This window comes from Robbsia andropogonis (genome assembly GCF_000970345.1).
Taxonomy (GTDB): domain Bacteria; phylum Pseudomonadota; class Gammaproteobacteria; order Burkholderiales; family Burkholderiaceae; genus Robbsia; species Robbsia andropogonis.
On sequence record NZ_LAQU01000027.1, the window covers coordinates 1 to 57,671 of the forward strand.

The following is a 57,671-nucleotide window of genomic DNA, read 5'->3' on the forward strand; positions in this document are numbered from 1 at the left end:
GAAGCGCCAAAGCCGCGCACCATGCCGATGTATTGCACGAAGCTGAACAGCATGGCCTGGTTGATCGCCATGCACACGATGCCGGCGATAGCGCTCCGACAGCCGCGGGCCAGACGCTGCGGGCGCGGCGTGCCGAGCGGACGGGGCGTGCCACGGCCGTCGACAGCCTGCACCGTGGGGAAGGCGACGGCGAGTGCTAAAGCGGCGGCGAGCGTCAGCCCCGTAAAGACCGCGAAAAGCACCGTGCCGCCGTGCGCGCCGATCAATGGCGGAAGCGTCGCAAAATACAGAACGCCGAAGACGGCCAGCGCCAAATGGCTCATTGCAAAGAGACGATGCGGATTCGAGGTTCTGCCGATCGCGCCGTGCGTGACGGAGAGGCCGCAGCCGACGCCGATGCCTGCAATTGCGTGCGCTATCACCATGAGGGCAAAGCTGTCAGCATGCGCGCCCAGGTAGAAGCCCGAAGCGGCCAATGCGAAGCCACCGGCCGCGCTGAAACGTCCGGGAAGTCGCGTCAATGTGGGAGTGAGGAAGACACAGGACAGGACCGCACAGGCAAGGTAGGTGGTTGCCAAGCCGCCAGCACGTTGCGCATCGTAATGAAAGTGTCGGATCAATGTTTCGATCCAGACGGGGAGGGCTACCAGGTCGATCATCCCTGCTACATGGGCGACCACCAGCGCTAGATTCGAGCCTCGTCGTGCAAGCATGTCTGTCTCCGGATTTTATTTTTTTTTCGCGCATCGAGGCGCGTGTCCAGAGTGTAGAGAGATAGGAACGCACGCGTCCGCGCATTTCGCGATAGGACGTATCGCAATTTCGCGAGTGCGGGTAATCCCAGGTGGCGGGAGCAAAGGCGCGCGACGCTATCTGGAAAAGCGGCGCGTGGCGAGACCTTTTCGGCGATTCAAATCGTAACCGATGGCTGCGCATTCGCGTTGATCGACACCACGCCGTCGCGTTGCATCTGCCGTACGAGTGTGCGTCAACGCGTCATTCTCGATGACGTTATCCTGATCGCGGCGCCAGACGATCTCGACGGGATAGGACATCGTCAACTCGGGATGTTCGACCAGGCGGGTGCCGGCTGGATGACTGTGCAATGCCGTGTCGGGCACGATCGAATAGCCAATGCCGGCCGCGACTAATCCCAAAATAGTCACGACATCGCCGCCGATCTGCACGATATTCGGCGAGAAGCCTGCCACCTGACTCTGCCGGATCAGGAAGTCGTAAAACGCGGGCGAGGAATGCGAGGGCACGGCGATGCGCAAGCCGCAGTGACAGATCGTCGTGGCGTCGAAGCGCGTATCGCCGGGATCGCGTCATCCCATAAAGCCGCCGGCTAGCATGCCGTCGGCCATCGCCTCCACTTGTCGGCCTGATAACATAGGCTCGATGCACATCGCGATGTCGGGATGCCGCCTCGCCATAAAGTCCAGATACGGGTCTTACGTGCATCCGTCATCGGGCCAAATATGCTCGCCATGACAACACCTCAGATTTTATAACAATCAATATCAGGGTGTTGCAGTGACCGGTTGAATCCGCCGTCACGATTCGATTGCATTACAAAGCGCAAGGCCGGATATCTTAGATACGGTGTCGGCAGTTGGTAAGGAGCTTGGGTACGATGTTTCTGGTTTTGATAAAGACGCTGGGAGCATCACTCTTTCTTCAAATGCAGGTCTTTTCGTTGGCGCAATGATCGGAAAAATTCAGAGGGCAACGATCATGGTGCGTTCGTTAAATGGCGGGCGTAAATTAGATCTTACGGTTTCGGTGTATGGGAATTTTGATCAAGGTGGACAAGAAGCTGCGACAAAGCGATTGAATGCTTTCAAAGAAAAGCTTCTGGAAAAAGTTGGCCAGCATTAACCTGTAATTCACTCCGTGAATTAAACCTGTTCAGTAGGTAATCCCCCCACCCAGTGACCGGTTGAATCCGCCCGCTTTAAATATGGGGGGATTACCCGGCGACTTCCTCACATACGGCGGCACAATCGATGAATTGAACTTCACACCCGATCCTGATCGATCACGAACCTTCGGCACCTTCACCGGAATCGGGCCGGCCCCCGTCAACACTTCGCGCTGCGGCAGGTAGCCATTGCGTACTACGGCGCGTTGCCCGTGCAGCGTCTTGACATTCGCGAGCCGCTCCAGCAGCACCGACAGCTCGGCTTCAATCGCCTGCTGGATCACCTCCCGCGCGCCCTGGCGCACCAGATCGTCCAGACCCAGACCGCCTTGCGATAGACCGACGACTTCCTTTTCCGTAAACTTGCTCATGGTAGGTGGTTTGTTGTTTGCTGGTTTCCGACTTCGACAATCAGATTCTTAGCTGCAACCTCCACCGCCTTCATCCTCACGCCTGCAACCTCCACCGCCTTCATCCTCACGCCTCCAATCCCCCGTACACAGATTCGCGCTTAGCTCCCAGGATTCTTGGACTTCGCTCAAGTTGACAAATTCGCTGCCGTTAACCCGCCTGTAGGTAAAAGGTCAGTCAGAGCAGTTAACACGGCTAGTGACGACATTATGAAAGGCTACTTACTTTTGGCGTGAGTGCGCCATGACTTGACGCCACTTAAATATCATGAACTTCTTTTCCTCGATTCGAAGACGTCGTCTAGACGCGTTATTGCAATCACAAGCCTCTATTGAATTCGATATGGAGGGAAACATTGTATTTGCCAACGCACGCTTTCTTGATCTGATGGGTTATTCGCTCGCAGATATAAAGGGTAGACACCACCGAATCTTTGTCGATGAAGAATACGGCGCCAGCCGTGAGTACCAAGAGTTTTGGCAGAAACTTCGAAATGGAGCTACTCATAGCGCCGAGTTTATGAGGCGAGCGAAGGACGGTTCCGCTGTTTGGCTTCAAGCGAGCTACAATCCCGTGCTGGATCGACTCGGTCGACCGTTTCGCGTACTCAAGATTGCCCAGGACACGACAGAGCGAAAGGTCCGGGACATCAATTACGAGAGCCAAATCACCGCGATCAGCAGATCTCAAGCGGTCATTGAATTCGACATGGTCGGGCATATTCTATACGCAAACGACAATTTCTTATCCGCATTGGGTTATACGCTCGAAGAAGTACGCGGAAAGCACCACAAGATGTTCGTCGACGATGCTGAGCACCGGGGACCCGATTACAAGCGATTTTGGGAAAATTTGCGGAAAGGGCAATTTCAATCTGCCGAATTCAGGCGAGTTCATAAAACAGGTAGAAACGTTTGGATTCAAGCGAGTTACAACCCCATTTTCGATTTAGCTGGAAAACCATTTAAAATTGTTAAGATAGCGACTGACATTACCGAAGAGGTCAAGCGGCGTAAAGGCTTCGAGCTTTTGTCAATGGTTGCAGATTGCACCGACAATTCTGTTGTCATAACCGACGCCGACGGCCGAATCGAATACGTAAATGCAGGCTTTACGAAATTGACTCACATTACCTCTGAAGATGCCACAGGCAAGAAGCCAGGTCACTTGCTACAAGGAGCGCACACCGACCCAACGACGGTCGCCCGCATTCGGGTGAAACTGGCTGCCTGCGAGCCCTTTTACGAAGAGATCTTAAACTATAACTTGCACGGGGAGCCGTATTGGATTTCGCTGTCAATCAATCCAATTTTTGATAAGCACGGAAACCTTAAGAAATTTGTGTCAGTTCAAGCCAACATCACCGAGACAAAACTCAAGGCGCAAGAGGATGCAACGCGACTGACAGCGATACGATCGTCGACGGCCACTGCTGACTGGTCTCCGCGGGGCGTCCCTGTCGACGCAAGTAATGTCCTCCTCGGCATTTTGGGCTTCAAAGACTTGAATTCAGCGCTTGCGACGCTCTCCGATATTTATCGCGACGCAACTGCCGGCGACAATGCTGCAAAGCTAAAACGGCGCGAAAGCGTGGAACTCGAAATTAAAGCTACCGACGTGGACGGCAAGACCGTCTGGTTGCAAAGCACCTTCAATCCTATAGTAGGCATGGATGGAACCATGTTGAAGCTATCGATGTATTCGAGCGATATTACGGCTCAGCACCAAACGATGGAACGCATCCGAGGCGTAGTGAAAACGATCGACGACCTTGCATCTCAAACGAACTTGCTCTCGCTGAACGCTGCCATCGAAGCTGCAAGGGCAGCAGAAGGCGGTAGAGGGTTTGCTGTCGTCGCTGACGAGGTCAGGAAGCTTGCAAAGCGCTCGGCCGATTCCGCTAATGAAATAGCAACGATGCTGCAAAGCTAATGCGATATCTGGCACGGTTCTGTCGCAATAAGTGGGTCTGGTATTCTGAAGACCCCGATCGAACGATCCGATCCACGAAGCAAAACCTGACTACCGCGATGCCGAAAGTGTTTAAGCGGCTCCACTATCTACTGGACGTGATGCTCCTATGCGTGCGTTATCTCTACCGCGCTATCGACAAAGCCGGTAACATGGTTGATTTCCTGCTACGAGCCCGCCTAAACAAGGCTGCCGCGCAGGCATATTCCTAAAGGGCAATCGTGCTAAACGGCGACCCAGAGTCCGTGACGATCGATAAGAGCGCATCGAACCTCGCCCGTTTGAAAGCGATCAATGCCGCGCAGGAAACACCGATCAAGATTCTCCAGCAAAAGTATCTAAACAACCTTGTCGAACAGGATCACCGCGTAATCAAACGTCGAACGCGACCAATGATTGGCTTTAAGAATTTTCGCTGCGCACGCATTATCTTTGGTGGAATCGAGATCATGCGCATGATTCGCAAAGGTCAGATGCGCGGCTGGGCTAAGGCACTTTCACTCGCTCACCAATTCAACTCCATAATTGCATAAGCAATCCTGTACATTTTTAAAATTCTTAAATCACTCAATTCTTTTGCGACGGAACCGCCTGATGCGGGGTCATCCTGCACTATCTAAATCTATCAGTTCGCTGATAGCCAACTCGGCGAGCACGCGTTCACCGGCAGTTGAGGTCATTGCGGATGCTTGCAGTCCAAACGCTGGACCGGCCGCGTATCCACGGGAATTGATTTCATAACTGTAGTATCCAGACACCGTCCAGCTGCTAGGTTCGTTAAGAAGTCGCGCCATTTCGCCCTCCAGCAACGCCATCTGGGCGGTATCCCTTGCGCTCAAACTACCACGTGAACACATACGAATAATGGTGATTTCATCTTGATATGCGCTGAGCATTTCCGCGACTGCAACGGTGATTTTGTTACTTTCGCCAAATGCTTGATTGCCACGAGTGGCATTCGAACGCACTTCGCTTATGAACGCGTCCAGTCTTGCAGCGCTACGACTAGTACGTGCGATTTCAGGACGGCGCATTTCAATATAGGAAAGGAACGAGGTAGGATCGACAAATTCTACAAGCCGCCGGACGTATTTCTGATTGAAACGGCCGTGTTCTTCCACCATGCGCAAGGTCACGCTCGCCCCTCGCGGCGCGATCGGAACGGTGAGGCCTACAATTGGCATTGATGGCACGCTAATTGACTCAGGATGTGCGGCGTGTGTTGAAAAATGACCAGCGCTGGAAACGCTACCCAGAATCGACACACTTGCTGTTAGCACGGATGAGCGTCCGCGCGACCGCTCAGTACCGCGCAGCCATCCGTTCGCGTCTACGCGTTCGTTCTTTCCAGCCAGCAATTGGTCGTAGCTTATACTCGCGACTGGCCCCACATGCACGCCGAATGCCGCGGCGCGTGCCATCAAGGTTGCATTGCCCGATACAGTATGACTGCTGCGCCGCTGGTCTCGCCAGTTAACCGAGATATCTGGTGTACGGAAGAAACGAGTGCTGAAATTTTGCCACAGCCGTTCTGCTGACATGGACTGCGTCGCCTCAGAAAGCGCCTGTTGTTCAAATAGAAAGTCGACGACATTGTTTGCAAGTTCACGCCAGGAGTTCGTCGGACGGCCATTTGCATCGCGCCGAAGTCGCGTGCGGATTATTACACCCGTCGGTGCGCTGCGATCGTTAGAATAGGACACCCCCGCGCCGCCGCCTATTACAGCATGGACACTTTTGGTTCCTAATGTCACGCCGGCAAAGACACTGAGACCGACGCCGCTCGAGTAACGGGTATCTGTTCCCATGAACACTTCACCGCCGTATGACGAGGAGCCAATCTCGACAAACGCGTGCCGTCCGTGAAGTGCTTTGACACCTGGAGTCGGGGAAAGCCATGGGGCCAATGAATGCGGATGAAACTCGTGCAAGTTGAGCGACGAATTGACGTTGATACCATACATGCCGCCATCGAAGTAACGGACGTTGTTGCCAAGCGGGGCCGCACTGATCACTTGTGATAATGCTTCGCGGAGGGCCGCGGTCGTCGTACTTGTGGGGCGGATTGGCTTGCCTTGCTCTATATAGCGCGCGGTTGCTACGCGCTCCTTAACCTCTGAAGTGTTTCCTTGGGTGTGATGGAGATGCCGCAGGTGTTGCGCAACTTCGTCGGACCAGCGTTCGAGCGTTGAAAGATCTAGCGTCTTTACGCGCTGAAACTCCGCATTCGCCAATATTACATGTGCATTAACATGAACTCTGGGCGCCGACTCGATCAAGGCTGAAGCAATCGCACGTCGATCATCGGATGTTAGCGTCAATTCGCTAGCCCGCTGATCCGGCGATGCGCTGCGCTTCCAGTAGTCCAGATAGAGTTCTCGCAACAGCAAGACTCCACGCACTTCAGGTGAGATTGGGGGGCTAAGTGCGTTTTCAGATGTATGCTGTGTGACCATGCGGTGGCATGCCAAACTGGCGTCAATCGCGGCATGGACCGCCTCCCGAAGCGCACGCGTCTCTTCGCTTTGCAACCGTAGATCGACGCCTCCGGCGTCAAAGGTCGTTGCGGTGAGTGGCGATTTACGCATGCCGACAGTCCGACGAGGATCGAACGCCATCCAGCGATGCCTTGCCCGACGCTGAGAGCGACCGATCCACGTCAGGAACTTTGCAAGGCGACCTTTTGATCGTGCTAGAAACGAGTGCTTTCCACTCTCGCGGTATCCGCTGCGCCATGCGACGTAAGCAGCTACCTGTGTGCTATCTCCGATCATTTGTGCCGAAGCATGAGGGGTAGCGTACAGCTTCGCTGCACAAAGTAATGCGTTTAATGCAAGCGAGCACGGCTCGTCACGGTTTCCCATAACCGCCATCTGTTGGATTGCCTGATGGAATTGCTGACTCGGGGTATCGGCTATCGTGTCATTTCCGGCAACGTGGTTGGCAAGGTAATCTGCAGCCTGCAAAAACGTACGAAAGCTTTCGCGTTTCATAGCGCCGTCAGCGGTCGCTTCGTCAAAGGTCGGGTCGCACTGCAATGTGACCAGAGCGTCGAATCCATTGGCCGTATGTGCGAGCATACGTGCAACATGCCATGCGTGACGCTGAGCTGCTGTAGGCGGTAGCGTCATCTCGTAGTTTGCATTACGCACATCAATTGAAAAATTGCCTTGCAGATGCGCCAATGCCTCGGCCGCCCTCGCCGCGTCGCCGCCCGTTGCGGCCGCAAGCGCCCGAGCGCATTGAAGGGCGCCTGCATATCGCACCGGACTATCCTCCGCTGACTGCGCGTGCGCTAGCGCGGCCAATGTGCGAATGATGTCCTCAATATGAGGGTCTGTTGTAGCTTGTGCGTTCTCGAACGCGAATAGAGACGCTATCGTTCTCGCGAACGCGCGTTCGCTGCATATCGCCTGCACCGCGTCAGCTTGCTGCGACTCAAGCATTGCGGGGGGCGGCTTATGCAATTTATGGGTGAGACCACACGCACGTCCTTCAATTTTTCGGACCTCAGACACCGACGGTGGCTTTATCGCACTAGGCGCCGCCGCGCGTCGCGGACGTGAGGGTATTGGGGCCGGGTCTATTTTCGTGCTGGTGTAGCCGGGGAGAGACAGGGTGCTTCGCGCGCCCGTTCGTAGCCGATAAGGCAGGCGGCGCAATATACCTGAACACCTCGGTTCGTGCGTGCCCAACGTTTCCTGCTCGGACGGATCACATTCCCTTTCTGTTAAATCCGAGGAAGTTGGTGCCCTCGTGCAGTGGCCGGTCAAGTTGAAAAATTTCATCGCGCTGATAAGCATCGGTGGTCTAAAGTATTAATGGTTCTGTCCCAATAAGAATTGGGTAAGGGAAGAATGTTTATATTCATAGTAATACTGATGTAAATAAGGAGTTGAATTTCTGAGCGGGCGAGAGTGCTTTAGCGCAGCCGTTCATCGGATCTTTACAAATCATGTGCATGATTTGCAATGCTCATGTGAGTGGCTGCGCTAAGGCACTCTCGGAAACGTAACTATTCAACTCGTTATTTTAATAGGTATCCTATAAATATAGAGAATCGTACCCGTCCAAATTCCTATTGCGAAAGGACCTTCGCCAACGCGACACAACCCCTCGACTTCCTCAGTTGCAGTCGATACACGGCGCTGCGCCCCCTCCGCCACTACGCGAAGCTGATCCAGCGTAGCCTGCGTCGCCACCTGAAGAGGAGTCGCCTATATTGGCACTGGCACCAGCATATGACGATTGAGTAAAGATGGCGCCAGTCAACCAGATCAGCAAGCAGCAGAAAACGTTCTTTCTCATCATTTTCTCCTATGTAATATTGCGTGCAAGATACTTGAGTTTGTCTTTTACTGTATCAAAGCACCATACGGGAGTAGTACGGTTAATTAAGCTCCGCCACGATAAGCGAGAGCAAATTGAATAATATTCGCATCAGCGAAAAGATATAGCCAGATGCGAATGGTTCTGTTGAAAATACTGGTTCTGTGGGGATCTGACCAAGATCCAGTCGAATCGCTAATATAAACGTGTAAATTATGGTAAGACGGATCTTTGTGATTTGATGAAATAAGGAACTCGGGACGGTAATACCCCTCTGTCAGACTAGTTGGACCATGAATCGCTGTTAGAGTTTGAACCGCCGACAAGCGGCAGAGGAAGAATCCAATGAAGTACGCTGAAGAGCGCAAGGAAGCGATTCTGAAGAAGCTATTGGCCCCACATATTCGTAGCGTTGTTGACGTGTCGCGGGAAGAAGGCATTAGTGGCTTGCGTCCGTTCAATTACGCCAAACAGCACCGCGCGGTAGCGTCGTAATTCATCTCGAGACTGTCTAATACCCGCTCTCCTGAGTTGGCGTCTTCCACGCCCACTCAGGTGGGGGGAAAGTAACGCGTACTGGGATACCGTCCTGTTTGAACTATGACGTATCCATAAATACCAAATATCTCCCGAAGACGACCTATTTGCGCCAGATCCTAACAGATTATAACGACAAAAACACGCGCATTATTGTCGCAAACGGATTTTGATACAAAGCAGAAATAACAATTATTAATCGTTTATTTAAATCTATTATCTATATTTTTTAGAAAAATAATGTAGAAAATTCGATATACCTATTTGCACAAAGATCATTTGATGTTATGTTTGTGCTTAATTAGGACATTTTAAGTTTTAAAGAAAAATATATTAATTAATTGGGCGCGAACGCGTAACGCGTTTGTAACGATCAACAGACTACTTTCGTAAAAATCATGACAGGCAGTCCAGATCCAAGTCTCGCCGCATCCTCGACACCGACGGTTGCAGGGCGGGGTGACGCGGAAATATCGATTAGCACGGATTCTGCAAGACGAATCAGCTTGATATTGATGAGTCTGGCCGGTCTTTCCCAAGGTTTTATCGGGCCAATCGTCAAGCTGGTCGATTTTGCACCATTACCCTTGGTGGTCGGGCGTTGCATCGTGGCGGCGGTTCTACTGCACGCCATCTGTATTCTGACAGGACGCCGAGTACAAAAAACGGATCGCATCAACACGATTATTTGCGGATTTCTTCTTGCCGGACATTTTGCCACCCTGTTCATGGCATACAAGAAGACTGACGTTAATCTCGTTCTGATTGCGCTGTTCACCTATCCGATGATCACCAGCCTGCTCGAGCCCGTGTTTTTCGGCGGACGTCCGCAGCGCCGACAGGTGATTTCTGCATTCGTCGTGACCGCCGGTATCGCATGCCTGCGCCCGGCGCCGGGCGGCAGTGGCGACATGATTGCCGGGATCGGTCTCGCTCTGGCGTCTGCGGTTCTGTTCAGCCTTCGCAACATTCTGAGTCGCAAGCTCGTTGCTAAAAGCGACGGACTTGCGATCATGGGATGGCAAACCACCATCGCGGCCATCGCGTTCGCGCCAAGCTGCGTTGGACTCAAAGTGAGCGACATGACATCGTCGGTATGGCTCGGCATGCTGGCGCTGGGTATTTTCTTTACCGCCATTCCTCATACGCTACGCATTCTCGTGAAGCGTCATCTCACCACGGCAACCGTTGATATTCTCGCTGCGCTTCAGGTGGTGGGGGGGGTGCTGCTGGCCTGGATACTGGTGCATGAGGCGCCCACCATCAACGTGATACTGGGCGCTGCATTTATCTTTACTGCAGTCCTGTGGGAAGCCGCCAGCACATGGCGGCGGGGCTCGATGCCCGAATGACGCGAGCACCGCGTGGCGAGACATCGTCTTCGCGGAGAAAACACGCCCCCCGATTTGCCACAAAGCCAACGGTTTGCTGGCGGGCGCTCGTCCCGCTGGACTGTCCACGTTGTCTAAACATGAGGAACGACATGCCCAAAGCGCTATACATTACCGCGGCTCCCGTCGGAGCAGTGCCGAAATCGCTCAATCTGGGCGACCCGGTTTTTGTTCATGGCTATCTTCTCGATCTGATCGATGCGAAAGAGCGGGTGCTAATCGTGAAGGCGCTCGAGAATGAAGGCTGGGAGCCTGTCGACGAAGGCGGTATCGCGCTTCAAAGCGGCTATGCCAGCACTATCGACGACGCAGCGGTCCGCTCGGCGGGAAATGCCGGCGAACTGGAGCGTGACGGGTGGAGCCGGGTGTCGGGACAGTGGAATTCGCCGTGGCCGAGCGAACCGCACGACGTGAAACCTATGATTGCGCGGAGTCTGCTGCAACGCATCGGGTCCATTGGCCTCATCCGGCAGACCGTCCTGCAACTAACGACGTTCGGCTGGACCGTCACCGCCCAAGGCGATCTGTCATGGCCCCACGGAAGTATTCGCAGTTATCTCCCGCCAAGCCTCGTGCAACAGATCCGGGCGGCAGACCAGACCGTCCTGGACGTGCTCATGAGCGAAGGGTGGACGCACTGCCGTGCCGGGTACTGGCAGCCCGGCAAGGGCCGTAGCGTGGACCTTCCGTTGACGCCTGAAGCGATTGTGGCGGACGCGCATCAATCACTGATCGAAGGGGCAGCCATCGTACACCTCCATACGCGTTCGAGGGCTGATCGCGGCGAACTGCAAATTCCAGGACTTGGCACAACCATCACGACGGGGGCGCAACGCAACCAGATCGTAGTGGAGGATTTCGAGCAGATTGTCACGACGCTGCGAGCGATGGAGCCCGCTGCGATACTCAACGTGTCGACCAGTGCGCGCGGCGACCGGAGCGCGTCTGAAAGCCTGTTGCGCCGCGCACATCTGAAACGCTACGGACCCGCGCAGGTGCATGCCGACATAGCATCGTTCAGCCCGGGCCCCGTGGTGTTTCAGAGCGGCGGCGGCTACGACAACCCGCCCGGCTTCCTCGTCCAGCAACTCGACCAGTTTGCTCGGACAGGTATACGACCGGAAATCGAGGTATTTAATCACACCATTGTCGAAAACGCGACGAGCATCTATCGCGACGTACTGATCGCGCATGGCGAGCCGGTGCTGTTCATGCTAGTGGCTGGGGTGGATCAGCATCGACGCGACGCGGTCAGCGGCGAGCTCAACGATGATTCGCTGATCCCGGTGGGCACTAGAAAGGACATCGCTGCGCTGTTGCAGCGCGACGACGTGGAGTCCACGCTGGCGGGGGCGCGGATCGCGGCCGACGCGCTCCGGCCGACAGTCGTACAACTGCGTGAGCATTTCCCTGCGTCGAAGATTTCGATTCTGCTGCCGGGTGCGTTTCACGCCATTCTCGTCGAGGTCGCGCTGGCGCTGTCGCTGGATGGCATTCGCGTGGGACTCGAAGACGCGCTGAATGTGTTCGACTCCCGCGTACCGGGTGGTGTCAGGCGGGCGCAGGGCACGAGCGATCAGGTACGTGCATTGAAGCGCGATTTGGAAAAACGCGGCATCTCAACGCTCAGCGCAGAAGCATTGCGTGACCAGATCGACATGACCCGCTGCGAGGTCAGGCTGTTTCGCGAGGCAACGAGCGCGTTGTCAGCCTATCTGCCGTTCGCGTCCAGCCCGCGGTCGCTTCCCGGGGCGGCGACGCTCGCGCAAGCGCTGTCGCCTGTATTAGACGCTTACGGGAAGATCGAGGACAGGTTTGCTGCCGAGCTCCGCAATGTCCCCGACGACCTGCGGACGGACCCAGCCGCTCTTGCCGCTCGCGTACGGGCGACGGCGAACGCGACAGGTGCGAACATACGCTTTTTCGTTGAAGAGCGCGACCGCTATCTCGATCACGAATACCTTGTCTTCAACGACATCTACGTCCCGCAAGCGTTAAATTTTGCGCGCGAAGTCCTGGCGCAGCGGGGTCAGTCGACAGACGCATATGACGAGGCGCTCGCCCATTACGGACGCCCAGGAGAAACCGTGCTGCGCGAAGAGGCCAGTTACCGGATTCGCGAGGATCAGTTCAAGTCGTCGGCGTTGCGGGCGCTCGAATATCTGGTGTCTATTCCATGCCGATACAACGTGGACCGCACCAACGTTTTTAATACGCAACTGCGTCGCGATCCTCACTACAGCGCGACGATGGCGCTGCTTTTTCATGCGATTCGTGAACTGACGCTGGAACTGCGCGCGCGTTCTAACGCTCATCAGAAAGCGTCCGGTCCGGTGTGGTCGATCGTATCCGTGGATGCCGCGCAACCGCAGGGTGGTGGCCCCCTGCGCGAACTTGCTTCGTCGCGCAAACTGCCAGTGCTATCCGCCGGCGTCGAGTGGGTGGTGCTGCCCAGCACGCCGACCACGCACTACCCGCTCGGTCTCAAGCTGTCGCATGGATTGACGGATACGTTTCATCACTTCCTCGACCGGGTGGTGCGAGACGTTTCACTGCTGAAAGCTGGGCGGCCGACGCGGGATACACCGCTTCGCGTCATTGGCATCGCGCATACGGGGCGACAGCCCGATGGCGAGACGATCGTCGAGGCCAGCATGCTCTACAACCGCTTCGCGCTTAACGCCGACCGGACCAGCACGTTCCATGGTCATCCGGCACGACTGATCTATGAACGATTGTTGCTGCCGCGACTCGTAGACAGGCCACGTGAACTCCTCTATACGGAATCGCAACTTGCGGTGCGTGATGAAGATGGCGTGCCGCTCTACAGTGACGGGACACGCGCCCGAAGAATCGCACGAGAGGCCATCGGCCGCCTGACTTTCTTGAAGCTACTAGCGCATAGTTCGGGCATTTCCACCGCACAGCAGCTCGACGTGCTCACTCGTTTGGACTCAGAGCGACTGGGCTACGCCCCGGACGAATTGCGGGCGATCTTCGACCGCGCTCTCGTAATCTCCTTTGCGTCTGCGTCCAACGTGCTGGTCGACTGGGCCGGTACGTCGGTGGTCGATGTGACTGCCTTTAACGACGTGCGCAGTCTGGCGGGCACCACCACGGACGACTATCTTTTCAGCGAGGGAGCACCGCTCGACACGCTGCGTCGCGCGTTGCTGGCCTCGCGGGCGGGTGACGCGCCGGTTGGTGGCTATCGATACGAGGAAGCGAAGTTGCTTCGTCATACGGGCGCGCAAGGTAAGACCGTTGCGCGGTTGACAGGCGTTTTCCTGATGGATGATGTGGCGCGTCAGCACGATGGCCACTCGATCCGCCGGTATCTGGAAGGGACGCCGCGCTGGCTACGGCAGTGGCTCTCCGGCGTGTTTCATGCTCCCGCCTCAAGAGGTGCGCTTGATGTGCTGGGCGAGCTGGACGCCGCAGCAGGCGAGCGCCTAGCGAATGGAAAGCGGGAGTCAGTCGCACCGTCATTTGTCGTGTGAGGTAGCCATGCGTATAGCGATCATAGGTTTAGGATGCAGCGGGACAATGGTGTTGCGCGCCATTGCCGATCGACTTCGTGAAGGGGATCCGATCGAAATTAGGCTGTTCGAAAGCCAGAAGGAGGTGGCGGCGGGCATTCCCTATGGTGCCGCATTCAACGATGACTGCTTTGTGCTGAACATGCAGACGTCGCTGCTCGGTGCACATCCCCAGCGTCCTGAGGAGTTCATGGACTGGCTGGCCGGGCAGTCGCCAAGCGTTGTTGACGGGACGGATTACATCGCGCGTACGCGCATGGGCGGATATCTCGCAAGCGTTCTTCAGGCGTCGATGGCACGGTTGCGGCAACTGGGCATCGCCTGCGAAATCGTCCGTGACGAGGTCTGCGACATGCAGGTTAGGGGAAACGAATACCTGCTGTTTGGCACGACCCAGACCTATACCGCAGACCGCGTGGTGCTTGCACCCGGGCACTTGAAGAAGCGGAAGCCCGAGGGCAGCGGGAAGCGTTACATCGCGAACCCATATCATGCGCTTCACCTCGTTCGCGCGATTCCGCCGAACGCTAAGGTCGGCATCGTCGGCAGCAAACTGACGGCGGTCGATATGGCTATTTTGCTGCGCGAGCAGGGGGTCCGCCGGATTTCGATGTTCTCGGGTTCCGGCCGTTTGCCGCTGGTGCGTGGCGTCAGGCCTCCTGAAGACCGGTTGCCCGTCGTGCGACGCCCAAAGGGCGCGTCGCTTCGTTCCTTCCTTAAAGCGATACGCGACCAGGTTCGCACTATGCAGGCGCCTGCCGAATATGAGGCCTTTCTGTCCGGCAGGGATGAAGCTGTCCGGCTCGCTCACGAACTGGAACAGGCTTCGGCGCCGCGCCTCTGGCACGCGTTGCTCGATGAGACGAAGCACTTCATTGACGACTTTTGGCAGGAGCTCAGTCCGTTTCACAAGCGCCTCTTCCTGCGCAAGTATCAAGGATTGTGGATGAGCTACCGGCATCCGATGCCGCCGTCGAATGCCCGAAAGATCGCCGGCATGCTCGCCGATGGCTCGCTGACGGTCCACAGTGGCTATCGGGGCGCATCGGCCTGCCCTGACGGACAATTAACCGTCAGGGCAGGCGACCAAGAGGTTATCGTCGACTACCTGATCGACGCGAGCGGCACACCGGCGGATGTGCGCGAGATCGATTCGCCGCTCGTCGCGAATCTGCTGCGTAATGGGATCGTTGCTCGCTGCGAGTTTGGCGGCATTGAATGCGAGCCCGCAACGCACCGCGTTAGACCGCTCTCGAACGTGTATGTGATCGGGCAACTGACCCGTGGTCGCATTTTCTACGTGTCGGCCATAGAACGTATTGCCATTCACGCGTTGGTCATTGCGGCCGACCTGATGCGCGCCGTAACGGAAAGAACCGGAACTCGGCTCGAAGAGGTGGCCGACTGACGCGGACAGCGCGCCGCACGATGGCGTTGTGCCAGATCAGGACACGCGCGATCTGCCATTCGAGTCGAAGCAATCCGACAAACCTAAAGGAGATTGTTCATGAGCCAAGAAAACTGGACCGTAGTCGACAACTATTTCTCCCAGGCACTCATTCCTTCCGATTCCGCGCTCGAAACAACGCTGAAATCCAGCGCGGTTGCAGGGCTGCCGTCGATCAACGTCGCGCCGAACCAAGGCAAGCTTCTCTACCTACTCGCTAAAATCAGGAATGCGAAGCGGATTCTGGAGATCGGTACACTCGGCGGTTACAGCACGATTTGGCTTGCGAGGGCGCTCCCCTCCAATGGTCGGCTGATCTCGCTTGAGTCGAACGTCGAATATGCCGATCTCGCGCGACGAAACATCGCCGCTGCAGGGTTATCCGATGTTGTTTCGGTTATTGTTGGCACTGCGGTCCGAAGCCTCGAACAGCTCATAGAAGAGAAGGCCGAACCGTTCGATCTGGTATTTATCGATGCGGACAAGGGAAGCAATCCGGACTACCTGCGCCTATCGCTTGCGCTGTCCCGCCCAGGCACGGTCGTAATCGGCGACAATGTGGTGCGCAACGGGCGCATCAGCGACGTGAACAATCAGGATCCCGATGTGATCGGCGTAAGGAAGTTCTTTGAACTGGCCGCCTCGGATAGGCGTCTGGATACGACAGCAGTGCAGACGGTTGGCTCGAAAGGCTGGGACGGGTTTTCGATTACTCTTGTGTCGGCATAGCAACGGATGACGTGAGGGGATCTGTCGTGCGATTGCGCGAATATGCGCCGAGGCTTTTGCTTCAGCGCGGCGAGCTATCGGCTGGTCAATACGTTGGCGGATTGCCTTTGACGGCCAGCGGTCCGGTCTTTAGTGAACAGAAACGTCTGATTGTGCCAGGAAACTTGTGCACGACCGGCACAAGTTTGCCAGACCCCTGTCTAGCGCGATCGGGCTCGTACTAACTGTTCGAGTCGGTCCCGCAATGGTATTGGGATGACCGATTTCAACCATGGATTAACCAACTGGCTCATGAACCAACATTTGCGCGTGCGTCAATACAATCCCGCGAGGGTGCGTTGAGGAAGCTCCCGGTCGTAGGTCTGTCCATCGAAAACGCCACCGCTCAGCCGCTGATGCATCTGTCCAGCGCTCGGAAGGCTGTCGCGATTTACTTGCCTCGTCGTATTCCACAAGTCGGACCGCACTAGCGCTTTCGAGCAGTGAAAGTACGCTGCGCAGACGGTGATGACTATCGCAGTACGCGGCAGTTTCCCATTAATCTCGAAAGCCGCAAGTAGCTGAGGATCGACGGAGATTTGCGCTGTGCCGTTCACGCGCAACGTTTCACCAACTCCCGGCACGAGAAATAATAGAGACACCCGCGGGTTGATCATAATGTTGCGCAAGTTGTCGATTCGATTGTTTCCCGGCCGATCCGGAATCACGAGGGTTCGACAGTTGACGATTGACACAAATCCGGCAGGATCCCCTCTGGGTGAGCAATCGGTTCCATCTGTCCCGGCTGACGCAAGGATTACGAACGGCGACGCCCTCACAAATGCACAATAGTCGTCGTTAAGATGATCGATCTCCTTCCACAGCGCCCGTTCATGTGGGCGGCCGTATATCGCCTCAAGTTGCTGCACATCGGAAATTACATGTTCCATTGCGTCCACCGTTCTGTTTCTATCGATAAAGATACCTGCGCCAGGTGAGTATAATTGACGTATCGGAATCCGCAAACGAAGCTTTCTCACATTGCATTTTCTAGCGCAAGGAAAGTGCTGACCGAGTCAGCTGGCGCCTGAGCATTGTGACGTGGCCGAAGCGGTAGGGTAAGGTTGACGCATGAAAACCTCGTCTATTTACTACTGCTATCGCTTCGCGCCTGCGGTCATAAGCTTAGCGGTGCGTTAGCACTTTCGCTTTCCCTGCGCTTTTGCGACGTCGAAGAATTATTGTTTGAGCGCGGCATCGCTGTAAGCTTACGGTTCGCTTGGAATCGTGGCGGTAGTTTACGCGCGACGGACAAAATACGTCCTCGTTTTGAGCAGCGTCAACAACAAGCGGCGCAGTTCGGTTTACTTGATAAGATGTCCTACATGTAGGAACATGATCAACACGCTTGCTTATTTGCACGGGAACCGGGCAAACGGACGGTGGGCGGAATCTGGAGAACGGACGGGGCCTACGTTTGAATCGGGGAGAGTGGCGATATCTCTACCGGGCTGTCGGCAAAATGTTTCTGTCGCAATAAGAATTGTGTGGCGAAAGAATGTCTATAATCGGCGCTTTCATCCCTTGGCTTCCCTTAATCAGGCATCCAAGGCTGACCAGTTTTCGAGAAAGTAAACATACCCCTCGGGGGTTTCTGAACTGGCCTCTTAAGATTAAGGCTCTTTTCTAGCCCTGTGGCCTTTTATGGAGAGCAATTCAGCATGGTGAACAATCTGGCCAATCGCAAAGTCATCGTATGGGGCACGTTGCTGGGGGGCTTTATCAGTTCTCTAGTGAAATCGGGTACGGAAGCGAATATGCCGCCCAGGGTACCGGGCGAATTGTCGCCGCCCGCAGCGAATATAGACGGGTGGTTAGGTGGCCTCGGCATCAACGCACATTCTCTGGATTATGCTTACCAGAGCGTGACGATTCCCGGTGCGGTGATGCTCTATCACTGGCTGTTCAGTTTCGCCTTTGCCTTTATTTACGTTGCCGGGGCTCGGTACTGGCCTAAAATCCGAATGGGATTCGGGGCCGGGTACGGCATCCTCATCACTTTGGTGATGCACGGTTTTCTGATCCCCGTGCTCGGATTCAGGCATCCTGTTTATGATCACGGTGCCATAGGATGGCTGTGGAAACTCAATGGGTACGAGTTTTCGAGCGAACTTATCGGTCATATTTGCTGGTCGGTATCTATCGAGGTTTGCCTAATTTGCGTGCTTGCGGTTTTCGGAGAACCGGTCAGCGGCGAATGGACACGCACTCACTGATTTGCACCAGAACCCAAATAATTATTTGGCGAAGGTGGGTTCAAGAGGTCATCGCAACGCCTTTCTATTAATATCGAATGAGGGAGCGTAGACGAATGGCACAGAGGGGAAAGCCTGGGCTGCCGCCAGAAGGCAAGGCAGAAGTTTGGCGGCGGTGGCGCGCAGGTGAATTGTTTCTTGGCGTCGGCAAAGCGCTAGGCAAGCCAGCCGGATCAATCTACGGCGTAATCCAACTACTTGGAGGTTACAGCTCTCTCGGGGAATGGTCTTCGGAACAAGTAAGCGGCTGGCTTAAGCGCCGATATACCGATGACGAGTGGATGCGCGTGTCACACGAAACGATTTGTCGTAGCCTGTTTGTGCAGGCGCGCGGCGTTCTAAAGAAAGAGTTGCAGTATAATTGCGGACCTAGCGCAAGATGCGTCATTCGCGCCTCTCCAGCTTTGCTTCACGGTACACAACTTGATCAATACTCGCAGGCGCAACTGAAAAAATCGCAGCCCGCCTCAATGCGCGGCTGAGAAAGACCTTGGGTTTCATGTCCCCGGCCGATAAACTACGTGGGGCTGTTGCCGCGACCTTCATACTGTCCAAATTTTCGTCAGCGCATGCCGATTAAAATCGCCTGACGGCGAGCCCTTACTCCCGAAAGCGCACACTCCCTCTTAACTCAACTACAAACGAAACTACTCGCGGCGTTCACATCGCCGCCTTGATAACGCGCCACTTTCGGGTACGGGCAAAGCGGCCGTGTTCGTCCTGCTCCCCAGTCGGTGGGCACGTCGGCGTTCGGCGCGGCATTGCTCGCATCGCGCGCGGTGGCGACCACGCTGTCCGGCGCCGTGCCTTGCTCGACCCATGCAACGAGCGGCGTGAGCAGGTCGAACTGGTCGGTGCTCGGACCGCCGCTGCAATGGTTCATGCCCGCGATCGTATAAAGACGCGCGAAGTTCGACGCGTCGCCGCCGTTGGCTGTGGTGAGCCGCTGATACCAGTCAGTCGTGTCGTTCGACGAAAACACCGGGTCACTCGTGCCGTGATAGACCATCAGCTTTGCCCCGCGCTGCTTCAACGCGCTGAGATTGGTTTCATCGGGCGGCGTCATGAACGACCAGGCAGACTCGGCATACACGCCGCTGGTGGCGAATATCTTCGGCGCATCGGTGTCCATGTTGAAGTTCAGTGCATACGCGGACAACTGGCTCAGCACGGAAGCGGCTTGCGGCGGCGTGGTGAACGTGAAGGCGGCCGCGGCCGGGTCGAGCGTGATCGAGTTGGCCTGCTTCCAGGCCGACCAGCCAGCGCCGAGTCCGGCATCGTATGGGAAGCTTGCATACAGCGCGGTCCCTGCACTATTGCGCGCCCCGGAGAACACATTGCCGATGGCGTCCATCTGGGCGCTTGTCAGACACGTGCCGTCACGAACGTTGTTTGTGCAGGTTGGGATGTCGCTGGCAAGGTTGAAGTTGGCCTGGCATGCCTTGATATCCTGAATGAGGCCGTCCGTTACACCGTCGAGTGCATCGCACTTCGACAGTATTTTAGACGCTACCATTTGACGTTCCGCCGCCGTGAAACCGGTTGTGATATCGGGCAGGCCATTCGAGGTTGTCGCTGTCGCCACTTTCGCAAACTGCTGTGCGCTCCACATTTCACCGATGGCCGCCTTTGGCAGGTGAACGCCCGGATCACCCGCGATGATGCCGTCATAAGCCGCCGAAAAGCGTGTCGCCGCGACCAGCGCATGACGTCCGCCGTTGGAGCAGCCATCGAAGTAGCTCCTATCCGGTGCTTTGCCGTATGCCAACTTGATGACTTGTTTAGCCATCGGTGTGAGCGTCGCAACAGCATTGTAGCCGTAGTCGATTCGGGCCTGCGGATCGAGACCGAACAGGGGATTTTGCGCCGAGCTGTGCCCTGCATCCGAACTAATGACGGCGAAGCCCATGTTGAGCGCATCGCTAGTGGGGCCGCCGCCGCCGATTTCGCCGGTGGCCGTGACCACATTGCCGTCGAGTCCGCCGTTGGCTTGATAGAAGAAGCGTCCATTCCATGCAATCGGCAGGCGCATTTCGAAGCCGATTGCATAGGTGTTGCCGTCGACGCTACTGACTCGCTGATTCATGCTGCCTTGAATCAGGCAATGTTCGGCGATCGGTCTACCGACCACTTCGAGCGTGCCCGCCGCGACGTCCGTCACCGTGGTGAAGATGGTGTTGGCGAAACTGAGCTTTGCAGCGAGTGTAGCGCAATCGCCGACCAGCGTGGCCGGCGTTGCCGCGCTCAATTGCGGCAACGCGGACGCATTGTCGCCGACGCTACCGCTGCACCCAGCGAGGGTGAGCGCCGCGGCTGACGCTAGTGCGATAGAGGTGCGCCTCATGCTTGGTATCCTAGAAAGAATGACGCATGCCAACCATGACGCCGGTTTGGCCCGTGCCCGCTGCGGGCGTCGTGCCCCCGCCACCCCCGCTCACCGAGTACTGCGCCTTCGCGCTGTTGGCGAGGTACGACGCTTGGGCGTAGACAGCGGTGCGCTTCGATAGCAGATAGGTGGTGCGCAGCGTGCCCATCGTCGCGCGCGTGTCGTGCTGGGTATTCGTGATGTGATAAACCTCGCCATCGACGATGAAAGCGGGCGTCACGTTATACGCCGCGGCCAGGAAGAACAGATTGGAGCGCACGCTCGCAACCGTGTCCGCGCCCGGTTCGACGCGGCGGTTAAGCCATCCCACGCCGAGCTTGGTCTTGCCGAATTTGGCGTAGGCGCTCAATTGTGTGCGGATGTCCTTGTCGGCCGCGCTGGTGAGGGGCGTCGGCGTAATGCCGTCGAAGAAGTTCGCCGCCGCGGTGCTGCCGCCACGCTGTTCTTCATACGACCCCGCGACGCCGAAGAGTGGTGCGTCGTACTTCAGCATCACGGACCATTCGCGGCATTGCGTTGTCTGCCCGGCGACCGATCCGGTACAAGTGCCCTGCCCCGGCGAGTTGCCGGTGCCAGCCGCGTCGCGTCCGAACGAGTAGTTCGCGCCGAAAGTGACGCCCGCATAGCTGCCGAGGTAGACCACCGAGTTGTCTGCGCGGCCATTTGGTACGTACGCGTCGAGCGAGCCCAGACCATAGATGTCCGGGCCGATCAGGTCCGCGCCCATCAGCGCGAGATAGGTCATCGTGTACTGGCGGCCGAACGAGATCGTGCCGTAAGGGCTCTTAATGCCGACGAATGCTTGACGTCCGAACAAGCGGCCACCTTGACCAAGATCGCCTGCGCGCACGTTGAAGCCGCTTTCCAGCGTGAAGATCGCGCTATAGCCGCCGCCCAAGTCTTCCGCGCCACGCAAACCCCAGCGTGAAGGCATTTCGCCCGTGACCGACGGCATGCGGAACACGCTTTTTCCCGCTGCGTTCGCGTGCGAAACGTATTCGATCCCGGTGTCGATAATGCCGTAGAGCGTCACGCTTGATTGTGCCGCTACGGCACCGCTGATCGTGCACAGTGCGGCACAGAGTAATAGACGTGCGGATGGTTGCATGAAAGGTTTCTCCGGACCGTTTAATGAATAGCGGCGTATTGTTGTTGTGTGCTTGGGTTGGGTGTTCTCGTGACGACGGCTAGTTGTCGGCGCGTGGTCGGCGTATCAGAAACAACGCCGCGACTGCCGCGATCACCGTTACGGGAATGCTTGCGCCAATCACGGTCGAAGAACTGCGTCCCATCGCCAGCAATTGACCCGCGGCGAGCGGACCGACCACCGAGCCGATGCGGCCCACCGCGACCGCCGCACCGACGCCAGTTCCACGCATGGCCGTCGGATAGAACGCCGCGGAAAGCGCATACAGCACCGATTGGCCACCGATCACGAACATCCCCGCGAAGAAAGCATCGGCCGCAAGCGCGCTGAAGCCGTTCGCCGTCGAAAGCATTGCGAGCGAAGCGATGATCCCGACGTACATACCGGCCACCACTAGGCCCGAGCGCATGCGATCCATCAACATGCCGATGCACAGCGCGCCAATTCCGCCACCAATGTTGAAAAAGATCTGGACGTAGCCGACGTGCGCACGCGTCAGACCGCTCGCGGCCATCAGCGATGGTAGCCAATTGAGCAGAAAATAAAGGACGATCAGGGTACAGAAATAGCTGACCCAAATCTGCACTGTTGAGAGCCCACGCGTGCCGCCGAACAGGATTTCGCCGACCGGTGCCGGCTTGGCTTGGCCATCGCGTGATGCTTTGGTGAACGCCTTCGAATCCGTGAGGAATGCGAGCAGCAGCGGTACCAGCAGGAGCGGCCCGACGCCGCCGACGTAGAAAATGTGACGCCACTCGGTGTTCCCCGCACTCAACACGCCGATCACCGACGCGATCACGCCACCGAACGGAATGCCGCAATACATCACGCTCACGGCGGTGCCGCGCAAGCGCGGTTCGACCGCTTCCGATGACAACGCGATCAGGTTTGGCAATGCCCCGCCTAGTCCGATACCGGTAAGCACTCGCACGATCAAGAGCATGTGAAAGTCGCTCGCCAGCGTCGTGAAGATCGACAGTAAGCCGAACAGGCATGCGGATATCACAAGCATGCGCTTGCGACCAATACGGTCGGCAAGCCGCCCGCCGAACATCGCGCCGGGTAGCAAGCCGAAGGTCCCAGCACTAAACGCCAGTCCCATTTGCGCGACGGAGAGGCCGAACTCGTGCGCCATACGCGGCGCGGCGATGCCGACCGACTGCAAGTCGAGTCCCTCTAGCAAGGCGATGGCAAAACATAGTCCGAGGGTGACGAAGGTGCCTGCCCTGCTCGACGCCGCCGGGATCGCAGCGGCATCGGTCGAATGCAATGTTCCGGATTTCTTCACATTAGTTATCCTTATTAAATGAAAAGGTTTTCCGGTTTCGCTAAAGAGCGGCAGATGCCAAGTCACCCTGCTGCGCGATACGCAAGTTCGGCAGGCAATCGTTAGATCATCGTCGGGGCCGTGACGGATGCCCGACATTAGCCCACCGACCCGCCCTGCGTGCGCGCCGCATCGTTTCGTTGTCCAGGCTACGGGGTATTCGTTTCTAGGCGCTGCAGCGCGTCTCCAAACACCGCATCGTGGACTGGATTTAATATCAGGTAGGCTGACAATGCAAGCGTAAGTTGTTCGGTAAAAACACCTAGCAATTCGTTGGCGTGGCCCGAGTGGACCTAGCCGCGCAGATTACGAACGAAAGTTTCGAGGCGGATTTGGACTGCGCCGGCGGCGTCGAATTCGATGCCCTCCAACATTTTCTTTTCGATGGTTTTGACGGCCTGCTCGCATTCGCGCAACACGGCACGCCCTTCGTCCGTCAGTCGAAGTAGCACGATGCGCCTGTGCGTCGGATCTGGTTTGCGGCTCACCCAGTTATGCGCGGCCATCAGGTTCATCACTTCATTAGCCGATTGCGGCGTGATGAAAGAGCGCTCGGCAACCTGCGCATTGGATGCTTCCCCGTTGGCTTCTAGCACGGAAAGCGCGGTGAATTGCGCGAGGGTCAGGCCGAGTGGCGCGAGCGCTTCGGTCATGCGGCGCCGCAGGACGCGATCGAGACTGCCGATCACGTAGGTCAGGCGCAGGTTGGAACGGCGAGTGCGCGTGGCGGTGGGCTCGGCAGGCATAGTGTGATTTTTGTTCATCGTGGACAGAAAGTTCGGGCTGTCCCGCATCTTAGCGTGGCTAAGCGCAATTATCGCGGCTAAGAGTTTGTACCGAGAACGTGGATTTTCGCTTTACATATCAGGAATCCTGATATTAAATGTCTTTATCAGGCTGCGGTCGCAGCCGGTCCGGAGATTTTGCAGGAAAAGATTCGCCGCGATGCACACCGCTGGCAATCGCAACTGCAGCGCATGTACGCTAAGCCGACCATCGCGATGGTCAACAGCTGGTGCTGCGGTGGCGGCTTCTCGCCGCTGGTGGCGTGTGACCTGGCGATTGCTTCCGACGAATCCCCTTTCGGTCTTTCCGAAATCAAGTGGGGCGTTCCGTCAGGTAATCTGGTAAGCAACGCAATGGCTGATACCGTTGGGCATCGTCAGGCGCTGTTTTACATCTTGACGGGCGGATGGCCTTAAGCAGTTCCTCGACGACGAGGCAATCAAGCCGGGTCTGCAAGCGTTTGCCGGCGCCAGCCGATTTGATCGACGCTCGTACGGCCCGGTCTATCGAGACCGGTGTCGCTGAAACGGGCACGACGCCGATCTGGATTCGGCGGTTGCAGGCATCGCGTTTAGCGCGGTTTTTTAATCAGGGCCGGATTCGGATGTCGACGCAGCGCGTGATCGTCGACTGCAAGATCGCGGATGCCTTGGTGGGGAAGCTTGCGGGAAAGGCGCGGACCTTAATAGCGACGGACTCTGCGGCTTCTGACTCTGTGCTCGGCATACTTGAAAGCAGCAGTTGTTGCGCAGCGCATCACGGCGTTGATCGAAAATGCGGGCGAGAAAGGCGCCATGTATAGTTGCGAGCACCGAAATCTGAAGAGTTCAACTATCAAGGACAGATCGACTAGTTTCCTAGAGCGCATTACAACGTCATAAAGGCGTTTGCGAAACGACTCGTCGGCGCTTACCTGGTCCAATCCGTTACCAACGTCGTGCTTAACAATCGCACCGCGGATTTCCATCAAAACATGCATGTCTGCCTTTGCCGAACGATACTCTTCATTTTGCGCCCTCATCGTCTCAATGACTGCTCGACCTTATCTTGCAATCAAGTCGTCTTCGCTTTGAGTTCGGCGGGTTGCGTACGCTCGGCAGTCTCGAGCGCGTTCAGATACCGTCGGATGCTCTCCTCGATCTGATTCTGGCGCTTGTCGACCTTTTCCTCTGTAAAGTTGCGATCCCGAGTATTAATGGCCTTGAACTCGCTACCGTTAAAAGCGATTAGCGCTTGTGCAAACAGCTTCAGCTCCCGGCAAGGCATCACGAAGCGGCGACACACGTTGCGAATGCCGACTCCGTTGTCACGATGAAGGTCCGCTATGGTTTTGAAGTCCGACGCCAGTCGGCCCGTAAGCCACATCAACGCTACATTGCGTTGGCATTCACGTTTCAGGCGACGGCGCGATCGAACCCGGTTCAGGTAGCCGTAGATACGGATACTCAGAAGCACCGCTGGATGATAGGAGAGGGCGTCCTGTAGTTGACGGCATTGCGCCATCAAAGCCTAGCGATGCCAGGTTAATCTCTTCTACAAACGCCTGGATAATCCTGACCGGGTCGTCCTCCGCGACGAAGTCATCAAGGCACTCTGGAAGCAGAGTCACCTGTTTGCGATCTTCATTTTCTATGAATCGCTTCATCCCTTCACCTCACCAAGACGCGTTCATTCAATTTAGGCGATAAACGTGTTCTTACGCGGCCTGGCCCCGTTGGAGACATTCGACGCGCTCCAAAGCGGACAGCCGTTATCGGTAACGCCGACTCAACTTTCAGCACCTAACGGGCAGAAGCAGTGTCGCGAGTACCAATAACACCGCAACCGATGCGAAGAGAACAAACAGGTCGTTACCAGGAAGAAAAATAGCAATATCCGACACGACGGGTGCTATCCCACAACGGTGGAAAATTTGCCAATGGGAACTTGGTCATTGGTCTCTTTGATTGCGGGGAATCGACTCGCCGTTTCCTTGCCAGCCAATTACTTCGGGCGGAGTGCAGCGAAACCGTTCACTCATAACGCAGGATCCATGACGCTATATCGCCGCTCGGGGGAGGAAAGGGCAAATAATCTTCCGTTCTTGTCAACGACTGCCGCAACATTATCGGCCACCTGAAAACACTGCCCGCCAAGAAGTCCCCGATAGCTGGTGCCGTCGATTTCAATTCCTACAGGTAGTTTCGCGGCAATGATCTTGCCGTTTTTACCAACGGTCACCGATGCGTTATTTGACACATAGGTTTTGTTGTCGAGGGTATTGCCAAGGGAGCAAGTGGATGTCTGGTCGTCCTTTGCAGCTCTTGCCCTGAGCTTTGCAAGTTCAACGCCTTCGGTCGCTTGCTGAAGAACGAGCATGTTGACCGCATTGACCTGGTGGGCGGAAGCTGGAGAATGCACGAGACCGACGTTCGAATCCGGGGGGAGTGGCGATATTTCTACCGGGCTGTCGACAAAGCCGGTAACACGGTTGATCTTCTGCTACGAGTCCCGTCGGAGACGGTGGCTTGGCCTGCTCACTGTTAGCAAATCAACGCGGCCGATTCAGGAAATTTCGCCATAAGAATAATTATTTCGTTCGCGACAATTGAATAAATGTTTGTCTGGCACATCATTGCATGACCGCCCCAAACAGGGAGGTTGTTTGTTGTTTTGGAAGCAACGGATACTTCCGCCGTCTGTCCGCGCGGTCAGCGGCCCTGGACGCTCAGGACCGATGTCCTACCCGTTTTGCGGCAACCATGACGTTCTTGGCATGCCTCGCGCATGCCGCGATACATGAGCAATGCGGTTCAACAAAACGACGGGAATACGAAACATGAGCCGAGTGAAGCGGAACAATCACAACGAATGGGCAGACCCGCCCCCCAGATCATATCTCTCCGCGCAGATCGAGTATGACGTATTGATATTTTCGGGAAACTAATGAAAAAATGGGTCATATACAGGCCGGCACAATCTGCAGCGCCGCAGGGTCAATGAGCGCGTCACGGGCCTTTACGGCGGTGCCAGACGTGGCGCGGTCACCGCAGCCAACTGCGGTGCTCCCCCGACGTTCGGCGTATCGACTTCGCATGTCGTTCGAACCATGATGAAGCGCCCTTGAAACCGGACAGCCATCTTGTCTGTGGGAACCCCTTCAGGCTTGCAAGACAGGTTTTTCGAATCGGATTTTTTAGCCATTATCAATCGCCGGTGCGCGCATTCATCGCCGGATAATCTGTGCGCCGGGTACCGCGCCAGGACCCGTCACGCCTGCGAACCATCAAATCATCTTCTTTAGCGATGAGCGCCGCGCTCTACCACACCAACGTCAGTCAATCATGAGATCTGATCCTAACTACCGCCCGGTGCCGCCTGCTCACGTCGTAATTGCCGGGACGAGCGACGCCACGAGTTCGTCCAGACCGCAAGGACGTCGTGAATCGCGGCCCCGGAATCTGCCCCGGCCCGCGAATATGCTGGCTGGCCTCGTGCAGGGGGACCGGAGATCGTCATCGACGTCAACTTCGACGTCGACTATGGACCAGGCACTGTCGAATGCACTGAACTACCCGGAACATAACCTCAGTCGCGAAGCGGCGGCTCGGCTAGACACCCAGCGCCGTCAACAGCAGCACGAACTGTGGCGCAAGAGCGGTGTCGGCTTTCCCGTGCGCTGCATCGACATGGCCCGCGACAACATTCTGGCCGAACGCAACGGGCACGGTCGTGCGCTGGCATTTCTGATGCCGAGCGGCGACGCTGAAACGAATCTTGATCTACTGGGATTCTACTTGGCAAAGCTGGGCGAAGCTGGGCGCGAACGGATCACTCCGGCCTTGCGCGGCGAGATTTGCGCCTGTGCGGATCTCGTGGCGCAGTACCTTGTGCATACGTCGTTATTCGACGGGGCTTTCGCTGGCGCTTACTCACGTCTGGCGAATAAGCTGAGCAAATATCCGGATCGCCGCGCGTGCATGGACGCCCTCACGTGGATTGCCCGGCAGGTCCTGCTTGAGCGCAACCTGCATCGGTTGAGTGACAGGGAGGCCACGACGCTCGTGGGCGCGCTCGCCAAGAACACGCGAAGCGAATCTTGTCGGGATGCCATCCTGTGCCTGACCGGCCGCCTGGTCGAAAACCGCTCGACGCTCGGGCGCCTGAACGCCATCCAGGTTCCCATGCTGTTGAACGCGCTAAGCAAGTGGCCGACCCACGACGACGCGAAATACTTCGCATTGCAACTGGCCGATTTCCTAGCGGCGACACCGAAGCTGCGACTGGCGTTCGATGGTCAAGGCGTCGCCAACGTGCTCAATGCGCTAAGCAAATGGCCGGGAGAGGCCCGGGCGGAGCAGCCAGCGCTGCAATTGGCGGGACGGTTGGTCGAACAGCCCGATCTGCGGCTTTCGATGCGTGCGCAGGAGGTGCACAATTCGCTGAACGCGTTGAGCAAGTGGTCACACCGCGAAGCCGCCAGCCAGGCGATGCTGCTGCTGGCCGCCCGTCTGAAGAACGAACCCCAATTGCGCCGGCAGCTCGACGCGCAGGGTGTGGCCAACGCGCTGAATGCGCTGAGCAAATTGCCGGAGGAGAGCTTGGCGAAACAGGCCGCCCTGCTGCTCGCCGAGCGGCTCGTCGCCGAGCCCCGGCTGCTGCACGCGCTAGAGGCACAGGGCGTCGCGAATGTACTGAACGCGCTGAGCAAGTGGTGCGGGGAAAAGCCCGCGACCGAGGCGGCTCATCTTCTGACGGAGCGCCTTGCCGTGGAGCCGCATCTGCGTCGGGCACTTAAAGCGCAGGAATTCACCAGCACGCTGAATGCTCTGAGCAAGTGGCCGCACGAGGAGGCGATGAAGCAAGCCGCGCTGCTGCTTGCTTCGCGCCTCTTGATGGAACCTGAGCTGTTGCCTGCGTTGGGACAGCAACAAATTGCCAACGCGCTGAACGCGCTGCGCAAGTGGCCGGACGCGGAGGGAGCCAGACGGACCGCGCTGGTGCTGGCCGCGCGCCTCGAGACAGTGCCGCAACTGCGCGCCCAACTGGGTCAGCAGGAACTTGTCAACTGCGTCGACGCCCTGGCCCAATGGCCCGACGACGCACAGATTGGCCGGACAGCGTTGCTGCTGTCCACGCGCCTCATCGTCGAGCCCAGTCTGCTGCCATCGCTGAACGCGCAAGGCGTTGCCACGCTACTCCATGCGTTGCGCAAGTGGCCCCAGCAGGACACGGCGAAGCAGGTCGCCATGCGGCTGGCGACCCGTGTGGCACGGGAGGGCGAGCTGATAGCGGCCATGGACATGCAACAAGCCATTAACGCGCTGAGTGCGTTGAGCCGGTGGCCCGATGAAGCACAAGCCGGACACGCCGCGCGTGCGATTGCCGCGCACCTGATGGCGGAACCGGCCGGCAAGGCGAGGGCGCTGAACGCTCGGCATACGTCCAGTACGCTTTTCTACCTGAGCAAGTGGTCCGATGAGAACTGGACCGCGCAGCTCGCGCTCGCGCTGGCCGAGCGTATCGCCACAGAACCGCTATTGCTGGAAGCTGGGGATGTGCAAGCAGTGAGCAACGCCCTGAGCGCACTCTCCAAATGGCCGGGTGACGACCGGGCAAAGCAGGCGACCCGCGAACTCGCCGGCCGGCTGGCCACGGATACCGCACTGCAGATGACCTACGACCCGCAAAGCTTGGCGAGTACACTGAATACGCTGACGAAGTGGCAAAGCGAGCCGGAGGCCATGCAGGCCTTCTGGCGACTCTCCACCCTGCCGGGGCGGGGCAACCTCCCATGGCGCGCTTTCAACATGGCGGACATGGCCCAGATCAGCAACGCGTTCGCGCGCGTGGTCGGGAATGAAGGCGAGGATTTCGAGCGGGCGCGGGCGGGCCTCGCGGGCCTTGCCGTCCATCTCGAATTGCATCCAGAGTGTTTCGAAGGCACGGGATCAGGCCATATCGGCATTCTGTTCAAGGCGTTTGCCCGCCTGAGAATGCTGCGCGAACTGCGCCCGCTGGCTAGTCCGGCACTGCATCGGGTTACGGCACTGTGCCGCGAGACGCGACTGCGCGACGAGCCACTCGAAACCGTCGGCAACCTGTGTCTCGGGCTGCTACCGCTCGCCCGCAGCCCCGAACTCGTCCGGCATCGCGTCCCGGCATTGAAGGCTTTCGAAGCCTTGCAGCCCATTGTTGCACGCAAAATTGACGGCTATATGCGGCATGGCACGTCGGCGCCGGGCTCGGCCCTGCTCGCGACGGATGGGCGGCGGGAAGCCTGCGGCACGCGCTGCCCTGCGCTGACGTTCTACCAGATCCTGAAGGCGTACGCGCTGGTCGCCCGGCAGTGGAAGCCCCGCTATATCCAGGGCAACCGTCAGGTGGTGCTGGACCGGCAAGGCACACTCAAGCAATGGGTCGACACCACGCTCGCTCGCACGCGCGACGTGATAGAAACAGACCTACAGGAGATGAGCTGGAACCTCATCGCCCAGATCGAGGCGGGCGACGACGTCCTGAGCGCGCTGGACCTGCGCATCGGCAAGGAACTGAAGACCATCACGCAGCGCCACCCGCCCACCAGCTTCGATCTGGCCAGTACGCATGCACACATGCGTACCGTGCCGGGGCAAGTCCGCCCTGTGACGGAAGGCATCGGCGCTACCCGTCATGTCACGGTCGATCTGCGCGGCCGCGAACTCAAGGTTGACGAAGGTGACCAGCCGCCCTATTCGTTTTTTGCGCGCCTGACTGGCATGCCGCTTGTGGAAGTGCAGCTACCGGGCACGCTGAGCGCCTTCATGCTGGCGCGCACCTTTCAGTACCAGGGCGAACCCTGGCGCTTCGACCTGTTCGGCGGCAGTCGGTTTACGCGCGGGCGCATGCGGCAAGTGAAGAACATCCTGGCGGGCCATCAACCGCCTGCCTCCGTGCTACCGGCCCTGCGGTATGCCGATAGCGCGCCCGGCAGCGCGTTCATGACGCTGACGCAAAAGCTGGCGCCGCAGCGGGAGGACTGGTCCCGGATGCAACGCGCGCTACTGGAAATGGTGCCTCCCGATAATGTGGTTGAGGGGACCTTGCGCGTGGGCTGGTTCGCGGATGTGAAAGTGCCCGGCGAGCAGCATCCGTTCAAACTCAAGGGACCCGACGGCACGCGCATAGCGCTGTGCCCGGACGATGGCTGCGGCTTCATGAAATGGGAGGTGGCCCTCCGCATTCCCGCAGTGCGCCAGCACATCGAGGCCTGGCAAGCCGTGAAGGAGCGGCGCGCCACGCCCGCGCAGCGGGAACTCGTCGCCGATCACGCGCTGGGGTTCAACGCGATGCCGCCGCAGGCACTGATGCATTTTCCACGCGACGAAGCGGTCCTCGCGGAAGCACACGACGCGATGCAGCGCAAGCTGGACAAGCTGCGCGAGCAGTGCCAGGTGCCCGGCACCGCGGGCACGCAGGCGACCGCGCTCTCGCCCGATGCGGTAGACCTTCTCGCGCTGTACCAGATGACCATCAGCGGCGGCTATGAGGGTCGGCGCATCCGCGCCGTGCCGTCGGCCGACGACAAACTGTATCTGCCCACCATTCCGATGGTGGGCTTCGAGCACCCGGAAGGAGACCTGCTCGTCGGCAAACCGCCTTACGACAAGGAGAACCTGTTGCCTATCCCGGCGGCGCGCACAGGCACGCCCGCCAAGGGCGATGCCACTGCCGGTTTCCTCGACGCGTGCTTCGCCATCCAGTACAGCTATACCGGTTTCGACGACGATTCCGGAAAAGCCGAGGACATGTTGCACAGCAAAGGCATGCTGATCATTCCACCGCCCGGATACTGGTCGTCCGCGCACGACGGCATGGATCTCGTCTGCTCGAGAGAAGACCTCAAGGTGTTGTCGCGCTGGACGAAGCGGCGCGACCGTGTTGCGCTACCGGACGCGATGCTCAGCACCGGCAGTCTACGCGTCAAGGACATTCTGATGCCGGGGCGCCTCGGCGCACTGCCGATCCCCGAACTGCGCAAGCGCAACATGGATACGGACGGTGACGACGCATTTGTCTACGCTGGCTATCCCAAGCTGGCCGTGCATATCCGTCAGGTGATGGAAGAACGCAGCGCCCGGCGCAAGACCGAGCAATCCTTCAAGCCGCCGAAGACCGCGAGCCCGGCGTTCGACGAACAGGGGCAATACCAGGCCGGACGCGCCCACGAAATCCTCGCGGTGCAGCGTGGCGGCCAACTCATCGGAGACGCCAGCAACGCCGCCACACGCTTCCTGTCGCAGCCGGACGAGTTGCGCGAGGCGATGGCCCGGGACATGATGTTCGGCACCTACGACGGGGTTGACCGGCAATTGCGCAACGGCCTGCGAGCCCGCCTCCGCGGCGATGGCGATGCCCCCGCGCAACAGGACCTCCAGCGCCAGGCGCACAAGGCCATCGGCCGCGCACACATGCCACTCGCCCGCGAGGTCGCGGTGCTGCTGCATACGCTGACCACGCAGCTCGGTACCGCCGGCGCGCGAGCGATGCAGCCCGCGCCATCAGTCTCCGCGGACCTGGCGCAACGATTCAGCGCGCTCGCGGACGCCTGGGCCGCGGCGACGGACACGCCGTCGCGCATTCACGCGATTCTGGATCACTATCCGGTGTGCCGCCTGTCGCACGAGCAGTTCCCCAACGGACAGCCCGGCTACGTGGACGACGAGCCGGAACTCACGATCCGCAACCTCTTCACCCTCGCCGTGAAGGTCGGCACCGATGCGTTGAAATCGGACACCGGCACCGACCTCTTCTCGACCCTCATGGAGCAATGCGGTGTCATCGAACGGACCTACCCCGACCGGGTACGGCAGGTGCCGCACACCAAGCGGACCGCGCATGAGTTTCGCGACAGTCGCTTCGATCCACAGCGCGCCGTGGTGGCGCTGAAGCGCATTCCCACGCTCGCAGCAGGCGTCATGGAGGATGCGGTGGGAACGCTTCAACAGGCGGGCTTACTGGCTTCACCGCCTACGCCGGCCGAACGGGTACAAGCGGCCTTGCCCGGACAGATCGACCGCGTGGCCGCGACCTTCCACGATCGCGCACGCGCGGCCAACGCGCGGGTCACGCCGCTGCTGCAAGCCAACCTGCGCGCGTGGGCCGGCCCCGACGCAGGGGCGGTGCGCCTCGCCGGACTCGAGCATGCCGTCAAATCGACGGGTTCGCTGCGGGAAAAGCTGATGTATCTGACTGCCGGAAAACAGCTAGGTATTTCGGACGCCGCCGCAGAGGTGAACGATGCCTTGCGCTACAGCATCGTGCTGCCACCCCAGATATTCGCAGCGGCATGCCGCCGGATTCTCGCGGGCCTCGATTCGCATGGACATGCGATGACCATGCGCACCAATCACTTCAACCATCGGGCCAGCGCGTTCCGGGCATTGAGCGTGACCCTGCAGGACCCGCACGACGGCCTGCTCTGGGAAGTCCAGTTCCACACGGAGCAAACCCTCGTGCTGAAAGAGCGCTATCACGATCTGTACAAACAGGCGCAACAGGCGAGACACCAGGGCGCTACGCCTGATGCAGTGCGTACCTTGCTCCAGCCAGCGTGGCGGGATTTCCATGCCGTGCCCATGCCGGCCGGATGCGACGAGATTGACGACTGGCAGCAGCCGGTCGAGACGGCACGGTCGGCACGCCCGCCCAGTGCCGATGATGGACACGGCGCGCAGCGTACGGTTGCGGCCTATCTGCAGCCGCTTGCCCGCCGCCTCAGCCTGCAGGCCCGTCGCATCGAAACACTAGTATCGCCTAAGCTACAAACAGTGCTGCAAAGCAGCGGCGGAAAGCTGCGCGAAGACAGCCCAGGCAACTGGCGCAATTTCCTCTTCAAAAAAGAGCGCTCCATCGCCCGCAAGATTGCGTTGTACCAGCGTGTCGAGCAGTTAGCACCAGAGCCGGCAGCGGCACGTGTGCGGGACAGTCTGCGCTACGAAGTCGTCCTGCCTGCCGAAGGTTTTGGCAAGACGGTCAGCACAATTCTCAAGATGCTCGAAAAGCAAGGCCCGAGAGCGATGCGCATGAAAAATGCTTTCATGCAGCCCGACGCGACTTACGCCGGCTTGAACGTCAACCTGCGTCTGACCAGCGGCAATTTGCCGGGGGACTTCGAAATCCAGTTCCATACGGCCCAGAGCCTCAGCACCAAGCTCAGGGGGCATAAGGACTACGAAAAGCTGCGTGAGTTGCCGCTTGCTAACACACACGACGAGTATGACGAAGCAAGCGCCGATTTCGACGCGGAGCGCGAGCGGCTACTGAACAAGATGCGCGAGGCGGCTGCGCGTGTCGCGCGCCCGCAGGGCATCGAGATGCTCGTTTCCTTCGACCACTATCCGGAAGCGCAGCCATCCGGTAACGGCAAGCGTACAGGCTCGGGTGCGAATAGGCCGCGTGAATCGGGTAAAGTCCAGGCAGCGTGAGTTGCTGTACGTGAAAAAGAGACATGATTATTCTCGACGATCTTACCTATTTGCACCAGAGCCGGAATTACTTCGTCCAGGGTTTCGCCATTTCGCACGCGCGTCTTGCCACAGCGTGCACTTCATTCAGCATCAGCAATTAGAGCGGTCAAGCAGTTGAGAAACAACTGCGCGCCGCACGAATCTGACTGATTTTTTTTAGATCGACGCCAATACAAACAATTTCGTCCATAACGTCCTTCGGATGCACGATAGCGGGATGCCCGCCATGATGCAAAGAGTGGCGTCAGCACGGCGCGAGACTTTTATTTCCATTTCAGTTGCCAGATTGACGAGTAAATGTAATCTTTTGAATCTAGAGGCAGATCGATGCAGTCATATCCAAATTCTGAATACGGCGCGGTGTTACCCGAGCACCTGCGGTCAAGGCTTCCTGCGTTCGAAACGGAACGCTTCAAAGTCTTACCACTAAACCCAGGGCAAGCGCGCCTAATCGTTGAGGAACTGCTGCAGGATACACGCCTCGCTGAATATGTTACCTGGATGACGGACAAATCGCGCGACGGTGCGCATCGAGAGGCTTTCTTACTCCAAATGCAATGTGCGGCCCTTACAGTACTGGCATGGGGTATTGTCGAACGCGATAGCGACAAGTTCATTGGTGCTTTGCTTGCAAGGCCCACAGTTGGCGGTCTCGACTTGGAGGTTCTTTGTGAACCGTCAATGTGGGAACAGAATGTTACCGAGGAGGTTGCATATCTCGTGGCCGAGTGGTTAGAGGATCACTGTGAAGTCGAGTCTGTAAAACCGAACTGATCTTATATCTTCGAAAATTTTGTTGTGCAGGTCAGTGCGTTTAGCAACCGAATGCGCGCCGCCACGACATTTTTGCACAATGCATTTTCTCGTCGTCTTCACGGTGGCGAGCGAAGACCGGAAACATGTGATTTTCACTGCTTGCTTTCAAAAGTCAGGCGGATGTAAGCCTGCGAGCGTTGACTGCTGCCATGAGGCGAGCGAGGAGTTGGAGTCGGTGCGCCGCGGCGTCAGGCCTTTCTCACTTGCGCGAAAAACGCTATCGAATCGGACCGAAGGTGGTGAGGAAGCGCTGAGCACATCTCCGATCGCTGAAGCCGCGCATGCCGCGCTCCCGTTCTCGCGCGGTTGATGGCTGTTTTTGGCGCGGTTATTTGCGCGTGCGCGAGAGCCAGTAAGGCTCACCATTCAAGCGCTTGAAAATCTCGTCTATATACCAGGTCGTCACGATGCATCGGATGACTTTTATCCGACCTATGCTACGTTCGAGGAGCAGTTCGTCGATATGGCGAAAAGCTTAGCAAGAAGCGGCAATACTAGCGCACGGTAAGTTGATGACAATACGCAAAAACTGTTTGGGCATAGCATGAAAATCTTTGGCTTTTCTACTATAGGCGATCATCCAGAAACGTTCGATACGAACGAAAAGGCGCCCCGTCGCCGTTCGTCGCAAGCTGCGAGCGGACCGTTCGCAGCGTTGAAGCCTAGGCCAAAAAAGCGAGTAAAACCTGCCGGATATCAAGAACCGGTTGATTTTGCTGCTGGCGCTGAATCGAAACTGCGATCTCCACGCCAGCTTTCAGCAATGGAGCAAGTTCGCCAACCCGTGGAGGATCAAAAGTCACTTTTAGCAGCGTTCGGCACAGCCGCGCAACAGAATGCGTCGAGCGCCAAAGACATCGATGACGCTAACGAAGCTGCCCTGCAAGAAGCCATTGCGCGCAGTCTTCAGGAAAAAGCTTTTGGCATACTGGTCCAGCCGGAACTTGAGGTCATTCAACGCGGCGCAATCGATACAAAAAATCACGCGTCCAACGTCCTGGCAAATCATTCGACGGTGCACAGAGAGCCGTTTGACGTATCCGATGACCAGCGGGCAGAGCAAATGTTGGCGTTTGCCGAACCCAATAGCGCTTTCAAGACTTACCTGGAAAGACAAAACCTGAAGGTGATCGCCAATCCGGGAAAGGGGAACAACTGCGCGATCTATGCGTTAGTACAACAAATCAGGCCAGATTTGAACCCCGAAAGCCTTGATCGGGAAGTTCGCCACCTGCGCGATCTATACGACACGGAACATCCATCCGACAAAAATAAGATGTTGTATCTCGATATCAGTAATGGCGGTGCAGCCAAGACGCTGATCAGGCTTGTAAACGAGCGATACCGCGCGAACATCCAGGTTGGTGTCGTCGAAGCAGGCATTGAGGCGGGATATCCGGTGACGCGCAAGAATCCTTTTTCTGCAAAGGGCGCCGGTAGCGCCTTCACGCATCGTCTCGTCGTCTGGGATCAGCAGGGCCACTACGAAGCTGTGACAGCCAAACCCGATCGTCTGTCCCGCTAACTATTTTGGCTATCCTGCAACTAGGCCGTAAGCGCACTGCGATACCATATTGACGCAGATGTTAAGCAGGCTTTTGCGGCCAGTTATGCGGTAAACAACCCGTCGATGTTGCATACAAGGTGCGAGGGCAAGCGCTGCAGGACGTCTTTGAGATAGGCGTTAGGATCATGCCGGTTGAAAACGCCAATACTCGGGCTTTGGCTGCAGGATAACTGCGAAGCTGATCCGTCACGATGCCGCCAGCGCCCGGGTGCCGTATCTATTCGTAGCTGGCGACCACGCCGCGCTCGCGCAACAATTCTTCGATACGGCGAAAACGCAACGAGAGCCGGAAATACCAGCGCACTACGAGGCTTATGAACGCCGGCAGGAAGCGATGGTCGTGATAAATAGACGAGGTTTTCACGCGTCAAGCTTACCCTACCGCTTCGACAACGTGACAATACCTTAGCCAGCGATACCGTACCGGTTGATGTTCAATCCTTAACTCAACGTACTGGGATAATAAGGGAGATTAAAAGATGTCACCGTCAATCGGTTATCCAACGAATAACGACGATCACTGACAAGATTACGTTTTAAAAACGCTTACTACTTCCACGAGCTGCTTTGCCTGTCCTTCCAGACTATTAGCTGCGGCAGCCATCTGGTCGACCAACGTCGCATTTTGGTGAGTTGCTCGGTCCATTTGAACCACTGCTTGCCCCACCTGTGAAACGCTTGAACTCTGTTCGTTGCTTGCAGTGCTAATCTCGCTCATGAGATGTGTGACGGTTTTAATGCTGCTCACGACTTCCTGCATTGTCGTCCCAGCTTCATCGACCAGCGCGGACCCTTGTTCAACACGGCTAACACTTACCGTGATGAGGGCTTTGATTTCACTGGCTGCTTCGGCTGAACGTTTTGCCAAAGAGCGCACCTCACCAGCCACCACTGCAAAGCCTCGCCCTTGCGGCCCGGCACGCGCCGCTTCTACGGCGGCATTTAATGAGAGGATATTGGTCTGAAACGCAATGCCGTCGATGAGGCTGATGATGTCTGAGATTTTCTTTGAGGATTCGTTGATTTCCTTCATGGCTTCCACCACTTTGGAAACGACCGCGCCTCCTTTTATGGCGATGCCGGATGCACTTTGTGAGAGTTGGCTGGCCTTTAATGCATTGTCTGCATTTTGCTTGACGGTTGACCCAAGCTCCTCCATTGAAGCGGCGGCCTCTTGTAGGGCGCTAGCCTGGTTCTCCGTGCGAGCCGATAAGTCTGCGTTGCCTTGCACGATCTCACTGCTCGCATTTGAAACGGATTCGGACCCCTGTCGCACTTGGGAGACTATCTGCAATAAGCTAGTCTGCATTGTCCCTAGTGAAGCCAGTACGCTACCAAGTGGAGCGGTGTCCGCTCCTCGTACTGGAATCAAGTTGCCGGTCGCACAGTTATGAGCCGCCTGCCGTAATTCGTCAGGCTCTGCGCCCAGCGACCGCACGAGATCACGGGTGATAAGCCAACCGGCGAATCCGCTGACCAAGGCGATCGCTAACGTCAATTCGATCATCGAATGAACGCCTGAAGCCGCTTTATCGGTCGATTGCTTGGATAGATTTTCGGACAGATCCATCTGCAATTGCAACGAGTCATCGACGGCCTTGAATAGAGGCATCTGACGATCACGCATCTCGCCAATCAATTGCTTGTTCGCGGCATCGATATCACCCTTATAGGCTAACGCTACCGTCTTATCCAAAGCATCATTGAATGGGCCAATCAGGTCGCTGACACTTCCTATTAAATCGCGGGCACTTTGAGGAGATATGGTGCCGATTAAAGAATCGATTATTTGCTTATTTAGATTCTTGATATTTTGCGCTTTTTTTAACTCGCCGTCGCGAAATGTTTGATCTCTGCTGATGAGAATATTGCGAACTTGATGCCCTTGCGCATTAAGGTTGTTTCGAAGTTGTTGGAGTTGACTTATTTTGATTAATCTGTCCGTTGCTACTTCATTCACGGCCACCGCCAGCGAATTCATTCGTAGCGCAGCGTAAGTTGCAAGTAATATGCTAAGGATTACACATAAACCAAATCCAAATGCGAGACGCGAAGATAATGTTGTGTTTTTCATTAGGCAATTCTTTTATTGTTTAGGAATATTTATAATAATTGCCAAACCTACGTTTTCACTTCAGATTCATCAAACATCATACCTTTTGCCCAAATCGCCACGTGAGAGGAGGCCCATTGTGTTGCACCGGACGTATCGTCCGATCGACTATGTGGATGGTAGTTCTGTTTAGCCTTGGAAGGTAGCTTTATTCAACCAAGTAAAGCGATATGTGGTGGACCAACCACGCCGGATCGAGTCGCTTTGGACATGCAGGCACTGCCACGTTAGCAAAGCGATCCGGTAAGCTAGGCAGATGAGATCCTCGTCCATTTATCGCGGCCGCCCGCGTGAATAACCGCGCAGAAAACAACCATCAACCGACCCGAGCGCGCAGGCGCCGCATGCGCGGCTTCAGGGATCGGCGACGCGCCCAGCGTTTCCTTTAGAGCTTCGGTCCGATTCGACAGCATTTTGCTCTGAACAGGCACCGGGTGGCGTGGCCGAACATCGCAGCCTGCTTACCGGTCGCTTCGAATCGCGGCGGCAGGTCACCTGCGACGGCCAAAATCCGTCCTCGTTTTGTGCCGCGGCAGCAACAACCGGTTTTTTAGACCACGCTCGGTAACGTGACCATGCCTCTGAACCATAGCTGCGAGGAGCATTTCACGCCCTTGCTCCTGGCGTTGGACGCAACGGACGTGGACGAACCGGTTTAGGTGATCGATGACCACGTCACGTATGGCGTGCCAGCCATGAAGTCGTATGTGATCAGTTAGTCTAAGGGGCTATACATTGTCGACTGCAAGCGAAATGGCCTTATCGGCCTCCAGCGACTGCAACCGTTCGGTCAGTCCCTTGCTGATCGATGAATAAGCCGTTCCTCCTAAAGCAAGTCTTAACGGTACTTCCTCCTTGTCGGCCATGTCGATCAATGTCTCGACAACTTGTTCAGCTCGGCTGAAATGCGCAAATGCGTCGTCGCGGATCGCGTGACGCACTTCGCCAGCAGCGGTGTTTTCATAGCTATCCATCGACACTGCGTGATCGAGACCTGCGCCGAATTGGGTCGTGGTGGGGCCGGGTTCGGCGATGAGAAAGTCGATGCCGAAAGGAGCCACTTCCTGGCTGACCGATTGTATAAATCCTTCAATGCCCCATTTCGTCGCATGATAAAGACTGAAATTGGGATAAGCGATCGGACCGCCTTCGGACGACACCTGGATGATACGTCTACCCCCCCCGCGCGCGCATACGCGGCAGTAGTGCGCGAATGACGTGGATTGAGCCGGTCAGATTGGTTGCAATTTGTAGGTCGATCTGTGCGTTGCTGACCTCTTCTCCCGCACCGAATGAGCCGTAGGTGGCGTTACTGACGGCCACATCGATGCGGCCGAAATGCGCGAATGCATCCGCAACGGCGGTTTTGATCTGTGCGGGTTCGGTAAGATCGAGCATTAGCACATACAACTGTTACCCATAACCCGCTTGCATATCGTCCAACGCGCCGGGTTGGCGCAGGGTGGCCGCAAGGCTATCGCCGAGCGCCAGCAAGCGTGCCACCATTTCGCGACCGAGACCCGTCGATGTGCCCGTAGTAAGCTAATCTTTGCGCATAGTTCCTTTCTCCTCGTGCGATGCAAACAATGATAGGCGCGAGCGGTTATTATGTTAATAATCATTAAATACACTGCATCAGTGAAAATATTTCAGCAGTGAAACGCCCGACACTCGACGATATGAACGCGCTGATGATAGTGGCTGAGCATCGCGGTTTCTGACGCGCCGCAGACCGGTTCGGTCTGCCGCCGTCGTCGCTGAGTCATACGATCAGAGGCCTGGAAGAAGCGTTGGGCACGCGGTTGTTGAATCGCACGACGCGGAGCGTGTCGCTGACGGAGGCGGGCAAGCAATTTATGGACAGCATCGTGCCATGGCTAATGCAGTTGCGTGGTGCCTCGGATGACTTCACGGGCGAAAAAGGGCGTTTGACGGGGACATTACGGATCAATGGCGACAAGTCTGCGTTTCGGTTGTTGCTTGCATCGGTCGTGCCGGCATTGCTAAGAAGGCATCCAGATGTTCAGCTTGATCTGGTAGCGGACGGCCGATTCGTCGATATCGTGGCGCAGGGTTTCGATGCCGGCATTCGTCTGGCGGAAGCGGTGCCGAAAGACATGATCGCCGTGCCGTTGAGCGTGGATACGCAATTCATCGCGGTTGCGGCGCCCAGATATCTTAAAAATAACGCGCCGTAGTACGCAATGGCTACCTGCCGCAGCGCGAAGTGTTGACGGGGGCTGGCCCGATTCCGGTGAAGGTGCCGAAGGTTCGTGATCGATCAGGATCGGGTGTGAAGTTCAATTCATCGATTGTGCCGCCGTATGTGAGGAAGTCGCCGCGCGTGAGTGCCGCGCTGCCGTGGCTGTATTTGAAGGGCATTTCGACAGGCGACATGAGCGAAGCGCTGGGCGTGCTGCTGGGCGAGGACGCCAAGGGACTGTCGGCGAACGTGGTAAGTCGCCTGAAGGCGCAATGGGCCGATGAGCATGCCAGTTGGAGCCGGCGTGATCTGTCGAAATCGCGCTACGTCTATTGGTGGGTCGACGGCCTTCATACCGGCCTGCGTAGTGAGAACTCGGACGGGCAGTGCCTGCTGGTGATCATCGGTGTGAGGCCGGATGGGCGTAAGGAGCGTGTGGCAATCGGTGACGGGTATCGCGAGTCGAAGGCGTCATGGCAGGAGCTGCTGCTCGACTGAAGGGGCGTGGCCAGCAGGCCGGCCCACTACTGGCCGTCGGCGAGCGCGATGGGTTTCTGGGCTGCACTGGAAGAGGTGTTCCCTGCGACGCGATGCCAGCGCTGCTGGTTCCACAAGATGGGCAACGTGCTCAATGCGCTGCCGAAGTCGCTACAGGGGCGCGCAAAGGCAGACCTGCAGGCGATCTGGATGGCCGCAACGCGGGCCGACGCATACGCCGCGTTCGATCGTTTCGTGACGGTCTATGCGGCGAAATATCCGAAGGCGAGCGAAACGCTGAAGAAGGACCGGGAGAGCCTGCTGGCCTTTTACGAATTCCCGGCTGAGCACTGGCAGCATTTGCGCACGACGAATGCGATTGAGTCGACGTTCGCGACCGTGCGCCAACGGACTACTCGTACGCGCAACTGTGTATCGCGACCAACCTTCCTCGGTCTGGCATTCAAGCTGATCGAGGAAGCCGAGAAAACTTGGCGCCGCATCAACGGCCCTGAACAGATCAAGCTGTTGCTGGATGGCATTGCCTTCAGGGACGGCGAACCGGTGCAAGGCGATCAACCGGTTCAGCAGAAACTCGCCGCTTGAAATCACGCGCCTTTAGACTGCCCATACACCAGTCTTGACATTAGCTCGCCGGGCTTGGGCCCGCGTATGTGCCGGAAAGCTATGCGCAGGCTGCGCTGAGCGATGGCGCCTTAGTGACGGTTTTGGCGGACTGGTGTCCGCGCATACCGGGTTTGTGCCTCTATTTTCCGAGCAGCCGGCTAGTGCCGCCAAATTTGCGGGCGTTCATCGACATCATCCGCGGAGAATAAGTCGGGATTATAGGCAATCAGCTGCCGTAAACGTTAAGCACACCTGGATCGAGTAGATGCCCGTATCGTAACCGGGATTGTCGGATTTTATCACCCGCTCCCACACTCTTCGCTATGCTACGGCTACTGTCGCATAGCGACGGCCCCATTTTGCAAAGTTTGGCAAACCTTTGTATCAGCCGCCCAGGCTGTTTAGGGCAACGCGGAGCTTAGCTCGTGCCCGGTGCATACGTGCTTTTACCGTCGTAACAGGGCAATCGGTTATCCGCGCGATCTCCTCGACCGAGTGGCCAAGGATATAAGCCAACGTCATTGTGACGCGTTGTTCCTCAGGTAAAAGATCTAATGCTTTGCTGAGAATATCTGATAGATCATAGTCGGGAGAGTTTTGAATCATTAATTCCGTATCTAGCAGCTCGAATTCGTCGCGCCGATTGTTGCGCAGAGTTTGAAGTGCACAGCGGTAAGCGATGCTTGTAATCCAGGTGGAAACACTGGAATCACCGCGAAAGTCTTTCGCTTTTCGCCATACGACCATGAATGCATCGTTCACAATCTCGTTTTGTAGCTCAGATTTCCAAGTGAGACGGCTTAGAAAACGCGTGATGCGTCGCCGGTGGAGATGGTACAACCGCGCCAGAGCCGACGAATCGCCCCTTCCGACACAGTCGACGAGCCACCGTTCGTGACTCATTGTGTTGGGTTGGTTATGCAATCCCGGCGCCGTTGTAGATATCTGCTGTGTTACTTTTGCTATCTCGTTGCGTGCGATTTCGTAGGCGCGGTGATCCCCAATCTCGAGCATCGCACCGACGATGCCAGTAATCTCTCCATTGTCGTCATAAACCACGCCTTTATGGAAACGCACAGCACGTACGTCGCCAGCACCGTTGCGAACACCGGTGACATATACTTGCACACCCCCTTTTTCTAGTAAATCGAGGTCCGCTTTGTGATAGGCGACAGCGAGGTTCGATGGCGACACCTCGTAGACGGTCTTGCCAACGATAGCCGACCGATGCATGTCGAGAAAATTTTCGAATATGTCATTGCACCCCATGTAGAGTCCATTTGCGTCCTTAAAATACACGGGGGATACCATGCCGTCCGCATGACTCTGCAACGCCGAGAAATTGGCAACCCCGTCGCGCGCGAACCGCATCAATCTTAATTGATCACGGGCGCGAGATATGATTGGCTCTGGCTCTAGCAGGTCAATCTCGGTCACAACGTCGTTGGCGCCGCTGGCGATAAGTGAAACGATCCTCTCCGCGGAAGCATCCCTTTGCACGGCGATTAGATAACATTGGTCGTCGCCTCGATGCAATAACTTGGTGATTTGGTCGCCGGAATCGGTGCAAGTGCAATCGACGAAGATAATCGCCGGAAATAACTTGTCGGTGTTGATGTCGCTGAGATTCCGAGCACCGCAGCGTTGTAACGCAGAAGAAAAAGGGCGATCAACGGGACTCGACCAAAAAATATCTACATTCAAATTTACGTCGAGCGTCTGAATCATTTTTTTTCCTCATTTTTGGTCTCTGCGCGGCTCGCGATGAATCACAGAATGACTTCGATGAGGTTCCTCGGTTTATAAATCTGGAATTTCATGGCATGGCATGCCATGTCGTCCTACGTCTTAAATCCGTTGTGACCGCAGCTGCAGTATTCGCATCGATCTTGTATCTCTGCAGGAACAGAGTCGCTGAGATCTTGTCCGCAAGCTCTCTCCTAGGCGTGGATGGCGCATTTATTGAGAGGTAACCCCGAGCTTTGTGCACTTCTAGCATAGGATTTTTGTCATCAAACTTGCGCTTGCTCAATAGCGTCATTTTTTCATCGTGCAAAGTACTGTGCATCCGTTGTTAGCGCGGATTCGCACTAGAGCCAATAGGCACTTAAGGCACCTAGTCGTTTGCTATCTCGAAAATCAGGCTTAAGCGATGACGCCAAACATCGGCATCATCTTTGCGCTTCCAGCAACATTACGCTTTGTCACAAAAAAATTGCTGGAAGATGACAAAAATCAGGATTTCTCCAGCTGCAACGATGACCATGTTCCTCGCGAATACCGCAATAAGCCTGATTCATGGAAGCGCCAAAGATACAGCCACCCGTTGTCTAGCAATTGTTTCAAAACCTCGTGCTTTGCAATCACCGCGTCGATAGCGGTCTGGGGGGCGTCGATCACCACAGTTAGCCGCAATGGTTCGTGCACCCAGTAGTGGCCGTCATGCAAAGACTGGCGGGAAAGGCCGATACGCAAATCGCCGCCGTTTCCCTCAAAGACGCCTATTGCTCCGCCCACTACGTTATGCAGCAGTTTATTGCCGCTGCCTAACCTGCTCGGGTCACAAGTAGAAGCGTGGTATTGCCAATTTATCCAATGGGTAACCAACATTGGCGCCGTCATCAACATTTCCAGCAAGCTATTGTCAGGATCGAGATCGGCTTCGTAATCGTGCAAGAAGCAGCGGCCGTTAAGTATAGCGCCCTGCGTGCGTTTGCGCGACGCTATGACAAAGGCTGCGTTGCCCGCAAGCCCCCATTCGGGCCGGGTTTGTGCGCCATCGTTGGCCCGGCGAGACAACTGTAGCAGCAGGGTATCGCTAGGTGCGTGCGGGTTCAGTTGCAGAGCCGGGGCGCGTTCGCGCCTTACTTGGTCGCTAGCGTGTGCGAACACGACCTGCAGGCGCTCCCATTTTTGGCGTGATTGGGATGTCAGCAGATCCAGGTCGAACCCCTCAATGGCATCGGTCGCGGTATTGTGCAGGCAGGCGATAAAGGTCGTGCTGTCGGGAATGTCGACGCCCACGCCACGTAGCCCGTGTCGCACAGCAGGATCGTTGAGTAGCAGCGCTAAGCTGCGTGCATTGACTTCGCCTGTTTGGCCGCAGCAAGCGCCACAATCGAGCGTGGCCGCGTGCGCGTTATTTGCGGACTGGCTCCCGTGCCCGACAAGTAGTACCAGGGATGCTAAGTTTCGCTTCAACCCCATAGCGTGTAGCACGCGTGCTGCCAGCGCGACCTGCGCGTCGACGTCAACTCCTACTAATTTAGGGCGGCATACTGCACGATAGCGCGCTGACACGCCGTGCAAATCATCTCTGGCCCGATCGCTATGACCGGGCTGTAACCAGCGGTTGAGTTTTCCGAGATAGCCAACACCTATGGCTTCGACATACGAAAATGCCGAGCTTGGCCAGCGACTGGCCGCTTGCCATCGGTGAGCCAGCGCCAACCGGCACTGGCGCGCACTGCTGGCAGCCTCCTGCATTACACCCTCGCGGGTACGGTCGGTGCTGTCAACGCCCATGATTTGGTCGGTGACCTCAAAAGACGGCGCGAGCAATCCTGGCAACTGGGGCCGCCGCGCCCTTGAAGCCAAAGGCGTGTAGGCGATAGGCAAACCAAAGAAACCGGCAAATCCGATGGTCTGAATGCCTGGCCACGTGGCCTCCAGCGCCCGGCGCATGGGCTCGCTGCGCACGTCGATACAGAAAGCGGCTTGAACTTCGATTTCCCGCGGCGGCAGGGGCGTTGAGCTGACGCTGTGCAGGTGTTGCGCCAGATCGCGCTGGTAGCCTGCTTCGAGAGCCACCTGCCAAATTTCGTCTATTAGTAGCGCGTTTTCTCCATTCTTGAGTAACTCCGGAGCGTCATTCCACGCTTGGCGCAATGCGGTGAACGCATCGCGGCTGGCGATGCTGTCTTTGGCGTCGAGCAAAAGCGCCCCCCAGGCAAGACGAATGGCCAGCAGGTGGCGCAGATCGGGCGTTTTCCCACCCTCCAGCCCTGCTTGCCAGTCGAGATAGGCGCACCAAGACGCCCATCCGTTTACTGTAAGCAACACTGACTCCAGATAGTCGGCCCACACCTCTTGGGGTAAGCCTAGGCGCTGCAGCACCCAGCGCTCTGCGTCTTCGGCACTGGCAGGTAACGCATCCACTGCAGCACCAAGCTTGGGCAGCCCCATCAACAAGCCAATACCGTGGTCGTGTTGCAGCGTTTCGCGCCAAAACGCGTACAAGTTTTGTGCGCGCTGCGGGCGCCAATCGGCCTGGTGCGCATCGAAGTAGGAGGCGCAGGTTTGGCTGACTTGGTGCGTAATGGCCTGGCGCCAACTAAGGCGGTGATTGCGAAAAGGGTCATTGTCCAGCACGTCAATCAACAATGGCAATTGCTTTACCGGTGAGGGCGATGCTAAGGCCTCGATACATTGTTGCGCCGTGATGTTTTGCCTTTGTGCCTCCGGCGTTTGGCACAAGGCCACGGCCAAGTCGGCATGGCTTATTCGTCCCGTCTGCCATGCACGCAACTGCTCATTGCGTGGCGGGAAGACTTGGATACCACCCAGTGCGGCCATGCGCGCAGCTACTTGGCGCACCGGCATCCCAATGCGCGACCAGTGGGGGTTGACGGCAATGGCACGGTCCAGAGGCCAGGCGGGGGCGATCGCGCGGCATGCCTGAGCGCAGGCTTGGTCGACCGCTGCGTGAAGGGCTCGCAAATCCGTGCTACTGCTGTTAGCCCGCTGCACAACTTCTGGGGGCACGTCGGTGGTCAAGGCATCCATTTTATACTCTCCAGGGTATCAGGCTTCAATCTGCGGGGGCAACTGCGAGGCAACCAACTCGTCACTGGTACGCGATGTCGGCACCCAATGCGCGGGCCACAATAGAAGGGCCAAGCGGGTATAGGCTTCATCCACGTAAAAGCCCGAGTAGCTCCAGCGTCTCCAGCGCTCAAGTCGTATGGGGGCGATTTGCAGCAGCGCCAAGCCGACATAGAGAGTGGCCATGCCTGCCAACGCGATCAGGCCTCCCATTGCATGTGGGGAATCTTGAAGTCCAAGGGGCAAGAGATGCGCGGCATAGGTCACGAGTGTGAGACCTGTGACTAAAAGTGTGCCTGAGATTAGTTGACCACTACGACAAGCTGCCCCCTTTGCGCCTGCTTGATTGTTCGACATCCATAGGAGCGGCGCCCAGGCCAGACCTAGCACCGCGCTCCACCACCACGGCCAAGCGGTCTTCCCGGCGAAGGCCACCAGGTTCAGCACGATACCCGCTGCAAGCAAGGGTGCTGCAACCAGGCTAGTGGTTGTTGGCGCGCTTGCCGTGTACAGCGCTTGCAGCCGGGTCTGCCGTACTACGGTGGAGGCTGATAGAAAAGCATGTGCTTTGTAGATAGAGTGCCCGATGAGATGTAGCGCCGCAAGGGTGTAGAGACCCAGCGCGCACTCTAGCAACATAAAGCCCATTTGCGCGACAGTAGACCAAGCCAACCTCACTTTAATGGTTATCCGCGTTAGCATTACCATGCCTGCTAGAACCGCGGTTACCAAACCAAAGGTCAGCAGCACTGCGCGTGCTAAAGCAGCGTGTTCCAGTAGGGGCGCGAATCGAATCAACACGAAACCACCCAGATTGACGACGCCGGCATGCAACAGGGCAGAGACTGGTGTTGGAGCCTCCATCACCTGGATCAGCCAGCCGTGCACGGGCAGCAAGGCCGTGCGCAGTATGACCGCAAGCACCAGCATTATCGCGCTGAGTTGCAATGCCAAATTACTATCCTGCTGTTGCGCGATTTGCCCCCATAAGGCCGACAGGGAGCCGCTGCCCACTTCCTTCCACGCCACTACTGCGGCGCCTACCAAAAGTACATCCGCCACGCGGTCGGCGATGCGCTTCTTGAGTGCGGCCAGACGGGCAAAGGGGCGCTCAGGATAGAAGCACAGCAATGGTTGCAACGCCATGCTCACACCCGCCCACGCGACGATGAGCACCAGCCAATGATCAGCCAGCAGCAATAGCTGTACACAAGCAAGAACGGCGGCGAGCATCGCAACATAACGGCGCTGCCCCGCTTCGCCCTGCAGATACCGTGAAGAAAAGCTACCGATCACCGTGCCCAACCCCTGAACGAGGGCCATCAGCGAGAGACTGAACAGTGACGCGGTGATCCAGCCATTCGATACGAGGAGGGGAGGGTTGCCTAGAGTAATGGTCACCAGTGTCAGCACGAGAGTTGCAATGGAAAGCATCTGGAATCCTTTCCAGAGTGCTGCGGGGGACCAGGATGAAAAACGGGCTACCGCGAAGGCGATTGTCATTAAAACGACAGGGGCCAACGCGCTGATTCCATACAAATTGGGAGGGAGATCCATCAAAAGCACCTTGTTAAAAATGATGCACCGATGATGCTTATGAAGTATCGTTCTGTAAAATACATTGATAAGAATCTTTTAATCTCAAAAAAAGAACATATGAAACTGCATCAGCTCAACTTTCACCACCTTTTCTATTTTTGGCGTGTTGCCAAGCTGCAGCATTTGACGCAGGCGGCAGAAGAACTTAATACCTCGCAATCGGCGGTATCGACGCAAATTCGCCACCTAGAGGAGCGAATCGGTGAACCTCTTTTTGACCGCGCAGGGCGAAGACTGGCGTTGACAGCCACCGGGCAGCTTGTACTTGCCTACGCCGACAATATCTTTGGCCTTGGCCAAGAAATGCTGGGGCGCTTGCAGGGTCACGTTGCCGGTATCACGCGGTTGCGCGTAGGCAGCGTGGCGACCATGTCGCGCAACTACCAGGAAAATTGGTTGCGTCCTTTGCTGGCAAATCCGAGTGTGACGCTTACCCTTGAATCGGGTTTGCTCGAAGGCTTGATCGAACGTGTGCTGCAGCATCAATTGGATGTAGTGCTAGCTAACGAGACGGTGCCCACCCACCCGAATCGCCAACTGCATTGTCGATTCTTGGGCAGCCAGTCGATTTCGCTAGTGGGCCCGGCCAGTCGGTGGCAACAGTGCAGTCTGAGCGTTCCGGGCGATTTGGATGGCCTGGATCTGGCGTTGCCCGGGCCGCGCCATGCCGCGCGTGCGCAATTCGATGCGTTGTGCATGTCGGCGGGTGTGTCGCCACGGTTGCGAGCGGAGGTGGATGATATGGCCATGCTGCGCTTGATAGCGCGCGACAGCGGTTGGTTGACGGTATTGCCGGAGGTGGTCGTACAGGACGAATTGCGTTCTGGCACGTTAGTGACAGTGGGTCAGACACCCGAACTGCGCGAGAATTTTTATGCCATTACTGCCCCGCACCGGCACCACATCGAGGTGCTGGAACAGCTACTTCGATCCTCCACTTCAGCGCTAGCCGCGGGGCATTCCGCATCTCCCTGATCGCGCGGGCGCCTGTGAGCCATGGCTCGGCATTGTTACGTTGGTGAGTGTGGAGCGAAAAAACAGCGTTTTACGGGCCCGGATCAAACCCCGGACCGATCTCGGCCGCGGAGCGTCGGGTGATGCCACGATGCCAAGTGAACGGTAAGCTCGCGACGATGTTTGGTTGGTCTGCGGTGCCTCCTTGAAATAGGAGCGTCAATAGTCCGATGGAACGCCTGTTCGGTAGTCTGAAAACCGAGTAGGTTCCCACTGCATCAATGCAGTGATGGTGTAGGGTCGGCCGTCGCAGAGGCAAAACTTAACCCGGTGTCCGGTGTGAGTTGACCACTACACTGTAGACGTTCGAACTGTGTTTCGTCCCTTAACCACGGCACTAGCCGCGGTTAAGGGACGAGTGCCGTGCTACTGCTCGCAAGCGTGAGCACGAAACACCGGGCGTACATTTTATCGAGAAACAGGTGTTCTTTCCGAGCGTGAACGATTACGCCGCCCGCCTAAACGCTTTGCCTTGGCGACTTGTATGACGGTAGTTGTGCGAAATGGACTCTCGCTCTATTGAAGACTGGTGCCCGATGGATGAAGCATTGGCATCCGCACTGATACGGAAGATTGCCACCGAATCACGCAGCGCTTGTGCCTGATCTGCCATGGCGCGGGCTGCAGCGGTTGCCTGTTCGACCAGCGCCGCGTTTTGCTGTGTGACTTCGTCCATTTGGCTTACTGCCACATTCACCTGTTCGATGCCGATAGTCTGCTCGCTGGACGCTGACGCTATCTCCCCCATGATGTCGGTTACGCGCTTCACGGAGCGTACTACCTCGCTCATGGTCTGTCCTGCGTTATGCACCAGTGCCTCGCCAGCATTAACATGTGCAACCGATGTTCCTATCAGTTCCGTTATCTCCTTTGCCGCGGCCGCACTACGCTGTGCTAGCGTACGCACCTCTCCAGCCACTACAGCGAAGCCTCGTCCTTGTTCTCCGGCACGTGCCGCTTCGACAGCCGCATTGAGCGCGAGAATATTGGTTTGAAATGCAATACCTTCGATAACGGTTATGATTTCGGCAACTTTCGACGAACTTGTGGCAATGTCCTGCATGGTCGTGACAACTCGGCCTACTACTTCGCCCCCTGTGGCGGCGGTCTCCGACGCGGTGTTCGCGAGCGTGCTGCCTTGGCGCGCATTTTCCGTGTTCTGCCGAACCGTCGCAGTGATCTCCTCCATGCTGGCTGCGGTCTCTTCGAGGGATGCTGCCTGCTCCTCGGTACGTTGCGACAGGTCGACGTTGCCTTGCGAGATTTCTCCGGCGGCAACGGAGATGGATTCTGCGGACGTCTTGATGCCCGAGACAATATTGCTCAGATTTGTTCGCATCGCTTCCAGCGAAGCCATTAGGCTCGCGTTGTCATCTGCTGCGACGTGCACCTTCTGGGTCAGATTACCTTGGGCGATTTGCTGTGCCATTTTTTGGGCTTGGGCTGGCTCTCCCCCCAGTTGCTTGAGGATGCTGCGGGTAATAAGAATGGCCAGGAACACACCCAAAATGAGCGAAAACCCGACGATCACCCATGCGGTGATTTGAATGACATGATAAGTAACGTTTGCTTCTTCGGTTGCTTGCGCATTGAGTTGATCCTCAAAGTCTGCTAGCTCATTCAAATGCGAAAGCCAAGCTGCTTGCTTCGGCCGTGCTTCTTGCAGCAAGACTTTTATCGCTTCTGATGGGTTGTTCGCCAAGCCCAGGCCAATAGCCTTGTCCATCAAAGGCACGGCAACGGCATTGTCTTCCTTGATTTGGGTGTAAAGCGACCTTTCACGGTCTGTCGTACCGGCTTCCGTTGCAAACATTTTGCCCAGCGCTTCTTCCGCGTTCGCATAAACTTTCTTTTGCCGCTCCACGCGTTTGGACTCCTGTGCGAGACCAGCCGGGTCCGTCAGTAGTGCGATGTTACGAATGGCGATGGCCCGGTCCGCGACGGATGCTTTCATGTCTTTTGCATATTTTGATTCGTCGTTGTTCACGCGGGCGATGCTGTCGAGCCTACTATGAAGCGAAGATATGCCGTAGAACCCTACAAGCGCGACTGTGATTAACAAGAACATAACGCTTCCGAAGCCTATCGCCAAGCGAGTTGATACTTTTGAATTGTTCATCGTATTTTGTAGATAACGTTAGCGACGCAACGACGCACACAAAATGGCGCCCCTTTTTTACTGCCACGGCAGTGAGGGCGTTCGGTGTAAAAAGCGTGTACCTAATGCTGTTGGAGACCGACGCAACCTCTTCAGGTTGGGTAACGGCCCCGATCCGAGAGAATTGAGGGAAATTTACCATTTTTATCATTTCCGCCTTGGCAACAATCAAGAAATGATTATTATTATTATTGATTGTTAAGAATGCGTTTTAATACCAGTCGCGCATACTAGTGGCGGAAAATCGTACGCCATTTTTATCATTTTTTGCGATGGAAAATATGCGAAACTTTGGCAGTGCGCCGAACCGTACATCGACACACACCGCCGTTTTCGCAACCTCGGAATCGCACGATGTGCGATATTCAATCGGTGATTGAATCCGTTGCCAGCTATCGTTAGCATCTTGCTACAGGCCATTGTCACGTTATCAAGCGCTGGGCGAGACAACGTCATGCACTGTCTGTTTTCAAAACACGGACGGATTTTGGCCAGCGAGCGCAGGGTGCTGCCATGAGACGCGTGCGACACCACGCATGATGTCGAACCTGAGATACGTTCTTAGAGGCCAGTTCAAAAAGAGCCCGGGGGGCTGTTTACCTTCCCGTGAAACGGTTAATCTTGGATGCCTGAACAACGGATCAAGGAATGCCGGCACGTATCATCGATGCCGAGCCGTGGGCACTGGTCGAACCGGTACTTCCACTGCCCAAGCCGCGACGCAAGCGATACCCTGGGCGCCTGCCGGTTTCGGACCGGCGGCACGCAATGGCATCCTGCTCTTGCGCAATGCAAACGGCATACCGCGTCTATTTCGCGAATCGACACGGCATTCATTCCTGAAAATCGGTCGAGAGCATGAGCGACTTCCACTGCTCGGCAGTCTCCTGGAGTTCCGCAGCCTTCTTCCGGAATACCGCGTAGGCATCGGAGCCGGCTCCGAACTGGAGCGGGGGCTGGCTGCTCATGACCAGCTTCAAGATTGCTTGTGCGAACTTGACGGGATCACCCTGCTGCAGATGATTGTTGTCATCAAGCGCCCTGCGGTGCGCGTCTGAAGAGGCGGCGTAGTCCTCGATGACGATCTCGCCGTAGCGAACCGAGCTGCCGTCGAGGAAGTCCGTACGGAAGCGGCCTGGATAGACGCTTGTCATTTGAATACCGAAGGTCGCGACCTCTTTGGCGACGCCCTCCGACCATCCAGAAAGAGCGTGCTTCGTGGCGCAATAGATTGATGAGCCCTCGAAGCCTTCGATACCTGCGATCGAGGCAATGGTCAGGATGCGACCTGAGCGCTGGCGACGCATAATTGGAAGAATGGCCCGGGTGACGTCGAAGACCCCGAACACGTTGGTGGCAAATTGCTTTTCCACCGACTGACGGGTGACTTCCTCGAAGGCCCCAAGTTGGCCGTACCCGGCGTTGTTCACGAGCACGTCCACGCCACCGAAGTACCGGGCCGCATCTGCGGCAATGCCTTCGGTCGTATCATGCGTGACGTCGAGCCGGACCACATGCAGGCGATCCCCATAGCTTGGCAAGGCGAGCAAAATATGATCGGGATCGCGAGCTGTCGCGATGACTTGGTCGCCAGTGTCCAGAGCCGCTCGTGCGATTTCAAGGCCAAGGCCCCGCGCGGCCCCCGTAATAAACCAGGTTTTCATGTCTTCGATCCTCATTCAAATAAGGCGTCGACAGGGCGCCAGAGCAATCATCGGACCGAATAGCCGCCGTCGACCATGAGCATGTGGCCTACGACGAAGCTCGACGCGTCCGAGGCCAACCACAGCACGGCTTCCGCAACTTCGCTCGCCCGGCCGGTACGGCCGACAGGGTGGGCCGCGCGGATCGGATCCATCACTGAGTCCGAACCGGACAGTTCGATGAAGCGTTCGATCATGGGCGTATCGATGGTTCCCGGTCCAACGGCGTTGATGCGGATGCCCTGCTTGGCGTAGTCCAGCGCGGCGCCCCGCGTCAGGCCTAGGACGGCATGCTTCGAGGCCGTGTAGGTGCTTAGTCCGCCGATCCCGACAACGCTCGACATTGATCCCATATTCACAATCGTGCCTCGGCCTTGCTTGAGCATCTGGCGGATCTCGGCGCGCATGCACAACCAGAGTCCGCGCGCACTGACGTCGAAGACGTGGTCGTAGGTGTCGTCGGGTTGGTCGGCCAGAGGCTGCGAGTTCTGCGTTATCCCGGCGTTGTTGAAGGCGACATCGAGGCGCCCATATCGCTGCACGGCAGCGTCAACCAACCGCGCGACCTGCGCCGCGTCGCTTACGTCCGTCCGGATAAAGATCGCCTCACCGCCCAATTCGCAGATATGCACAACAGTTGCTTCGCCGGCATCAGGGTTCACGTCGGCAACGACGACACGAGCGCCGTGGCTGGCAAATGCGAGTGCCGCGGCCTGACCGATGCCAGAGCCCGCTCCCGTTATCAGCGCGACGCGCCCTCTGAATTCTTCATAACGTGGCATGGTGATTCCTTCGAGTTGAATGTTCAATCCTGGCGGGTGGGCGCCTCAGGCTTGCGCCGCATCCACGCGATATGGCGGATAGTCGATGTAGCCGCGAGCACCTCCCGTGTAATAGGTGGCTCGGTCCGCGGGGCTCAAAGGCCAGTCGTGGCGCAGTCTCGCCACCAAATCAGGGTTCGCGATGAACGGTTGGCCAAAGCCGGCTAGGTCGATCACCCCATCCGCGATCAACTGGGTGGCTCGCGCTTTCGTGAGACCGCCATCAAGCATCAATGCCGTGCCCGGCGCGGCTGTACGCCACTGGCGAAGCAGACCTTTGATGGCGTCGCTGGTCGGACGCTGGCCTTAGGGCGTATTGAAGAAACCGGTCTGGTCCATGACATGGATGTAGGCGATTCGGCGCTCGCCGAGCGCGCGCCCTAGCGCTATGTAGGTCGCCTCGCTGTCGGGGAAGATCGGCACGGAGCCGATGACGCCGAACGGCGTCAACCGGATCCCCACGCGCGCAGGACCGATTGCGGTGCACACGGCGTCCACGACCTCAAGAGTGAACCTTAGCCGGCCCTCCATGGTGGCGGCCGAATAACGGTCTGTCCTATCGTTGATGAGCGGATTGAGGAACTGGTCGAAGAGATAGCCATTGGCGGCGTGAAGTTCGATGCCGTCGAAGCCCGCGTCCATGGCGTTCCGGGCCGCCTGCACGAAGTCGGCCACCACCCGGCCAATCTCTTTGGTCGCCAGAGCCCGTGGCGCGGATGCTGGAAGGAATCCCACTTCGCCGTCGGCATTGCGTCCGAATGCCATCGCCCCCTCCGCACTGCGAGCGGTTGAACTGACGGGTGGCCGACCGCTTTGCTGGATCGATGTGTGGGAGATGCGACCCACGTGCCAAATCTGAAGGAATATGCGTCCGCCGACGCTATGCACAGAGTCGGTCACTAGACGCCAGCCGGCGATCTGGGCCGGGGTGAAGATGCCGGGATTGTAAAGGTAACCCTGGCCTTCGTTTGAGATCGGTGAGCCTTCGCCGATGATCAAGCCTGCGCTCGCGCGCTGGGCGTAGTAAAGGGCGACCCGCTCCGTAGCGGCATCGTCAGGGCCTCTTGAACGCGTCAGCGGCGGCATGACGATGCGATTAGGCAAGCAAAGGCCGGAAAGATCGAATGGACTGAAAAGGTCAGGCATGAAAGGCGCCTCCCAATGAACATGACCTCACTCTAGATGCTCCTGTAATATAAGAAAACTTTCTTTAATTCGTTTCACTGCGGAGTAAAATTCCTCCATGCCGATGATCGAGAGCCTAGGCGCCATGCGCGCCTTTGTGCATGCCGCTGACAAGCGCAGTTTCAAGGCTGCTGGCCAAATCGTTGGCTTGACCCCCTCGGCGGTAGGCAAGGCGATCCAAAAGTTGGAGGAACAGTTGTCCGTGCGACTGTTTCACCGTTCGACGCGCTCAATCACGATCACGGACGAGGGCCTATTGTTTCTAGACCGCTGCCGCCGCATCTTGGGCGAGGTGGAGGCCGCTCAGGCGGAATTGGGGCAGGCCGGCGCAGCACCTGCGGGCCGGCTCAAGGTGAGTGTCCCGGTCGAGCCGACATTGCTGCTGCCGTTGATGTCGGAATTCACCGTAGCGTATCCCCGGATCGAACTCGAACTCGACATCAGTGATCGGTTCGTCGAGGTCATTGATGAAGGTTTCGACGCCGTCGTCCGCTCGGGCGAACCAAAGGACAGTCGCCTTTCACACCGGCTGCTGGGAAGTTTCGGTTGGCATTTTGTGGCGTCTCCTGCTTACGTTGAAGAGAATGGGCAGCCACGCGACACTTCGGACTTGCAAACGCATCAATGCTTGCGCCACCGCTACCCGGAGACCGGGAGGTTGATGCACTGGCCCGTGGATGCCGACACGGAACTGCCCGTGACGATCACGGCCAACATGATGGGCCCTCTGCTGGACCTCGCATTGCGCGGGCGGGGTATCGCGTATTTGCCATCCTTTGCGGTGCGGCGTGCGATCAGCGAAGGACTGTTGGTGGAATTACTGGCCGGGCAAAGCCAAGAGCGGGGATCGATCAGCTTGCTGTGGCCGGCTAGCAAGTACCCTTTGCCGAAGCTGAGAGTCTTCGTGAACTTCGTTGCAGCCCGAATTGCAAGCGAGTTCACCGCTATCACCGCTTGAGCGGTGCGCAAGTGATTTTCGTCGAGTTATCGGTTGAATTTCACGCAGCCTTGACCACCCTTATTTGATATCACAACTGCAGACCCGCTCCTATCTCAATGCATCCTCGGGAAACAGTTGCATGCCGATGATGCGCACAAGCACTTGGTAGCTGTATATGCCTCTATGCATTCGCTACCAATGCGACTTGCCTTCCCTAGCCGATATCGATAATGTGGCTCGCTGATCGCGATAGTGCCAATTTCGGTACGGTCAACGTGAGCACGCCGTTGTCGAACTTTGCCAGGGTGCGATTGGGGTCGGCATTTTCCGGCATTGGGATCGTGCGCACGAAGCATCCATAGGCGCGCTCAAGCCGATAACAGCCATCTTCCTCGCTGTGCACGTCCTGTTTTTTCTCTCCGTGCAATACAAGCGCCCCATCCTCCACAGTGACTTTCAAATCTTCCCGCTTCATTCCAGGGAGCTCCGCCGTTACCCGTAGCACCTTGCCCTCATCCACCACGTCGATCCTGGGCTGGAAGCGCGATGAACTGAAGTCGCCAAACCATCGCTCGAGCGCGCTATGGCCTGCGAACGGGTCAAGAAAGAATTCCTCCACGGCCCGCCATTGATCGCGCGAGAAAAGTCGTAACATGTCAGGCAACGAAGCTGGCGACTGTTCGTTCGGCGAAGGACTTTCCAGGTTGTCAGCATTGGACGTGTGCCCCTTGCTACGAAAGAACTTGAAGGGATTCCACTTCTTCAGGTCGGTGTTCATCATATCTTCCTCTATGGTCAGGCGGGGGCACGGGATGTTGGGTGTTTCACCCAGTCCGAGACTTCGCGGCCTATCGACCCTCAGCATCCCGCATCCCGACCGCTAAAGTCGGAAAGTGTCGGTCACAGACTCCGCTGGTTT

37 protein-coding genes and 13 pseudogenes are annotated in these 57,671 nt (G+C 57.1%); 24 read left to right on the forward strand and 26 right to left on the reverse strand.

Annotated features, from left to right (window positions below):
- Together WM40_RS19925 and WM40_RS28105 are read right to left on the reverse strand one after the other, a co-directional pair.
- On the reverse strand, positions 1-713 hold a 713-nt coding region (locus tag WM40_RS19925), incomplete at its 3' end, for an MFS transporter (RefSeq protein WP_046153783.1).
- 156 nt (positions 714-869) lie between these two features.
- Complete coding sequence (locus WM40_RS28105; protein WP_157685227.1) at positions 870-1,265, reverse strand: LysR substrate-binding domain-containing protein; 396 nt, start codon at positions 1,263-1,265, stop codon at positions 870-872.
- 340 nt (positions 1,266-1,605) lie between these two features.
- On the opposite strand from WM40_RS28105, the gene WM40_RS30270 reads away from it, so the two are divergent.
- Entirely contained in the window at positions 1,606-1,881 is a 276-nt protein-coding gene (locus WM40_RS30270) for a hypothetical protein (protein WP_157685866.1), read from the forward strand.
- Between the two features lie 99 nt (positions 1,882-1,980).
- Here WM40_RS30270 and WM40_RS19935 read toward each other — a convergent pair.
- Positions 1,981-2,295, reverse strand: a pseudogene (locus WM40_RS19935) (transposase); the annotation flags it as partial.
- A 307-nt stretch (positions 2,296-2,602) separates the two neighbouring features.
- Between WM40_RS19935 and WM40_RS31630 the strand changes: the two are divergent.
- The gene (locus WM40_RS31630; RefSeq protein WP_046153764.1) at positions 2,603-4,267 is read left to right on the forward strand and encodes a PAS domain-containing protein; all 1,665 of its coding nucleotides are present in this window, start codon (positions 2,603-2,605) and stop codon (positions 4,265-4,267) included.
- 155 nt (positions 4,268-4,422) lie between these two features.
- Positions 4,423-4,839 (forward strand): annotated as a pseudogene (locus WM40_RS28925) (DDE-type integrase/transposase/recombinase); the annotation flags it as partial.
- 69 nt (positions 4,840-4,908) lie between these two features.
- Here the strand turns inward: WM40_RS28925 and WM40_RS19950 are convergent.
- Positions 4,909-7,491 carry a hypothetical protein gene (locus WM40_RS19950; RefSeq protein WP_157685867.1) on the reverse strand — a complete coding sequence of 861 codons (2,583 nt, stop codon included), beginning with the start codon at positions 7,489-7,491 and terminating at the stop codon, positions 4,909-4,911.
- A gap of 1,489 nt (positions 7,492-8,980) precedes the next feature.
- Here WM40_RS19950 and WM40_RS30275 point away from each other — a divergent pair.
- The 5 genes from WM40_RS30275 to WM40_RS19970 all read left to right on the forward strand — a co-directional run bounded on the left by WM40_RS30275 (position 8,981) and on the right by WM40_RS19970 (position 16,278).
- Positions 8,981-9,130: a hypothetical protein gene (locus WM40_RS30275; RefSeq protein WP_157685224.1), complete on the forward strand. Its 150-nt coding sequence runs from the start codon at positions 8,981-8,983 to the stop codon at positions 9,128-9,130.
- Between the two features lie 557 nt (positions 9,131-9,687).
- Positions 9,688-10,524 (forward strand): DMT family transporter, encoded by an 837-nt coding sequence (locus WM40_RS19955; protein ID WP_046153765.1) that lies wholly within the window; start codon positions 9,688-9,690, stop codon positions 10,522-10,524.
- Positions 10,525-10,655: 131 nt separating this feature from the next.
- Entirely contained in the window at positions 10,656-14,063 is a 3,408-nt protein-coding gene (locus tag WM40_RS19960; protein ID WP_046153766.1) for a 3-keto-5-aminohexanoate cleavage protein, read from the forward strand.
- A 7-nt stretch (positions 14,064-14,070) separates the two neighbouring features.
- Entirely contained in the window at positions 14,071-15,510 is a 1,440-nt protein-coding gene (locus tag WM40_RS19965; RefSeq protein WP_269083101.1) for an FAD/NAD(P)-binding protein, read from the forward strand.
- Between the two features lie 99 nt (positions 15,511-15,609).
- Positions 15,610-16,278 carry an O-methyltransferase gene (locus tag WM40_RS19970; RefSeq protein WP_024905788.1) on the forward strand — a complete coding sequence of 223 codons (669 nt, stop codon included), beginning with the start codon at positions 15,610-15,612 and terminating at the stop codon, positions 16,276-16,278.
- A gap of 314 nt (positions 16,279-16,592) precedes the next feature.
- Here the strand turns inward: WM40_RS19970 and WM40_RS19975 are convergent, their stop codons facing one another.
- The gene (locus tag WM40_RS19975; RefSeq protein ID WP_024905787.1) at positions 16,593-17,207 is read right to left on the reverse strand and encodes a pyridoxamine 5'-phosphate oxidase family protein; all 615 of its coding nucleotides are present in this window, start codon (positions 17,205-17,207) and stop codon (positions 16,593-16,595) included.
- A 771-nt stretch (positions 17,208-17,978) separates the two neighbouring features.
- Between WM40_RS19975 and WM40_RS19985 the strand changes: the two genes are divergently transcribed.
- Together WM40_RS19985 and WM40_RS32765 are read left to right on the forward strand one after the other, a co-directional pair.
- The gene (locus tag WM40_RS19985) at positions 17,979-18,533 is read left to right on the forward strand and encodes a YagU family protein (protein ID WP_046153768.1); all 555 of its coding nucleotides are present in this window, start codon (positions 17,979-17,981) and stop codon (positions 18,531-18,533) included.
- A 263-nt stretch (positions 18,534-18,796) separates the two neighbouring features.
- Positions 18,797-18,925 (forward strand): annotated as a pseudogene (locus tag WM40_RS32765) (IS30 family transposase); the annotation flags it as partial.
- 278 nt (positions 18,926-19,203) lie between these two features.
- Here WM40_RS32765 and WM40_RS19990 read toward each other — a convergent pair.
- From WM40_RS19990 to WM40_RS20005, 4 genes are all read right to left on the reverse strand, one after another.
- Positions 19,204-20,916: a tannase/feruloyl esterase family alpha/beta hydrolase gene (locus tag WM40_RS19990; protein WP_046153769.1), complete on the reverse strand. Its 1,713-nt coding sequence runs from the start codon at positions 20,914-20,916 to the stop codon at positions 19,204-19,206.
- A gap of 10 nt (positions 20,917-20,926) precedes the next feature.
- Positions 20,927-22,066 (reverse strand): porin, encoded by a 1,140-nt coding sequence (locus WM40_RS19995; protein ID WP_024905782.1) that lies wholly within the window; start codon positions 22,064-22,066, stop codon positions 20,927-20,929.
- 79 nt (positions 22,067-22,145) lie between these two features.
- Positions 22,146-23,375 (reverse strand): 3-(3-hydroxy-phenyl)propionate transporter MhpT, encoded by a 1,230-nt coding sequence (gene mhpT / locus WM40_RS20000; RefSeq protein ID WP_046153785.1) that lies wholly within the window; start codon positions 23,373-23,375, stop codon positions 22,146-22,148.
- A gap of 350 nt (positions 23,376-23,725) precedes the next feature.
- On the reverse strand, positions 23,726-24,196 hold the full coding sequence (locus WM40_RS20005) for a MarR family winged helix-turn-helix transcriptional regulator (protein ID WP_046153786.1): 471 nt from the start codon (positions 24,194-24,196) through the stop codon (positions 23,726-23,728).
- Positions 24,197-24,337: 141 nt separating this feature from the next.
- Between WM40_RS20005 and WM40_RS20010 the strand changes: the two are divergent.
- Positions 24,338-24,622 (forward strand): annotated as a pseudogene (locus WM40_RS20010) (enoyl-CoA hydratase-related protein); the annotation flags it as partial.
- Positions 24,623-24,752: 130 nt separating this feature from the next.
- Positions 24,753-25,012 (forward strand): annotated as a pseudogene (locus WM40_RS31645) (aldehyde dehydrogenase family protein); the annotation flags it as partial.
- 268 nt (positions 25,013-25,280) lie between these two features.
- Here the strand turns inward: WM40_RS31645 and WM40_RS20020 are convergent.
- Together WM40_RS20020 and WM40_RS20025 are read right to left on the reverse strand one after the other, a co-directional pair.
- A pseudogene (locus WM40_RS20020) lies at positions 25,281-25,863 on the reverse strand (transposase); the annotation flags it as partial.
- A gap of 371 nt (positions 25,864-26,234) precedes the next feature.
- Complete coding sequence (locus tag WM40_RS20025) at positions 26,235-26,576, reverse strand: hypothetical protein (protein ID WP_051504687.1); 342 nt, start codon at positions 26,574-26,576, stop codon at positions 26,235-26,237.
- Positions 26,577-26,600: 24 nt separating this feature from the next.
- Here WM40_RS20025 and WM40_RS28940 point away from each other — a divergent pair.
- Positions 26,601-26,702: pseudogene (locus WM40_RS28940) on the forward strand (DDE-type integrase/transposase/recombinase); the annotation flags it as partial.
- Positions 26,703-27,215: 513 nt separating this feature from the next.
- On the opposite strand, the gene WM40_RS30685 reads toward WM40_RS28940, so the two are convergent.
- Positions 27,216-27,401, reverse strand: coding sequence for a hypothetical protein (locus WM40_RS30685; protein WP_024905776.1), 186 nt, complete (start codon positions 27,399-27,401; stop codon positions 27,216-27,218).
- Between the two features lie 140 nt (positions 27,402-27,541).
- On the opposite strand from WM40_RS30685, the gene xopAD reads away from it, so the two are divergent.
- Positions 27,542-34,663: a XopAD/skwp family type III secretion system effector gene (gene xopAD / locus WM40_RS20035; RefSeq protein WP_046153770.1), complete on the forward strand. Its 7,122-nt coding sequence runs from the start codon at positions 27,542-27,544 to the stop codon at positions 34,661-34,663.
- Positions 34,664-35,032: 369 nt separating this feature from the next.
- On the forward strand, positions 35,033-35,479 hold the full coding sequence (locus WM40_RS20040) for a GNAT family N-acetyltransferase (protein WP_046153771.1): 447 nt from the start codon (positions 35,033-35,035) through the stop codon (positions 35,477-35,479).
- A 262-nt stretch (positions 35,480-35,741) separates the two neighbouring features.
- On the opposite strand, the pseudogene WM40_RS32770 reads toward WM40_RS20040, so the two are convergent.
- Positions 35,742-35,863 (reverse strand): annotated as a pseudogene (locus WM40_RS32770) (IS6 family transposase); the annotation flags it as partial.
- 202 nt (positions 35,864-36,065) lie between these two features.
- On the opposite strand from WM40_RS32770, the gene WM40_RS20050 reads away from it, so the two are divergent.
- Complete coding sequence (locus WM40_RS20050; protein ID WP_157685868.1) at positions 36,066-37,046, forward strand: lipid-binding SYLF domain-containing protein; 981 nt, start codon at positions 36,066-36,068, stop codon at positions 37,044-37,046.
- Between the two features lie 187 nt (positions 37,047-37,233).
- Here WM40_RS20050 and WM40_RS30280 read toward each other — a convergent pair.
- Positions 37,234-37,452, reverse strand: a pseudogene (locus tag WM40_RS30280) (hypothetical protein); the annotation flags it as partial.
- Positions 37,453-37,617: 165 nt separating this feature from the next.
- Positions 37,618-39,162 carry a methyl-accepting chemotaxis protein gene (locus tag WM40_RS32345; protein WP_046153773.1) on the reverse strand — a complete coding sequence of 515 codons (1,545 nt, stop codon included), beginning with the start codon at positions 39,160-39,162 and terminating at the stop codon, positions 37,618-37,620.
- Between the two features lie 317 nt (positions 39,163-39,479).
- On the opposite strand from WM40_RS32345, the pseudogene WM40_RS32580 reads away from it, so the two are divergent.
- Positions 39,480-39,769 (forward strand): annotated as a pseudogene (locus WM40_RS32580) (hypothetical protein); the annotation flags it as partial.
- Positions 39,770-39,929: 160 nt separating this feature from the next.
- Here WM40_RS32580 and WM40_RS20065 read toward each other — a convergent pair.
- Both WM40_RS20065 and WM40_RS32135 read right to left on the reverse strand, forming a co-directional pair.
- Positions 39,930-40,361 (reverse strand): SDR family NAD(P)-dependent oxidoreductase, encoded by a 432-nt coding sequence (locus WM40_RS20065; RefSeq protein WP_269083102.1) that lies wholly within the window; start codon positions 40,359-40,361, stop codon positions 39,930-39,932.
- 13 nt (positions 40,362-40,374) lie between these two features.
- The gene (locus tag WM40_RS32135; protein WP_269083103.1) at positions 40,375-40,599 is read right to left on the reverse strand and encodes an SDR family NAD(P)-dependent oxidoreductase; all 225 of its coding nucleotides are present in this window, start codon (positions 40,597-40,599) and stop codon (positions 40,375-40,377) included.
- A gap of 392 nt (positions 40,600-40,991) precedes the next feature.
- On the opposite strand from WM40_RS32135, the gene WM40_RS28945 reads away from it, so the two are divergent.
- The 3 genes and pseudogenes from WM40_RS28945 to WM40_RS28950 all read left to right on the forward strand — a co-directional run.
- Positions 40,992-41,399: a LysR substrate-binding domain-containing protein gene (locus tag WM40_RS28945; RefSeq protein WP_082103025.1), complete on the forward strand. Its 408-nt coding sequence runs from the start codon at positions 40,992-40,994 to the stop codon at positions 41,397-41,399.
- An 11-nt stretch (positions 41,400-41,410) separates the two neighbouring features.
- Positions 41,411-42,487 (forward strand): annotated as a pseudogene (locus tag WM40_RS20075) (IS256 family transposase); the annotation flags it as partial.
- A 59-nt stretch (positions 42,488-42,546) separates the two neighbouring features.
- Positions 42,547-42,717: pseudogene (locus WM40_RS28950) on the forward strand (LysR substrate-binding domain-containing protein); the annotation flags it as partial.
- A 175-nt stretch (positions 42,718-42,892) separates the two neighbouring features.
- Here the strand turns inward: WM40_RS28950 and WM40_RS28120 are convergent.
- From WM40_RS28120 to WM40_RS20095, 3 genes are all read right to left on the reverse strand, one after another.
- Positions 42,893-44,236: an RNA polymerase sigma factor gene (locus WM40_RS28120; RefSeq protein ID WP_051504713.1), complete on the reverse strand. Its 1,344-nt coding sequence runs from the start codon at positions 44,234-44,236 to the stop codon at positions 42,893-42,895.
- 507 nt (positions 44,237-44,743) lie between these two features.
- Positions 44,744-47,293 carry a YbcC family protein gene (locus WM40_RS20090; protein ID WP_046153775.1) on the reverse strand — a complete coding sequence of 850 codons (2,550 nt, stop codon included), beginning with the start codon at positions 47,291-47,293 and terminating at the stop codon, positions 44,744-44,746.
- Positions 47,294-47,311: 18 nt separating this feature from the next.
- Positions 47,312-48,835, reverse strand: a complete 1,524-nt coding sequence (locus tag WM40_RS20095) for an NADH-quinone oxidoreductase subunit L (RefSeq protein ID WP_236693610.1) — start codon at positions 48,833-48,835, stop codon at positions 47,312-47,314.
- On the opposite strand from WM40_RS20095, the gene WM40_RS31660 reads away from it, so the two are divergent.
- Positions 48,756-48,923: a hypothetical protein gene (locus WM40_RS31660; RefSeq protein WP_236693615.1), complete on the forward strand. Its 168-nt coding sequence runs from the start codon at positions 48,756-48,758 to the stop codon at positions 48,921-48,923. The genes WM40_RS20095 and WM40_RS31660 overlap by 80 nt on opposite strands.
- Positions 48,924-48,988: 65 nt before the next feature.
- A complete protein-coding gene (locus WM40_RS20100) occupies positions 48,989-49,906 on the forward strand; it encodes a LysR family transcriptional regulator (protein ID WP_046153777.1) in 918 nt (305 codons plus the stop codon).
- A gap of 484 nt (positions 49,907-50,390) precedes the next feature.
- On the opposite strand, the gene WM40_RS20105 is transcribed toward WM40_RS20100, so the two are convergent.
- Positions 50,391-52,064 (reverse strand): methyl-accepting chemotaxis protein, encoded by a 1,674-nt coding sequence (locus tag WM40_RS20105; protein ID WP_046153778.1) that lies wholly within the window; start codon positions 52,062-52,064, stop codon positions 50,391-50,393.
- A gap of 687 nt (positions 52,065-52,751) precedes the next feature.
- Here WM40_RS20105 and WM40_RS29655 point away from each other — a divergent pair.
- Positions 52,752-52,862: pseudogene (locus tag WM40_RS29655) on the forward strand (IS5/IS1182 family transposase); the annotation flags it as partial.
- 74 nt (positions 52,863-52,936) lie between these two features.
- Here WM40_RS29655 and WM40_RS20115 read toward each other — a convergent pair.
- From WM40_RS20115 to WM40_RS20125, 4 genes are all read right to left on the reverse strand, one after another.
- Positions 52,937-53,767: an SDR family NAD(P)-dependent oxidoreductase gene (locus tag WM40_RS20115; RefSeq protein ID WP_096349207.1), complete on the reverse strand. Its 831-nt coding sequence runs from the start codon at positions 53,765-53,767 to the stop codon at positions 52,937-52,939.
- Between the two features lie 47 nt (positions 53,768-53,814).
- Positions 53,815-54,588, reverse strand: coding sequence for an SDR family oxidoreductase (locus tag WM40_RS20120; protein WP_046153790.1), 774 nt, complete (start codon positions 54,586-54,588; stop codon positions 53,815-53,817).
- A 45-nt stretch (positions 54,589-54,633) separates the two neighbouring features.
- Complete coding sequence (locus WM40_RS32350; protein ID WP_330218168.1) at positions 54,634-54,858, reverse strand: hypothetical protein; 225 nt, start codon at positions 54,856-54,858, stop codon at positions 54,634-54,636.
- Between the two features lie 75 nt (positions 54,859-54,933).
- Entirely contained in the window at positions 54,934-55,773 is an 840-nt protein-coding gene (locus tag WM40_RS20125) for an alkene reductase (RefSeq protein ID WP_330218169.1), read from the reverse strand.
- A 97-nt stretch (positions 55,774-55,870) separates the two neighbouring features.
- On the opposite strand from WM40_RS20125, the gene WM40_RS20130 reads away from it, so the two are divergent.
- The gene (locus tag WM40_RS20130; protein WP_301291126.1) at positions 55,871-56,770 is read left to right on the forward strand and encodes a LysR family transcriptional regulator; all 900 of its coding nucleotides are present in this window, start codon (positions 55,871-55,873) and stop codon (positions 56,768-56,770) included.
- A gap of 196 nt (positions 56,771-56,966) precedes the next feature.
- Here WM40_RS20130 and WM40_RS20135 read toward each other — a convergent pair whose 3' ends face one another.
- On the reverse strand, positions 56,967-57,530 hold the full coding sequence (locus WM40_RS20135) for an Hsp20/alpha crystallin family protein (protein ID WP_046153791.1): 564 nt from the start codon (positions 57,528-57,530) through the stop codon (positions 56,967-56,969).
- Between the last annotated feature and the right edge of the window lie 141 nt (positions 57,531-57,671).

Excerpts from the sequence above, each read along its gene's own strand:
- WM40_RS31630 (WP_046153764.1), top strand. The coding sequence starts at position 2,603 with ATGAACTTCTTTTCCTCGATTCGAAGACGTCGTCTAGACGCGTTATTG.
- WM40_RS30275 (WP_157685224.1), top strand. The coding sequence starts at position 8,981 with ATGAAGTACGCTGAAGAGCGCAAGGAAGCGATTCTGAAGAAGCTATTG.
- WM40_RS19955 (WP_046153765.1), top strand. The coding sequence starts at position 9,688 with ATGAGTCTGGCCGGTCTTTCCCAAGGTTTTATCGGGCCAATCGTCAAG.
- WM40_RS19960 (WP_046153766.1), top strand. The coding sequence starts at position 10,656 with ATGCCCAAAGCGCTATACATTACCGCGGCTCCCGTCGGAGCAGTGCCG.
- WM40_RS19965 (WP_269083101.1), top strand. The coding sequence starts at position 14,071 with ATGCGTATAGCGATCATAGGTTTAGGATGCAGCGGGACAATGGTGTTG.
- WM40_RS19970 (WP_024905788.1), top strand. The coding sequence starts at position 15,610 with ATGAGCCAAGAAAACTGGACCGTAGTCGACAACTATTTCTCCCAGGCA.
- WM40_RS19975 (WP_024905787.1), bottom strand. The coding sequence starts at position 17,207 with ATGGAACATGTAATTTCCGATGTGCAGCAACTTGAGGCGATATACGGC.
- WM40_RS19985 (WP_046153768.1), top strand. The coding sequence starts at position 17,979 with ATGGTGAACAATCTGGCCAATCGCAAAGTCATCGTATGGGGCACGTTG.
- WM40_RS19990 (WP_046153769.1), bottom strand. The coding sequence starts at position 20,916 with ATGAGGCGCACCTCTATCGCACTAGCGTCAGCCGCGGCGCTCACCCTC.
- WM40_RS19995 (WP_024905782.1), bottom strand. The coding sequence starts at position 22,066 with ATGCAACCATCCGCACGTCTATTACTCTGTGCCGCACTGTGCACGATC.
- WM40_RS20005 (WP_046153786.1), bottom strand. The coding sequence starts at position 24,196 with ATGAACAAAAATCACACTATGCCTGCCGAGCCCACCGCCACGCGCACT.
- WM40_RS20025 (WP_051504687.1), bottom strand. The coding sequence starts at position 26,576 with ATGCTCGTTCTTCAGCAAGCGACCGAAGGCGTTGAACTTGCAAAGCTC.
- WM40_RS30685 (WP_024905776.1), bottom strand. The coding sequence starts at position 27,401 with ATGGCTAAAAAATCCGATTCGAAAAACCTGTCTTGCAAGCCTGAAGGG.
- xopAD (WP_046153770.1), top strand. The coding sequence starts at position 27,542 with ATGAGATCTGATCCTAACTACCGCCCGGTGCCGCCTGCTCACGTCGTA.
- WM40_RS20040 (WP_046153771.1), top strand. The coding sequence starts at position 35,033 with ATGCAGTCATATCCAAATTCTGAATACGGCGCGGTGTTACCCGAGCAC.
- WM40_RS20050 (WP_157685868.1), top strand. The coding sequence starts at position 36,066 with ATGAAAATCTTTGGCTTTTCTACTATAGGCGATCATCCAGAAACGTTC.
- WM40_RS32345 (WP_046153773.1), bottom strand. The coding sequence starts at position 39,162 with ATGAAAAACACAACATTATCTTCGCGTCTCGCATTTGGATTTGGTTTA.
- WM40_RS32135 (WP_269083103.1), bottom strand. The coding sequence starts at position 40,599 with ATGCTCGATCTTACCGAACCCGCACAGATCAAAACCGCCGTTGCGGAT.
- WM40_RS28120 (WP_051504713.1), bottom strand. The coding sequence starts at position 44,236 with ATGATTCAGACGCTCGACGTAAATTTGAATGTAGATATTTTTTGGTCG.
- WM40_RS20090 (WP_046153775.1), bottom strand. The coding sequence starts at position 47,293 with ATGGATGCCTTGACCACCGACGTGCCCCCAGAAGTTGTGCAGCGGGCT.
- WM40_RS31660 (WP_236693615.1), top strand. The coding sequence starts at position 48,756 with ATGGAAAGCATCTGGAATCCTTTCCAGAGTGCTGCGGGGGACCAGGAT.
- WM40_RS20095 (WP_236693610.1), bottom strand. The coding sequence starts at position 48,835 with ATGACAATCGCCTTCGCGGTAGCCCGTTTTTCATCCTGGTCCCCCGCA.
- WM40_RS20100 (WP_046153777.1), top strand. The coding sequence starts at position 48,989 with ATGAAACTGCATCAGCTCAACTTTCACCACCTTTTCTATTTTTGGCGT.
- WM40_RS20105 (WP_046153778.1), bottom strand. The coding sequence starts at position 52,064 with ATGAACAATTCAAAAGTATCAACTCGCTTGGCGATAGGCTTCGGAAGC.
- WM40_RS20115 (WP_096349207.1), bottom strand. The coding sequence starts at position 53,767 with ATGAAAACCTGGTTTATTACGGGGGCCGCGCGGGGCCTTGGCCTTGAA.
- WM40_RS20120 (WP_046153790.1), bottom strand. The coding sequence starts at position 54,588 with ATGCCACGTTATGAAGAATTCAGAGGGCGCGTCGCGCTGATAACGGGA.
- WM40_RS32350 (WP_330218168.1), bottom strand. The coding sequence starts at position 54,858 with ATGCTTGATGGCGGTCTCACGAAAGCGCGAGCCACCCAGTTGATCGCG.
- WM40_RS20125 (WP_330218169.1), bottom strand. The coding sequence starts at position 55,773 with ATGCCTGACCTTTTCAGTCCATTCGATCTTTCCGGCCTTTGCTTGCCT.
- WM40_RS20130 (WP_301291126.1), top strand. The coding sequence starts at position 55,871 with ATGCCGATGATCGAGAGCCTAGGCGCCATGCGCGCCTTTGTGCATGCC.
- WM40_RS20135 (WP_046153791.1), bottom strand. The coding sequence starts at position 57,530 with ATGAACACCGACCTGAAGAAGTGGAATCCCTTCAAGTTCTTTCGTAGC.